This is a genomic window from Cellulomonas sp. NPDC055163 (assembly GCF_053607065.1).
Map to the genome: position 1 here is coordinate 358566 of NZ_JBSGSU010000004.1, position 57061 is coordinate 415626.

The 57061-nt window shown below is 74.3% G+C and carries 53 protein-coding genes and 2 pseudogenes (2 of these 55 only partly in view); 33 read left to right on the forward strand and 22 right to left on the reverse strand.

The annotated features are described in order from the left end of the window. Nucleotides 1-1292: the 5' portion of a hypothetical protein gene (locus ACWFNE_RS10000; protein ID WP_452122270.1), read on the reverse strand. It extends 1048 nt beyond the left edge of the window; only the first 1292 of its 2340 coding nucleotides appear in the window; the start codon lies at nt 1290-1292; the stop codon falls past the left edge of the window. A gap of 5 nt (nt 1293-1297) precedes the next feature. Beyond that, nucleotides 1298-4195: an MMPL family transporter gene (locus ACWFNE_RS10005; protein ID WP_452122271.1), complete on the reverse strand. Its 2898-nt coding sequence runs from the start codon at nt 4193-4195 to the stop codon at nt 1298-1300. 191 nt (nt 4196-4386) lie between these two features. Here ACWFNE_RS10005 and ACWFNE_RS10010 point away from each other — a divergent pair, with 191 nt between their 5' ends. Next, nucleotides 4387-5055, forward strand: coding sequence for a TetR/AcrR family transcriptional regulator (locus ACWFNE_RS10010; RefSeq protein ID WP_452122272.1), 669 nt, complete (start codon nt 4387-4389; stop codon nt 5053-5055). Nucleotide 5056: 1 nt separating this feature from the next. Next, nucleotides 5057-5764, forward strand: coding sequence for a hypothetical protein (locus tag ACWFNE_RS10015; protein WP_452122273.1), 708 nt, complete (start codon nt 5057-5059; stop codon nt 5762-5764). 157 nt (nt 5765-5921) lie between these two features. Here the strand turns inward: ACWFNE_RS10015 and ACWFNE_RS10020 are convergent, their stop codons facing one another. From ACWFNE_RS10020 to ACWFNE_RS10030, 3 genes are all read right to left on the reverse strand, one after another. Continuing rightward, nucleotides 5922-7310, reverse strand: a complete 1389-nt coding sequence (locus tag ACWFNE_RS10020) for a hypothetical protein (RefSeq protein ID WP_452122274.1) — start codon at nt 7308-7310, stop codon at nt 5922-5924. Continuing rightward, nucleotides 7300-7857, reverse strand: coding sequence for an RNA polymerase sigma factor (locus ACWFNE_RS10025; protein WP_452122275.1), 558 nt, complete (start codon nt 7855-7857; stop codon nt 7300-7302). The genes ACWFNE_RS10020 and ACWFNE_RS10025 overlap by 11 nt, the downstream gene beginning before the upstream one ends. A 319-nt stretch (nt 7858-8176) precedes the next feature. After that, nucleotides 8177-9712, reverse strand: coding sequence for a DEAD/DEAH box helicase (locus ACWFNE_RS10030; protein WP_452122276.1), 1536 nt, complete (start codon nt 9710-9712; stop codon nt 8177-8179). 475 nt (nt 9713-10187) lie between these two features. Here ACWFNE_RS10030 and ACWFNE_RS10035 point away from each other — a divergent pair. Further along, a pseudogene (locus ACWFNE_RS10035) lies at nt 10188-13316 on the forward strand (EAL domain-containing protein); the annotation flags it as partial. A gap of 38 nt (nt 13317-13354) precedes the next feature. On the opposite strand, the gene ACWFNE_RS10040 reads toward ACWFNE_RS10035, so the two are convergent. Continuing rightward, on the reverse strand, nt 13355-14035 hold the full coding sequence (locus tag ACWFNE_RS10040) for a hypothetical protein (protein ID WP_452122277.1): 681 nt from the start codon (nt 14033-14035) through the stop codon (nt 13355-13357). 147 nt (nt 14036-14182) lie between these two features. Next, nucleotides 14183-14833 (reverse strand): PilZ domain-containing protein, encoded by a 651-nt coding sequence (locus ACWFNE_RS10045; RefSeq protein ID WP_452122278.1) that lies wholly within the window; start codon nt 14831-14833, stop codon nt 14183-14185. 317 nt (nt 14834-15150) lie between these two features. Here ACWFNE_RS10045 and ACWFNE_RS10050 point away from each other — a divergent pair, with 317 nt between their 5' ends. The 4 genes from ACWFNE_RS10050 (at nt 15151) to ACWFNE_RS10065 (ending at nt 19600) form a co-directional block, all read left to right on the forward strand. Next, complete coding sequence (locus tag ACWFNE_RS10050) at nt 15151-17181, forward strand: putative bifunctional diguanylate cyclase/phosphodiesterase (RefSeq protein WP_452122279.1); 2031 nt, start codon at nt 15151-15153, stop codon at nt 17179-17181. A 190-nt stretch (nt 17182-17371) separates the two neighbouring features. Beyond that, complete coding sequence (locus ACWFNE_RS10055; protein WP_452122280.1) at nt 17372-18070, forward strand: TasA family protein; 699 nt, start codon at nt 17372-17374, stop codon at nt 18068-18070. Beyond that, nucleotides 18067-19254 (forward strand): signal peptidase I, encoded by a 1188-nt coding sequence (locus ACWFNE_RS10060; RefSeq protein ID WP_452122281.1) that lies wholly within the window; start codon nt 18067-18069, stop codon nt 19252-19254. Before ACWFNE_RS10055 ends, ACWFNE_RS10060 begins: the two co-directional genes overlap by 4 nt. Beyond that, complete coding sequence (locus ACWFNE_RS10065) at nt 19235-19600, forward strand: hypothetical protein (RefSeq protein ID WP_452122282.1); 366 nt, start codon at nt 19235-19237, stop codon at nt 19598-19600. Before ACWFNE_RS10060 ends, ACWFNE_RS10065 begins: the two co-directional genes overlap by 20 nt. A 97-nt stretch (nt 19601-19697) precedes the next feature. Here the strand turns inward: ACWFNE_RS10065 and ACWFNE_RS10070 are convergent, their stop codons facing one another. The 3 genes from ACWFNE_RS10070 to ACWFNE_RS10080 all read right to left on the reverse strand — a co-directional run bounded on the left by ACWFNE_RS10070 (nt 19698) and on the right by ACWFNE_RS10080 (nt 22080). Beyond that, on the reverse strand, nt 19698-20864 hold the full coding sequence (locus ACWFNE_RS10070; protein ID WP_452122283.1) for a PP2C family protein-serine/threonine phosphatase: 1167 nt from the start codon (nt 20862-20864) through the stop codon (nt 19698-19700). Nucleotides 20865-20944: 80 nt separating this feature from the next. Continuing rightward, nucleotides 20945-21502 (reverse strand): N-acetyltransferase family protein, encoded by a 558-nt coding sequence (locus tag ACWFNE_RS10075; protein ID WP_452122284.1) that lies wholly within the window; start codon nt 21500-21502, stop codon nt 20945-20947. 11 nt (nt 21503-21513) lie between these two features. Beyond that, entirely contained in the window at nt 21514-22080 is a 567-nt protein-coding gene (locus tag ACWFNE_RS10080) for a nucleotidyltransferase family protein (RefSeq protein ID WP_452122285.1), read from the reverse strand. 57 nt (nt 22081-22137) lie between these two features. Between ACWFNE_RS10080 and ACWFNE_RS10085 the strand changes: the two genes are divergently transcribed. Beyond that, on the forward strand, nt 22138-22959 hold the full coding sequence (locus tag ACWFNE_RS10085; protein WP_452122286.1) for an endonuclease/exonuclease/phosphatase family protein: 822 nt from the start codon (nt 22138-22140) through the stop codon (nt 22957-22959). A gap of 53 nt (nt 22960-23012) precedes the next feature. On the opposite strand, the gene ACWFNE_RS10090 is transcribed toward ACWFNE_RS10085, so the two are convergent. From ACWFNE_RS10090 to ACWFNE_RS10105, 4 genes are all read right to left on the reverse strand, one after another. Then, entirely contained in the window at nt 23013-23819 is an 807-nt protein-coding gene (locus ACWFNE_RS10090) for an SAM-dependent methyltransferase (protein ID WP_452122287.1), read from the reverse strand. A gap of 158 nt (nt 23820-23977) precedes the next feature. After that, nucleotides 23978-24346, reverse strand: coding sequence for a hypothetical protein (locus tag ACWFNE_RS10095; RefSeq protein ID WP_141372230.1), 369 nt, complete (start codon nt 24344-24346; stop codon nt 23978-23980). Nucleotides 24347-24758: 412 nt separating this feature from the next. Then, nucleotides 24759-25040: an adhesin gene (locus ACWFNE_RS10100; RefSeq protein WP_452122288.1), complete on the reverse strand. Its 282-nt coding sequence runs from the start codon at nt 25038-25040 to the stop codon at nt 24759-24761. A gap of 207 nt (nt 25041-25247) precedes the next feature. Further along, the gene (locus tag ACWFNE_RS10105; RefSeq protein ID WP_452122289.1) at nt 25248-25490 is read right to left on the reverse strand and encodes an amphi-Trp domain-containing protein; all 243 of its coding nucleotides are present in this window, start codon (nt 25488-25490) and stop codon (nt 25248-25250) included. A gap of 158 nt (nt 25491-25648) precedes the next feature. On the opposite strand from ACWFNE_RS10105, the pseudogene ACWFNE_RS10110 reads away from it, so the two are divergent. Continuing rightward, nucleotides 25649-25798: pseudogene (locus ACWFNE_RS10110) on the forward strand (integrase core domain-containing protein); the annotation flags it as partial. Nucleotides 25799-25847: 49 nt separating this feature from the next. On the opposite strand, the gene ACWFNE_RS10115 reads toward ACWFNE_RS10110, so the two are convergent. After that, the gene (locus tag ACWFNE_RS10115) at nt 25848-26375 is read right to left on the reverse strand and encodes a hypothetical protein (RefSeq protein ID WP_452122290.1); all 528 of its coding nucleotides are present in this window, start codon (nt 26373-26375) and stop codon (nt 25848-25850) included. Nucleotides 26376-26411: 36 nt separating this feature from the next. Beyond that, the gene (locus ACWFNE_RS10120) at nt 26412-27101 is read right to left on the reverse strand and encodes a hypothetical protein (RefSeq protein ID WP_452122291.1); all 690 of its coding nucleotides are present in this window, start codon (nt 27099-27101) and stop codon (nt 26412-26414) included. Nucleotides 27102-27820: 719 nt separating this feature from the next. On the opposite strand from ACWFNE_RS10120, the gene ACWFNE_RS10125 reads away from it, so the two are divergent. From ACWFNE_RS10125 to ACWFNE_RS10165, 9 genes are all read left to right on the forward strand, one after another. After that, complete coding sequence (locus ACWFNE_RS10125) at nt 27821-29269, forward strand: family 43 glycosylhydrolase (protein WP_452122292.1); 1449 nt, start codon at nt 27821-27823, stop codon at nt 29267-29269. A 341-nt stretch (nt 29270-29610) separates the two neighbouring features. After that, nucleotides 29611-30855 carry a PP2C family protein-serine/threonine phosphatase gene (locus tag ACWFNE_RS10130; RefSeq protein ID WP_452122293.1) on the forward strand — a complete coding sequence of 415 codons (1245 nt, stop codon included), beginning with the start codon at nt 29611-29613 and terminating at the stop codon, nt 30853-30855. Next, nucleotides 30852-32810: a glycosyltransferase family 2 protein gene (locus ACWFNE_RS10135; protein ID WP_452122294.1), complete on the forward strand. Its 1959-nt coding sequence runs from the start codon at nt 30852-30854 to the stop codon at nt 32808-32810. Before ACWFNE_RS10130 ends, ACWFNE_RS10135 begins: the two co-directional genes overlap by 4 nt. Nucleotides 32811-32815: 5 nt before the next feature. After that, a complete protein-coding gene (locus tag ACWFNE_RS10140) occupies nt 32816-33151 on the forward strand; it encodes an STAS domain-containing protein (RefSeq protein WP_412870486.1) in 336 nt (111 codons plus the stop codon). Further along, on the forward strand, nt 33141-33560 hold the full coding sequence (locus ACWFNE_RS10145; protein WP_452122295.1) for an ATP-binding protein: 420 nt from the start codon (nt 33141-33143) through the stop codon (nt 33558-33560). Before ACWFNE_RS10140 ends, ACWFNE_RS10145 begins: the two co-directional genes overlap by 11 nt. 58 nt (nt 33561-33618) lie before the next feature. After that, the gene (locus ACWFNE_RS10150; protein WP_452122296.1) at nt 33619-34557 is read left to right on the forward strand and encodes a hypothetical protein; all 939 of its coding nucleotides are present in this window, start codon (nt 33619-33621) and stop codon (nt 34555-34557) included. Nucleotides 34558-34763: 206 nt separating this feature from the next. After that, the gene (locus ACWFNE_RS10155) at nt 34764-35084 is read left to right on the forward strand and encodes a hypothetical protein (protein ID WP_452122297.1); all 321 of its coding nucleotides are present in this window, start codon (nt 34764-34766) and stop codon (nt 35082-35084) included. Then, complete coding sequence (locus tag ACWFNE_RS10160) at nt 35084-35389, forward strand: hypothetical protein (RefSeq protein ID WP_452122298.1); 306 nt, start codon at nt 35084-35086, stop codon at nt 35387-35389. The genes ACWFNE_RS10155 and ACWFNE_RS10160 overlap by 1 nt, the downstream gene beginning before the upstream one ends. A 495-nt stretch (nt 35390-35884) precedes the next feature. Continuing rightward, a complete protein-coding gene (locus tag ACWFNE_RS10165; protein ID WP_452122299.1) occupies nt 35885-37018 on the forward strand; it encodes a hypothetical protein in 1134 nt (377 codons plus the stop codon). Nucleotides 37019-37090: 72 nt separating this feature from the next. Here ACWFNE_RS10165 and ACWFNE_RS10170 read toward each other — a convergent pair whose 3' ends face one another. After that, on the reverse strand, nt 37091-39148 hold the full coding sequence (locus ACWFNE_RS10170; RefSeq protein WP_452122300.1) for an ATP-dependent metallopeptidase FtsH/Yme1/Tma family protein: 2058 nt from the start codon (nt 39146-39148) through the stop codon (nt 37091-37093). Nucleotides 39149-39583: 435 nt separating this feature from the next. On the opposite strand from ACWFNE_RS10170, the gene ACWFNE_RS10175 reads away from it, so the two are divergent. From ACWFNE_RS10175 to ACWFNE_RS10190, 4 genes are all read left to right on the forward strand, one after another. Further along, a complete protein-coding gene (locus tag ACWFNE_RS10175; RefSeq protein ID WP_452122301.1) occupies nt 39584-40216 on the forward strand; it encodes a hypothetical protein in 633 nt (210 codons plus the stop codon). A 20-nt stretch (nt 40217-40236) separates the two neighbouring features. Then, nucleotides 40237-41577 (forward strand): signal peptidase I, encoded by a 1341-nt coding sequence (locus tag ACWFNE_RS10180; protein ID WP_452122302.1) that lies wholly within the window; start codon nt 40237-40239, stop codon nt 41575-41577. Beyond that, nucleotides 41574-42776, forward strand: coding sequence for a glycoside hydrolase family 26 protein (locus tag ACWFNE_RS10185; protein ID WP_452122303.1), 1203 nt, complete (start codon nt 41574-41576; stop codon nt 42774-42776). The genes ACWFNE_RS10180 and ACWFNE_RS10185 overlap by 4 nt, the downstream gene beginning before the upstream one ends. A 96-nt stretch (nt 42777-42872) precedes the next feature. Continuing rightward, nucleotides 42873-45233, forward strand: a complete 2361-nt coding sequence (locus ACWFNE_RS10190; protein WP_452122304.1) for an arylsulfatase — start codon at nt 42873-42875, stop codon at nt 45231-45233. Nucleotides 45234-45313: 80 nt separating this feature from the next. Here ACWFNE_RS10190 and ACWFNE_RS10195 read toward each other — a convergent pair whose 3' ends face one another. Next, nucleotides 45314-45943: an Asp23/Gls24 family envelope stress response protein gene (locus tag ACWFNE_RS10195; protein ID WP_452122305.1), complete on the reverse strand. Its 630-nt coding sequence runs from the start codon at nt 45941-45943 to the stop codon at nt 45314-45316. Next, nucleotides 45940-46491, reverse strand: coding sequence for an RNA polymerase sigma factor (locus tag ACWFNE_RS10200; protein ID WP_452122306.1), 552 nt, complete (start codon nt 46489-46491; stop codon nt 45940-45942). Before ACWFNE_RS10200 ends, ACWFNE_RS10195 begins: the two co-directional genes overlap by 4 nt. Before the next feature lie 143 nt (nt 46492-46634). On the opposite strand from ACWFNE_RS10200, the gene ACWFNE_RS10205 reads away from it, so the two are divergent. The 8 genes from ACWFNE_RS10205 (at nt 46635) to ACWFNE_RS10240 (ending at nt 50407) form a co-directional block, all read left to right on the forward strand. Then, the gene (locus ACWFNE_RS10205; protein ID WP_452122307.1) at nt 46635-47099 is read left to right on the forward strand and encodes an Asp23/Gls24 family envelope stress response protein; all 465 of its coding nucleotides are present in this window, start codon (nt 46635-46637) and stop codon (nt 47097-47099) included. Next, a complete protein-coding gene (locus ACWFNE_RS10210) occupies nt 47096-47446 on the forward strand; it encodes a hypothetical protein (protein ID WP_452122308.1) in 351 nt (116 codons plus the stop codon). Before ACWFNE_RS10205 ends, ACWFNE_RS10210 begins: the two co-directional genes overlap by 4 nt. A gap of 5 nt (nt 47447-47451) precedes the next feature. Continuing rightward, a complete protein-coding gene (locus tag ACWFNE_RS10215) occupies nt 47452-47709 on the forward strand; it encodes a hypothetical protein (protein WP_452122309.1) in 258 nt (85 codons plus the stop codon). 37 nt (nt 47710-47746) lie between these two features. Next, nucleotides 47747-47932, forward strand: a complete 186-nt coding sequence (locus tag ACWFNE_RS10220; protein ID WP_452122310.1) for a hypothetical protein — start codon at nt 47747-47749, stop codon at nt 47930-47932. Next, on the forward strand, nt 47929-48330 hold the full coding sequence (locus ACWFNE_RS10225; protein WP_452122311.1) for an Asp23/Gls24 family envelope stress response protein: 402 nt from the start codon (nt 47929-47931) through the stop codon (nt 48328-48330). Before ACWFNE_RS10220 ends, ACWFNE_RS10225 begins: the two co-directional genes overlap by 4 nt. Before the next feature lie 5 nt (nt 48331-48335). Further along, nucleotides 48336-48875, forward strand: a complete 540-nt coding sequence (locus ACWFNE_RS10230) for a DUF6286 domain-containing protein (RefSeq protein WP_452122312.1) — start codon at nt 48336-48338, stop codon at nt 48873-48875. Continuing rightward, complete coding sequence (locus ACWFNE_RS10235; RefSeq protein ID WP_452122313.1) at nt 48872-49447, forward strand: hypothetical protein; 576 nt, start codon at nt 48872-48874, stop codon at nt 49445-49447. Before ACWFNE_RS10230 ends, ACWFNE_RS10235 begins: the two co-directional genes overlap by 4 nt. A 186-nt stretch (nt 49448-49633) precedes the next feature. After that, the gene (locus ACWFNE_RS10240) at nt 49634-50407 is read left to right on the forward strand and encodes an SDR family NAD(P)-dependent oxidoreductase (protein ID WP_452122314.1); all 774 of its coding nucleotides are present in this window, start codon (nt 49634-49636) and stop codon (nt 50405-50407) included. Here ACWFNE_RS10240 and ACWFNE_RS10245 read toward each other — a convergent pair. Next, nucleotides 50382-51629 carry a sensor domain-containing phosphodiesterase gene (locus tag ACWFNE_RS10245; RefSeq protein ID WP_452122315.1) on the reverse strand — a complete coding sequence of 416 codons (1248 nt, stop codon included), beginning with the start codon at nt 51627-51629 and terminating at the stop codon, nt 50382-50384. The genes ACWFNE_RS10240 and ACWFNE_RS10245 overlap by 26 nt on opposite strands. A gap of 222 nt (nt 51630-51851) precedes the next feature. On the opposite strand from ACWFNE_RS10245, the gene ACWFNE_RS10250 reads away from it, so the two are divergent. Further along, nucleotides 51852-52334, forward strand: coding sequence for a hypothetical protein (locus ACWFNE_RS10250; protein WP_452122316.1), 483 nt, complete (start codon nt 51852-51854; stop codon nt 52332-52334). A 147-nt stretch (nt 52335-52481) separates the two neighbouring features. Here the strand turns inward: ACWFNE_RS10250 and ACWFNE_RS10255 are convergent, their stop codons facing one another. Next, nucleotides 52482-54746 carry a DUF6055 domain-containing protein gene (locus ACWFNE_RS10255; protein ID WP_452122317.1) on the reverse strand — a complete coding sequence of 755 codons (2265 nt, stop codon included), beginning with the start codon at nt 54744-54746 and terminating at the stop codon, nt 52482-52484. Between the two features lie 231 nt (nt 54747-54977). Here ACWFNE_RS10255 and ACWFNE_RS10260 point away from each other — a divergent pair, with 231 nt between their 5' ends. Both ACWFNE_RS10260 and ACWFNE_RS10265 read left to right on the forward strand, forming a co-directional pair. Continuing rightward, entirely contained in the window at nt 54978-55541 is a 564-nt protein-coding gene (locus ACWFNE_RS10260) for a PadR family transcriptional regulator (protein ID WP_452122318.1), read from the forward strand. Between the two features lie 121 nt (nt 55542-55662). Next, a complete protein-coding gene (locus ACWFNE_RS10265; protein WP_452122319.1) occupies nt 55663-56127 on the forward strand; it encodes a hypothetical protein in 465 nt (154 codons plus the stop codon). A 100-nt stretch (nt 56128-56227) separates the two neighbouring features. On the opposite strand, the gene ACWFNE_RS10270 is transcribed toward ACWFNE_RS10265, so the two are convergent. Then, nucleotides 56228-57061, reverse strand: partial view of a glycosyl hydrolase family 18 protein gene (locus tag ACWFNE_RS10270; RefSeq protein WP_452122320.1) — the 3' end only. It continues 861 nt past the right edge of the window; 834 of the gene's 1695 nt are visible here — the last part of the coding sequence; the start codon falls outside the window, past its right edge; its stop codon occupies nt 56228-56230.

A 57061-nucleotide genomic window follows, 5' to 3' on the forward strand; every position in this document is an offset into this window, starting at 1 on the left:
GACACGGCGGCGTCGAGCCTCGCGGCACCGACGCCGAGGCTGTCGATGCCGGAGACCAGCGTGGGGGCCCCGGACGGTCCCGTGGCGGCTCCGTCCACCTCGGCCTGCGTGACGGCCAGGAGTGCGTCGCACGTCCCGGGCACGTCGGCCGCGCACCCGGCGGCGAGGTCGCGCAGGTTCGTGAAGAGCGTCGTCGCACCGCCGCGGAGCGCGGTGGTCCCGGCACTGAGCCCCGAGACCCCTTCGGCGAGCCCACCCGGCCCACCGATCCCGGCCGCCAGCGCGTCGGCCCCCGCCGTGAGCTGCGCGACCTGCGGTGCCGACGCAGCCGCGGCCTGCGCCGACGCCCGGGTCTCCTGCGCGAGCCGCGACAGCCCGCTGGACAGGTCCCCGGCCCCCGTGGCGAGCTGCCCGACTCCCCCGGCGAGCTGACCTGCGCCGGTGCCGAGCGTCCCGATCCCGCCCGCGAGCCGGTCCGCACCCGCCCCGAGCGCCCCGACGCCGTCGGCGAGCGCGGTCGTGCCGTCGGCGACCTGCGTCGCGCCCGTGCCGAGCTGCCCGGCACCGGACGCGAGCTGGTCGGCGCCGGACGCGGCCTCCCCGAGCGAGTCGTGCAGCGTCGTGAAGCCGACGAGCACGTTGTCGAGGTACGTCGTCGTGAGCTGGCCGTTGAGCAGCCCGACGGCCGTGGTGGTGACGGCCTGCGCGACGGCTGCGTCGACGAGCCGCGAGCGCTCGCTCGTCGCGATGTCGATGCGCGCCTGCACGGCCTCGCCGGGCGCGCCGCCGAACGACGTGGCGGCGGCGGAGAAGTCCTCCGGGATCGTCACGACGGTGGCGTAGGTGCCGTCGGCGAGGCCCTCCTCGGCGTCGTCGGCGTCGGTCAGGACCCACGTGAAGTTGCCCGACGAGTCGGACCCGGAGACGTTCGCGACGCCCGTCGCGTCGGTCCCGTCGCCGGACGCCGCCGCGTCGCCCGCCGCGTTCCCGTCGGCGGCGACCTCGCCGTCCGCGGTGTCGTCCTCGCCGGACGCGCCGTCGGCGGTCACGAGCGCCGACGCGAGCTGGCGCCCGAGCGGGACGGTCTGCCCGTCGACCTCGACGGCCTGGTCCAGGTTGACGATCGCGGCCTGCATGCGGTCGAGCCGCTCGGTGGGCTTCCACAGCGCCCAGGTGAGCAGGCCGCCGACGACGAGCGGCACGAGGACGAGCCCGAGCACCGAGACCCAGGTCGCGCGGCCCGGCGTCCGGGCACGCTCGGGGCGCAGCAGCGTGGGAGAAGTGAGTGCCATGCGGATCAACGCACCTTCACGAGGTCGGGAGCGGCGGCGACGCGCACGGCGACGAGGCCGCCCGGCGTCTCGGGGAGCAGACCGTCGAGGTCGGCGGGGTCGAGGCAGCTGACGACGAGGGTGAGGCGGCGGCCGTCGACCCGTGCGCGGCGCAGCGCCTCCTCGACGCACGCGCGCACCTCGCGGCGCAGCACGGGGTCACCGACGGCGTCGAGGTCGTCGACCACCACGACGACCGCACGCGACGCGAACGCCTCACGCAGCTCGCCGACGGGGTCGGTGGCCCGGGCGAGCGACGCGACGGCGACGCGGCCGCGGATCGTCGCGGCGCGCTCGGGTGCGACGAGCCCGTCGACCTTGAGGACGCCGGCGTCGGCGTGCGCGCGGCCGGCGAGCGTCAGCAGCAGCGCGGTGCGGCCGCTGCGGTGCGGTCCGTGCACCACGAGCAGCCCGTCCTGCGGGACGCGCAGGTCGACGCCGGCGTAGATCGGCGTGCCGTCGGGGGCGTCGAGGCGCAGGCCGTGCGCGGCGACGGCGTCGGTCGCGCCGGGCTCGGGCCAGTCCGCGAGCGCGATCTCCCGCGTCAGCCCCTCGCCCTCGACGTCGAACGACGGCAGCAGGCGGTCGAGCCAGTGCGGCATGTGCCAGGCGCGGTCGCCGAGCAGGTGCAGGACGGCGGGCACGAGCGTCATGCGCACGACGAACGCGTCGACGAGCACCCCGACCGCGAGGCCGAGCGCGATGGGCTTGATGTTGACGTCACCCTCGGGCACGAACGCCGCGAAGACCGAGAACATGATGACCGCGGCGGCGGTGACGACCACGGCGGAGGCGACGAACCCGGACCGCACCGCCGCGCGCGCGTCACCCCCGTGCACGTAGTCCTCGCGCATCCGGGAGACGAGGAACACCTCGTAGTCCATGGCGAGCCCGAACAGCACGCCCATGAGCACGATCGGCATGAAGCTGATGACGGGCCCGAGCCGGCCGACGCCCAGCAGGTCCGCCCCGACGCCGTGCTCGAACACGAGCGCGACGACACCGAACGACGCCCCGACCGAGAGCAGGTACCCGAGGGTCGCCTTGAGCGGCACCCACAGCGACCGGAACACCATCGTGAGCAGCACGAACGAGAGCCCGACCACGAGGAGCCCGAACGGCACGAGCGCCGCACCGAGCCGCGCGGAGATGTCGATCCCGACCGCGGTGACACCGGTGACGGCGAGGTCGACGCCGTAGCGCTCCTGGAGGTCGTCGTGCGCGTCGCGGATCTCCTGCACGAGCGCCTTGGTCTCGTCGGAGTCCGGGCCGCCCTCGGGGATGACCTGGATGATGCCGGTGTCGGCGTTCTGGTTGGGCGTCGCGAGCGGGACCGCGGCGACGCCGTCCATCCCCTCGAGCTCGGCCTTGAGGTCCGCCATGAGCCCGAGCGGGTCGGTCGACCCGACGATGGTGCCGGTGACGATGAGCGGGCCGTTGTGCCCGGGCCCGAAGTGCTCGGTCAGCAGGTCGTACGTCTCGCGCGCCGGGGTGCCCTCGGGCTCCGACCCGGCGTCGGGCAGCGCGAGGCGCAGGTCGAGCGCGGGCACTGCGAGCGCGCCGAGCCCGAGCACGACGAGCACGACGGTGAGGGCCGGGAGGCGCGTCACGGCGCGCACCCAGCCGGCGAAGAAGCGGTTCTCGGCCACGGGCGCGGCGACGGGGTCGGACGCGTGAACGCCGGCCGCGCCCGGGGCGGACGCGTGAGCCCCGGCCCCGACGAGGGCGGACGCGTGGGCCCCGGCCGCGTCGTCGGCTGCCGCGGGTCCACTGCCTGCCGCCCGCCGGTCGCGCTGCTCCGCCCGCTCCGCACGCCCGGCGGCGCGGCGCTCGGCCCGGTGTCCCGGCCGCAGCCGCTCCCCCGCGAAACCGAGCAGCGCGGGCGTCAGGGTCAGTGCGATGACGACCGCGACGCCGACCGCGCACGCCGCGGCGACGCCCATGGTCGTGAGGAACGGGATGCGCGCGACCGCGAGCCCGACGAGCGCGATCATCACGGTCAGCCCCGCGAACACGACGGCGGACCCGGCGGTCGCGAGCGCGCGCGCCGCGGACTCCTCGGGGTCCATCCCGGCCTTCAGCTGGCCCTGGTGCCGCGAGATGATGAACAGCGCGTAGTCGATCCCGACGGCGAGCCCGAGCATGAGCGCGAGCAGCGGGGTGGTCGAGGAGATGGGCGCGACGATCGTCGCGAGGTAGATGCCGGCCATCGAGAGCGCGACGCCGAGCAGCGCGGTCAGCAGCGGCATCCCGGCGGCGAGGAACGACCCGAAGGTGAGCACGAGCACGACGAGCGCGACGATCACGCCGAGCGCCTCGGTGAGCGACGCGTGCGGCACGCCGCCCGCGAACAGCTCGCCGCCGAGCGCCGCCTCGGAGCCGGGGGGCAGCGCGTCCGCGAGTGCCGTCTCGACGTCCTCGAGCGCGGTCAGCGTGCCCGCGGAGACGGACTCGCTCGACCCGTCCATCTGCACCACGAGCACGAGCGCCCGGCGGTCGTCGGACACCGAGCCGGTGACGTCGGTCCCGTAGGGGTCGGCGACCGCAGCGACGCCGTCGACGTCCCCGAGCACCTCGACCGCGTCGCCGACGGGCTGCGCGACGGCGGGGTCGTCGACGTCCGACCCCTCGGGGGCGACCACGACGTAGCGCGCGGAGGTGCCGCTGACCTGGGGGAAGGTGCGGCTGAGCTGGTCGAGCGCCTCGCCGGCCTCGGTCCCGGGAATCGAGAAGGTGTTGTCGGTGCCCTGGTTGAACAGGGCGGCGCCGGCTCCGGCGAGCAGGACGATCACGAGCCACAGGGCGGCGACCCGGCGGCGGGCGCGGTAGACGTCCCGTCCGAGCCGGTACAGGTACGAGGACACGAGGGCCTCCGGGGAAGGCAGCCTGTCGGCTGGGTCGGCGTGGTGGTGACGAGGTGTCAGGTCGCGCGATACGCCACTGTATCCGATACAGGAGCGTATCCGATACAGTGGTGCATCACCGACCGGATCACCCGCCGACCCGGCAGGACCACCCGTCGCGGTTCGTTAGGGTCCAGCCAGAAGGAGGTGCCGTGGCCACCAGCACGCCCGAGCGACCCGTCGTCGCCACCTCCGGGACCCCGCGTCGCGGCCGCACGCGGGAGCGCCTGCTCGACGCGGCCTACGAGGTCTTCGCCGAGAACGGCGTCCACGCCGCGAGCATCGAGCAGGTCTGCGAGCGCGCCGGCTTCACCCGCGGCGCGTTCTACTCGAACTTCACCACCAAGGAGGAGCTGTTCTTCGCGCTCATGGAGCGTGAGCACAGCCTCCGGCTCACAGCGCTCGACGAGCGGGTCGACGCCCTGCTGCCGACCGTCGACCTCACGGGCGACCTCGACGAGAACGTCATCGGCGACCTCATCCTGGAGTTCCTCGTCGGCCCGTTCGACAACCGGACGTGGACGCTCGTCTCCAGCGAGTTCCTGCTGCTCGCGATGCGCGACCCCGCCGTCGCCGCCGACTACCTCGCCTACGAGGACCGCTTCGAGGCGTCGCTCGTGCCGATCGTGCAGCGCGCGATCGACAGCGCCGGACGCGAGCTCGTGCTCGACCCCCGCGCGGCCGTCCGGATGCTGTGCGCCGTCCAGGTCGACGCCGAGCAGAGCGCCGTCCTCGGCGGGACCGCCGGCGACGAGCGCGACGTCCCCCGCCTCGCGCTCGCCCGCGCGCTGCTCGTCGTGACCCGCCCGAAGACCGCCTGACGTGGACGGCACGCTCGGGGACATCGCCTGGCAGCTCGTCGGCCTCGCCCTCGGGCTCGTCGTGCTCGCGCTGCACCGGCGGTACGTCCGCCGCCGGCTCGACGCCGGGGAGTGGAGGCGCTTCGACGGGTGGGTGCGCGGCGACGACCCCTACCCGCAGCGGTTCCGCCGCGTGCACGTCGTCGTGAGCGACGGCGTCCCCCACCTGACCGGGCGCGGCGGGTTCGCGCAGTCCCCGGGCCGCCTGGACGTCGAGGGCGACCGGCCCTCGGGGCTCCGCGAGCGCGTGGGCGACGCGCACGTGCTGCTGACGCGCGACCCGGACGGCCGGCGCGTCGAGATCGCCCTGCGCCAGCCGGACTCCGTCCTGCTGCGTGAGGCGCTCGCCCGCGTCCCGGTCGACCGCTCCGCCGCCCCGGGCCTCGTCGACCTCGACGCCCGCCGCCGGCGCACCGCCGACCCGGCGGTGCCGCTGCGCCCGCCCGGCGCCGGCGAGCGTCTCGCCTGGGCGATCGCCGGGCTGCTGCCGCTCGGCGTCGCGTGGCTGTGGGTCGACGGCGAGACCCCGGGGAGCAGCACGCGCACGCTCGTCATGCTCGCTGTCGCGGCCGTGGCCCTCGTCGTCGCACTCGTCGTCGGGGCGCGCCGCCGGGCCCGCTCGCACCGCCCGCTCGCGGACGTCGGCGCTCCGCCCTCGGCGTTCCGGTAGGGCGGTCGCGGGGAGGGGCGCGACCCGGGCGGCCGAGGCCGGCGTGCGGACGGCTCGCGCTCCTGGACCCGGACCGCCCGACCGGGGAGCTCCACGACCGGCACGGGCGCATCGCGTACTGCGCCGGGGGTGCGTCGCACTCCCGGCGTCCGGACCGTCAGCCGCACTCGTACACGACGCTCGCCGCGTCCGTCCGCAGCCGGAGCTGCCACTGCCCGCCCGGGGCCTCCACCGCGTACAGGGCGCGGGACGCCAGGAACGCCTCGTCGGTCGCGTAGGGGTAGCCGGCTGCGGCGCCGGTGAGCCACTCGTAGGTGGTCTCGTCGACGTTCGTGGACCACTCCTCCTGCCAGTCCCGCACGAGCCGCGACACGTCGTTGCCCCCCTCGACCGGCAGATGCACGCGCACGCCGTCCGGCGTCCGGCCGGCCGGACGCCACCCGGCCGGGTCGTGCTGGTCCTCGACTGAGAACGACCCGCCCGTGCACAGGTGCGAGAGGGCGCCGATCGTGTGCGGCGTCCCGGGGCGCGGCGCCGGCGGGGGCGTCGTGCCGTCGTCCCAGGTGATCGCGGCGTGGTCACCTCCCGGCGCGTCCGCGGGGTCGAGCACGAACACCGACCCGAGCGGCGTCTGCACGCCGTACGACAGGTTCGTGAAGCCGGGCGGCCCGTCCGGACGCGTCACCTCGACGACCTGGAGCGCACCGAGGTCACGCAGGACCCGCACCGGCGGCGCGCCGTCGAGGAACGCGTCGCGTGTGCCGAACACCTGCCACGGGGCGCTCGCGCGCGCGAGGGAGTGCGTGGTCGTCAGCGTCCAGCCTCCGGGGAGCGCGAGGTGCTGCGGCAGCGTGAGCGAGTCGTAGAACGTCTCCGGGTCGTGCGTGCTCCACCCCAGCTCCATCCGCTCGGCGCACGGGTCGCCGGCGCGCGCGCTCGGGCAGGAGACCGTCCGCGCGCCGGCCGCGTCGACCTCGAAGACGGCGACGACCATCGCCCCGCCGTGCTCCATCATCGACAGGTCGACCGCCGAGTAGATCTGCGCGTCGCCGCGGTGGCCCACGTGGTAGACGGTCCACGTGAACGGATCGGGCGACAGCATCGCCTGGACGTCGGGCGGGGCGGGGACGACCCCGGTCCACACCTCGCCCGTCCTCGGCGCCGCGATCCGCGCGACCACGGTCGCGTCGTCGATCTGCTCCGCACGGGTCACGGGACCCGCGTCGGGAGCGGGGACCTCGGCGGCGGGGGTCGGCGCGAGCGTCGGCGCGGGGGTGGGCGTCGGGCTCGGGGAGCTCGAAACCGACGGGCTCGGCACGGACGTCACGGCAGGCGCCGGCGCGTCGCGGTCGATCCCGAACCACACGGTCGTGCCGACGACGGCGACGGCCGCGACGCCCAGGAACGTCTCACCCGCGTGCCGTACCGCCCGGCGCCGGCGCACGGCACCGCGCACGCGTGCGAGCACCGCGGCCTCGGGCTCCTCGACCGCGCGGGCGAGGGCGTCCTCGGTGCGGGCCAGCAGGTCGTCCAGGTCACCGCTCATGGTGCGCCTCCTTCTCCGGCACGAGCGTGACCGTCGCCGTGACGGTCGGTGCGGTGGTCGTGCCGAGGGCGGCGCCGAGGCGCGCGAGCCCGTCGGCGGTGTAGCGCTTGACGGCGCCCTGGCTCACGCGGAGCAGGTCGGCGGTCTCCTGCACCGAGAGGTCCTCCATCTGCCGCAGGACGACGCACGCGCGCTCGCGCGGGCTCAGGGTTCCCAGGGCCCGGAGCACGTCCGCGCCCGGCCCGCGCTCCTCCACGACGGTCGCCCCTGGGAGGGACTGGGAGCCCGCACGTTCGAGCGCCCGCGACTCACGTCCGCGCCGGCGGGACGCGTCGACCGCACGCGAGACGATCGCCCGGCGGACGTAGGCCTCGGCCTGCGGGAGGGAGGCGAACCGGGCGCGGCCCGAGAACGCGGAGATGAGGGCCTCCTGCACGAGGTCCTGCGCGTCGGCCGACCCTCCGGCCACGAGTGTCGCGTGCGCGACCAGACGCGGGTAGCGCTCACGCACCACCTGGTCCAGCAGCGTCTCCCACGGTCTGGGCACCGGTCCTCCCCTCACGGCTCGTACACAGAGAACGCCCGGCGGCCACGTCGAGGTTGGGGTGAGGACGGCGACGCCGGCGGGGAGGCGGGGCCGAGGTCGGGGTCGACGCGAACCGTCGAGGTCTCCTCCCGGCACTCTCGCGCACGGTCAGCCGCGTGGCTACACCCGGGTCGGCGTGCAGGCGCGCGTCCCGGTCGGTCGGCGTGCAGGCGCGCGTCCCGGTCGGCCTGGCCAGGGACAGGCGCCGCGGTCGTCGGCACGCACGACCGAGGCCGCCGACACCAGGTGTCGGCGGCCTCAGGTGGAGCGGGGGTGCGCGTCAGCGCGAGCGGCGGTTCCCGGCCATCGACATCGCGACCGCGCCGCTCGTCGCGCCGCCGGTCGAGGTCGAGTACACCGAGGTGCTGCCGCCGCCGCGACGGGCGCCGCCACCGGCACGGGCCGGGCGGGCCGGCTGACCGCCGCGCGACGAGCCGCCACCCTGGCTGCGGCCGCCGGCCGACGCCGGGGCGCCACCCTGGCCGCCCGTCGAGGCACCGGCACCGCGACCGCGACCGCCGCCGCCCGCGCCACCACCGGCACCACGGCGACGACCGTTGCCGCCACCGGCGGGACGCGAGTCGCTCCCCCTCGACTGACGAGGCTGACCCGGCGCCGGGGTGATCCCGAGCGACGCCGCCGTCGGCGTCACGAGCGCGGCGACCTCGCCGACGAGCTCGGCGACGACACGCGAGCCCGGACGGGTCGGCTGCGGCTGGACGTTGATCTTGGCCTGCCGGGTCAGCGTGCGGACGTCGCCGGCCTGCTCGGGGAGCATGACGGTCACGACGACACCCTCGGACCCGGCGCGAGCGGTGCGGCCGGAGCGGTGCAGGTACGCCTTGTGCTCGGCCGGCGGGTCGACGTGCACGACGAGCTCGACGTCGTCGACGTGGATGCCGCGCGCCGCGATGTCGGTCGCGACGAGCACGCGCACCGAGCCGCTCGAGAACGCCTCGAGGTTGCGCTCGCGCGCCGGCTGGCTGAGGTTGCCGTGCAGATCGACGGCGGGGATGCCCGCGCTCGTGAGCTGCTTGGCGAGCTTCTTCGCCTGGTGCTTGGTGCGCATGAACAGCACGCGGCGCCCGGTGCCCGAGGCGAGCTCCTGCACGACGAGGCGCTTGGCCTCGGCGTCCGGGACGGCGAGCACGTGGTGCGTCATCTTCGCGACCGGGGACTCCGCGGAGTCGACCGAGTGCGTGAGGGGGTTGCTCAGGTAGCGCTTGACGAGCTGGTCGACGCCGTTGTCCAGCGTGGCCGAGAAGAGCATGCGCTGACCGCGCTTGGGCGTCTGGTCCATGATCCGCTTGACGCCCGGCAGGAACCCGAGGTCGGCCATGTGGTCGGCCTCGTCGAGCACGGTGATCTCGACGCCGTCGAGCGTGAGGCAGCGCTGCTTGAGCAGGTCCTCGAGGCGACCGGGGCACGCGACGAGGATGTCGATGCCGCCGTTGAGCGCGCTGACCTGACGGCTCTGGGAGACGCCGCCGAAGATCGTCGTGATGCTGAGGCGCTCGGCGCGGGCCAGCGGCTCGAGCGTCGCGGTGATCTGCGTGGCGAGCTCGCGCGTCGGGGCCAGGATCAGGCCACGGGGGCGGGCGGCGCGGCGCGCTCCGGTCGACGCCGCGAGGCGGGCGACCATCGGCAGCGCGAACGCGAGCGTCTTGCCCGAGCCCGTGCGGCCGCGGCCCAGGACGTCGCGGCCCTGGAGCGTGTCCGGGAGGGTCGCGGTCTGGATCGGGAACGGGGCGGTGATGCCCTGCGCGGTGAGGGCGGAGACGAGGGACTCGGGCACGCCGAGAGCAGAGAAGGTCATGAGGGGGCGCCTTTCCGGCGGTGGAGGAGGTCGGGGCTCGCGGCGGCTCTGCGGGGTTTCGACTGCTCGAGACCCGCCGGTGCTCCACGACGTCGGACGCGCTGGTTGCGCGCATCGCACCACCCAGTGTGCCTCATGCGGGCCGTTTACGTGCGTGTCTGTCGCGTCACGTACGCCACACGGGGTCGCACGACGCCGCCGAAGGGTGAACCCGGCGGACCGTCCACCAGCCGGGCAGGTCGGCGGCGCCCGACTCGTCAGGATCTGCGCCGGCCGGCCGATGGGACGGCTGCACCGCGGCACGACGCGGGCGCCCGCGACCCGGAGGAGAGCCGTGACCACCCCGAACGCCGTCCTGGTGCTCTCGCAGTGGGCCACGGGCGACTACTTCGGCGAGGTGCTCGCCGGCGTGACGCGGGAGCTCGGCCGCACCGGGCGCCGCGTCGTCGTCGCGCAGACCCTCGACGCCGGGCTGATGAACGACGACGCCGTGGAGCCGCCGCCGTTCACGGCACGGTTCGCGTGGGACCACGTCGACTCGGTCGTCTCCGTCTCCGCCGCCGTCCCGCGCGCGTACCTCGAGGAGGTGCGCGCCGCGGGCAAGGCCGTGACGCTCACGAGCAACCGCATCCCGGGGTTCGACGCGCCCGTCGCGATGCCCGACAACGCGCAGGGCACCCGCGACGCGGTGCGCCACCTCGCGGAGCACGGCCACACCCGCATCGGCTTCGTCGGCTGCCTCGCCCAGCCCGACATGGTCGAGCGGTACGACGCGTACGTCGCCGCCGTCGAGGAGCTCGGGCTCGTCGCCGACCCCGCGCACTTCTACCCCGTCGCCAACAACGTCGAGCACGGCGGCGCACAGGCCGCGGCGGTGTTCCTTGCGTCCGGCGACCGGCCGACCGGCCTCATGTTCGCGACCGACCGCAACGCGCTCGGCTTCGTCCCGGCCGTCGTCGCCGCCGGGGTGAGCGTCCCGCGCGACCTCGCCGTCGTCGGCTTCGACAACGTCGAGGCCGGCGCGTTCACGAGCCCGACGCTCACGACCGTCAACCAGCGCTTCGACAGCATCGGGGCGCTCGCGGGGCGCCTCCTGCTCGACGAGCTGCGCGGCGGCAGCCCCGAGCCGGCCGGCCACGCGCCGCCCTCGCAGGTCGTCGCGCGCGCGTCGTGCGGGTGCGCCGCGACCGACGACCTCCCGCGGTGCGAACGGGTCAGCCCCGCCGAGGCCCTCGAGGCCCTCGAGTCGCGGCTCAACGCGGTGCTCGTCGCGGGCTCACCGCTCGTCGACGCGCGGTACGCGGTGCAGGCCACGCTCGACGCGCTCGCGACGGTGGTCGACCAGGTCGTCGCGACCGGGGAGCGCCCCGACCACGACCGCGTCGCCGCGGTGCTCGGGCCGCTGTCCGCGCACGTCCACCGGCCCGAGGTCCTCCAGCGGGTCGACGACGCGCTCACGCGCTACGTGCAGGACCGGGTCGGGGCACTCGACGGGCCGGGCTCCGCGGTGCGGGGGCTCGTCGAGAGCATCGGGAGCCGCGCGTCCGCCGCACTCTGGCGGATCCAGACGAGCCTCTACGTCGGCCGCGTCGACGAGCTCCGCAGCGCGAACCAGGAGCAGTACGAGATCGGCATGGGCCTGCTCGGGCACGGCACCGACGACCCGGGTCGCCTGCGCTGGCTCGCGAGCTCGCACGTGCGCGTCGGGGTGCTCGCGCGCTGGCGTGACGGGCGGCTCGTCGTCGAGGGGCTGCACGACCCCTCCGGTGTCGTGCGCTCCGTGCGGGTCGGCGACGCGGTGCGCGCCGAGCAGTTCCCGCCCGCCGAGCTCGTCGGCGCGGCGGACGCGAGCCGCGGCGAGGTCACCTACCTCATGCCGGTCCGGGCGAACGGCACCGACTGGGGCACGCTCGCCGTCGTCGGCCCCATCGACACGTCCGCGGGCCGCGACACCTACAACCACTGGGCCGCGCTGCTGTGCGCGGCGTTCGAGCAGGAGCAGCTCACCGAGACGCTGCGCACGTCCGAGGAGCGGTACGCGCTGCTGGCCCGGGCCATGAACGAGGGCCTGTGGGAGTGGGACCCGCAGAGCGGCGAGATGTCGTTCTCGGACCGCTGCTCCGACCTCCTCGGGCTCCCCGCCGAGCAGCGCGCCGGCCAGGTCGACATGCCGGCCCTCTGGTTCCAGGGCGTGCACCCGGAGGACCGGGAGCGGTTCCGCGCCGAGCTCCTCCGGGTCGTCGACGGCACGCTCCCGCACGCCGAGATCGAGTACCGGTTCCGCGGCCCGGACCGCGAGGGCTACCGCTGGATGCTCGCGCGTGCGATGCCCGTGACGAGCCGCGGCATGCTCGGGCAGGCCCGGACGATCCTCGGCTCGCTCACCGACATCGACGACCGCAAGCAGCTCGAGGAGGAGCTGCGCCGCAACGCCCTGTACGACGCCGCGACCGGCCTGCCGAACCGGCGGATGTTCCTGGAGCGGCTCACCACGAGCGTCGAGCGGTGGGTCGAGGCGCAGGTGCCGTTCGCCGTGGTGTTCCTCGACCTCGACCGGTTCAAGGTCGTCAACGACTCCCTCGGCCACCAGGTCGGCGACCAGCTGCTGCGTGCGGTCAGCGAGCGCATCCGGTCCGTGCTGCGCCCGCAGGACACCGCGGCCCGCTTCGGCGGCGACGAGTTCGCGGTGCTGCTCGACAGCATCGACCCCGAGCAGGTCCCCCGCGTCGCCCGCCGCATCCAGCAGAGCCTCGCGCGGCCGGTCGAGATCGACGGGCACGCGCTGTGGGTCACCGCGAGCCTCGGCATCGCGTCGTCGGCCGTGAGCTACGAGCGGGCAGAGGACGTGCTGCGCGACGCGGACACCGCGATGTACCACGCCAAGTCGCACGAGCCCGGCACGCTGTCCTACTTCGACGCCGCGATGCACGACGAGGCCGTCCACCACGTCCGGCTCCAGGCCGAGGTCCAGCAGGCCCTCGACGAGGAGCAGTTCGCCGTGCACTACCAGCCGATCGTCGACCTCGCGGCGGGCCACGTGCACCGCTTCGAGGCGCTCGTGCGGTGGGCCCACCCGACGCGCGGGCTGCTCGGGCCGGGTGAGTTCCTGCCGCTCATGGAGGAGACCGGGCTCGTCGTGCGGCTCGGGCGCTGGATCCTCGAGGACGTGTGCCGGCAGGTGGCGCAGTGGCGCGAGACCTACGAGGGCCCCGTCAACGTCAGCGTCAACATCTCGGACCGCGAGTTCTGGCACGCGGGCCTCGTCGAGCACGTCCTGGCGTGCCTGCGCCGCTGGGGCCTCGACGCGACCTCCCTGACGCTCGAGGTCACCGAGGGCGTCATCATGCGGCGCCCCGAGCTCGCGCACCACCTCATGGACCAGATGCACGCCGCCGGGCTGCGCCTGCACATCGACGACTTCGGGGCCGGGCACTCGTCCCTGCAGACCGTGCACCGCTACCCGGTCGACGCGCTCAAGATCGACCGGTCCTTCGTGAGCCAGATCCTCGAGGGCAGCCAGAGCCGCGAGCTCGTCAAGGCCATCATCGCGATGGGCAGCGCGCTCGGGCTCGAGGTCATCGCCGAGGGCATCGAGACGGTCGGTCAGCTCGAGGCGCTGCGCGAGGTCGGGTGCGCGAGCGGTCAGGGGTTCCTGTTCGACCGGGCCGTGCCCGGCGACCGTGCCGCGGAGCTGCTGGGGCGCTCGCTCGTCGAGGAGGTCGAGGACGCGGCGCCCCGGCGCACCAGCACGACGCCCGCGAGGACCGACCCGAGGCCGTCGGCCACGAGGTCCCCGATCGTGTCGGCCTCGCTCACGTAGATCGACTCGTCGAGGTACGTGTGGCCGAGCCACTCGCTGATCTCCCACAGCACGCCGAGCGCGAGACCGAGCCCGACGGTGAGCAGGACGACGCCGGCACGCTGCGCGCGCGTCGTGGCGTCGGCGGGGTGCAGCGCCGCGCCGAGCCGCACGACCGCGAGGTAGGCGACGGCCGCGACGAGCCCGGTGACGACGAGGTGCACGGCGAGGTCCCACCACGCGACGGCCTCGTACACGTCGAGGATCCCGCTCCACGCGGCGACGAGCAGCCCGGTGCCGTACGCGACGTCGAGCCCGCCCGGTACGCGCAGCAGGCGCGGGACCACGAGCCCGCCGAGCACGAGCAGCATGAGCGCGACGGCGACAGCGTCGAACGTCAGCGCCACGAGCACGCTGAGCACGCCCGCGACGCGCACGACGTCGGCCGGGACCCAGCGGCGCTGCTGGTCCGGCGGCGCGGAGCGGTCGGGCGGCGCGGAGCGGTCGGGCGGGGCGGGCTGCACCCGCGTCACTGTAGGTCGGGCGCCGGGCCGGGGCACGTGGTGCGGCCGACTCTGCCCGTCCGGGCCGCGCACCGCGCCGAGCGGTCGCTCACGCGGCTCGCCCGGCGACCACCGCGGCCGGAGCGGGGGCTCGTCGTCGCGACGCCGTCAGATGCGCAGGCGCTCGCGGCGCTGGGCGCCCTGGGTGCGCATGACGTAGCCGAACAGCGCGTCGGCCTCGCGCGCGGTCGTGCCCTCGAACCGGCACCCGTAGTGCATGCCGGTGCGGGACTCCTGGACCCGCACGACGACGGCCGCGAGCAGGAACGGCTGGTCGAGCTCGGGGAACTCGAAGCGGATCACGCTGCCGACGGGCACGGTGTCGCGCGCGAGGACGCGCATGCCGTGCGCGCTGATGTCGAGGACGGTGAAGTCGAGCCCGTGGTCGCCGCCGGGGTGCGGAGCGCGGTCGGCCTCGTCGAGCCCGTCGAGGAAGACCTCGGCGGGTCGGGTGACGACGCCGTGGCACGGCACGGACGTGCGGACGCGGGCGACCTCGCGCTTCTGCAGGGTCGCGACGAGGTCGAGGTCGGCGACGTCGACCTGGTCGCCGGAGACGCGCGAGACGAACCCGGCGTACAGGCACTCGCCGCGGACCTCGTCGAGCACCTGGACGGTCACGTCGCGACCGGCGGCGAGCCCGCGCACGATGTCCTCGGAGCCGACGGTCAGCGTGTCCCCGTCGAACGTGCGCACGAAGCCGACGACGGTCACGTCGTCGTCCGCCGCGCGGACCGTGCAGGGGGAGAGCTCGTGCATCGGGTGTCCGTCCATGGACGCGGCCGCAGGGGCCGCAGTGAGGCTGTTCCTCCGTCCGACGCTACCCGCGGTACCGGGCACGGGCTGCGGCCGACGGGGTGAAAGCGCGGGGCCGCGCCGGGTGAACCCGGACGTCCGTCCAGGGAACGGCGCGTCACATGAGGAGAATCTCACAATTGTCCCTTCCGCTCCCCTACTGTGTGCCACGAGCCCCGCCCCCCGGGGCTCGTGCGTCCCCCGCCGCCCCGTCCCGCCCCCGCGAGGTCACCCTGCCTCCCGCCCGTCGCCGCTGGTCCCTGACCCGGTACTTCGCCGTCGTGAGCGTGCTCGCCATGCTCGCGCTCGGGACGACCCTCGTGGTGACGATCTCCGGTGTCCTGCAGCGCCAGGCGCTGCGCGACGGCGTCGACGCCGCCCAGACCGTCGCGGTCTACGCGGGGCGTGCGGTCGACGCGGAGTCCTTCACGCTCGCGCTGCTCGGCCCGGACCAGCGGGCCCGCCTCGAGGACGAGCTCGCGGGCTACGAGGGCCGCCTCGTCTCGCTGCGCCTCTGGACGCTCGACGGCAACCTGCTCTACGACTCCGAGAGCGCCTCGACCGGCTTCCCCGACGGCGACCGGCTCGACGCCGCGACCCGCAAGGCCACGCCCGACGCGCGGGTCGTCACCGACGTCCGGGGCGGCGCGCTCGGCGGCACGCAGCGCGAGGTCCTGTCGGTCTACACCCCGATGACCGTCGAGGGGCAGGTCCTCGGTGCCGCCGAGGTCGTGCTCGACCACACGGCGACGACCGCGGCGCTGCGCGACGGGAGCCGCACCGTCACCGTCGTCGTCGTCGCGGGCCTCGTGATCCTGTGGCTCCTGCTGTTCCGGACCGTCCTGACCGCGTCCCGCCGGCTGCAGAGCTCCGCGCTCGACAACGCGCGCCTCGCGCTCCTCGACTCCCTCACCGGCCTGCCCAACCGCCGGCTCCTCGCCGACCGCCTCGGCCGGTCCATCGAGCGCGCCCACGAGGACGGCACCCGCGTCGGTCTCGTGCTGCTCGACGTCGACCGGTTCAAGGACATCAACGACTCGCTCGGGCACGACCGCGGCGACGAGCTGCTCGAGCAGGTCGCGGCCCGGCTGCGCGACGTGCTGCGCGACGAGGACCTCGTGGCGCGCCTGGGCGGCGACGAGTTCGCGGTGCTGCTGCCCGAGGTGCACAGCGTCGAGGACGCGGAGCGGCTCGCCCAGCGGGTGCGCGGGGTGTTCGCGGCGCCGTTCGTGCTCGGCGAGCTGCCGTTGCACGTCGAGACGTCCATCGGCGTCGCGTGCCTGCCCGAGCACGCCGACGACGCGACGTCGCTCATGCGGATGGCCGACGTCGCGATGTACACGGCGAAGGCGCACCGCCTGGGCGTCGCGGTGTACTCGCCCGACGAGGACGACTCCTCCCCCGCGCGGCTCGTGCTGCTCGGCGACCTGCACCGTGCGCTCGGCGCGCGCAGCACCGGGCGCCCGGGGACGCGCGGCGGGCCTGCGCCGGACGCGGGTGGCACGGGCGCCGACGGGCACGCCGAGCTCGAGCTGCACTACCAGCCGAAGGTCGACCTGCGGACCGGGCTCACCGCGGGCTACGAGGCGCTGATCCGCTGGCGCCACCCCACGCGCGGGCTCCTGCCGCCCGACCTGTTCGTGCCCCTCGCGGAGCAGTCCGGCCTCATCCACGAGCTCACCCGGTTCGCGCTCACGGCCGCCGTCTCCCAGCTCGCACAGTGGCAGCGCCAGGGACGCACGACGCCGGTCGCCGTCAACCTCTCGGCGCACGACGTCACGTCCCCCACCGTCGTCCTGCTCATCGAGGACCTGCTGCTCGAGCACGACGTCCCGGCCGAGCTGCTCGAGGTCGAGATCACCGAGACCGCGCTGGTCACCGAGCCGTCGCGCATCGTCCCGGTGCTCGAGCGCCTGTCCGCGCTCGGCGTGCAGGTCGCGATCGACGACTTCGGCATCGGCAACACGTCGATCTCCCAGCTCCTCGACCTGCCCGTCGACCACCTCAAGATCGACCGCCGCTTCGTGACCGGGCTGACCGCGTCGAGCCTCCCGTCGAGCGGGCGCGGGTCGGGCGTCGTCGTCAAGGCGATGGTCGACCTCGCGCACTCGTTCGGGCTGACGGTCGTCGCCGAGGGCGTCGAGGACGCGGCGACCGCCGAGATGCTGCGGAGCCTCGACGTCGACCAGGCGCAGGGCTACCACTACGCCCAGGCGCTGCCCGCCGACGAGCTCCCCGACCCGGCGCCGACATCAGTGTCGACCGCCGTCGTCGAGGTCCACAGCCCCGCGCGCCCGGTGGCGTCCGTGTAGCCCGGGGGACTGCCGAACCGGCGCACACCGGCCCAGGACCGGCCGCAACGGCCCAGACCGCCCGATCCCCGCACGAAGTCGTGCAGACACGCTCAAGTCGCCCGAGCGGCCTGCCGATGTCCCCCCGGACCCCCACCCGGGACCCCGCACCGCGCGCGGCCCCACCTCGATGAAAGGCACCCCGAGACCGATGGACGAGCTCCTCATGGAGATGGTCGACCCCCGCCCCCAGCGCCACGACGCCGCCCGACGCCGGCGGCTCGTCTCGACGGTCGTGATCCTCGGCCTCGCCGGGGTCGGCGTGACCGCCCTGACGACGGCGGCCCTGTTCACCGACAACGAGGCGGTCGCCGGCAACGGCATCACGACCGGCACGATCGACCTCGCCGCGTCGGCCCCCGACTTCGTGGTGCCGAGCGGGGGGCTCGCGCCGGGGGACGCGGTGCTCGCCGAGGTCACGGTCCGCAACGGCGGCTCGCTGCGCTACCGGTACGCGGTCCGCTACCAGGCCAGCGACGTCGACACCGCCTCCGGCACCGCGGACCACGCGCCCGACGCCGAGGCCACGCAGGCGCGCCTGTCCGCGCAGCTCCAGCTCCGCCTCTACGCCGGGGTCACGTGCACGCGCGCCGGGACGGACGCCGCCGAGCCGCTCGCCCGCGCCGGCCACGTCGACGGCGCGGGCGCGCTCGCGACCGACGGGTGGACCCGCCTGCTGGGCGACCCGACGAGCCTCGCGCAGCCCGGCGACCGGGACCTGCCCTCGCAGGAGTCGGAGACGCTGTGCGTGCGCCTCGACCTCGCGCAGGACGCGGGCAACGAGTACCAGGACACGTCCAGCTCGATCTCGCTGCGGTTCGACGCGGAGCAGACGACCAACAACTCGTGAGCACGACGACCCGGCCGTTCGGAGCGACCGCGCCCGCCGACGAGCCCGTCGGCGGGTCGCGGGGTTCCGGCGTGCCCCGGGTCGGCCCTCCGTCGTTCCCCACGCCGCGGCTGACGTCGGCGCCCGGTCCCGGGCCCGGCTCTGCGCCCGCCCCGGCGCCGACGTCCGCTCCCGCGCCGACGCCCGCTCCCGCGTTCCGGCCGGGCGCCCGGGGGCCGCGTCCACCGGGTCACGCGCGGGCTCGCCAGCCGGGGCTCTCGCCGCTGCTCCCGCGAGCGGCCGCTCCGGGCGGCACGCGCGCCCGGCCCACCACCGCGAGCACCCCGGCCATCGGGCTCGAGGCGGTCGAGTCGGCGGCCCGTGCGCAGGAGCTCGCGGGCGGCTCCTGGGTCCCCGGCGCCGCCCGGACGCGGACGGCCGCGCGCTGGTTCCCCACCGTCACCCGCGCGGTGCGTGCCGTCGGTCGGCCCCGCACCGCGCGGGGGCCCGCCCCGCACCGGGCGCAGTGGACGCCGGCCAACCTCGCACGCGTGCCGCGCAGCTGGCGCGGGCGCCTCGTCGCGGCGGTCGCGTGGCTCGTCGTGGTGGTGTGCGCGACGGCGTACGCGGTGTCGCTGCTCGTGCCGCTGTGGTTCCAGCTGCACGACCAGCGCGTGCTCATCGTGACGTCCGGCTCGATGTCCGGGACCGCGGCGGGCGGCTTCGACGCCGGCGACGCGGTCATCATGCGGCGCATCACGGACCCGTCGCAGCTGCGGGTCGGTCAGGTCGTGTCGTTCTGGCCGCCGGGCTCGGACGCGCTCGTGACGCACCGCATCGTCGCGCTGCACTACCTGCCGGTGCTGCGCCAGGACGAGGCGACGGGCCGCATGCTGCCGACGCGCGACCCGGTGACCGGCGAGCTCGTCGAGCGCCCGTTCATCGTGACGAAGGGCGACGCCAACCCCGCGCCCGACCCCGACGCGACGCCGCTCTCCCGCGTCCGCGGCGTGGTGCTCGACGTGTACCCGGGCTGGGGGTGGGTGCTCGCGTGGGCCCGCTCCGCCGAGGGCCGGTTCGCGATGCTCGTGCCGCCGCTCGTCGCGCTCGCCGTCATGGAGGTCCAGTCGCTGCTCGACAGCCGGCGGGCCCCCCGCCCACCGCGGCACCGAGGGAGGGCGCAGGATGACCTCCTCCTCGGCTGACCCCCGTCCCGCGACGGTCGCGCACCCGCCCGCCGGCGACCCGCCCCACCACGGGGACGCCGTCGACGCCCGGGGCCGGGTGCTGCGCCTCGTCGTCGCGGCGCTCGTCACGGCCGGGGCGCTGCTCGGCGTGCCGGCCACCGCGCCCGGCTCGACGTCCGCCGTCTTCACCGACACCGAGACGGTGGTCGCGACCGTCCGGACGGTCCCGGACTTCGACGCCCCGCGCACCCCGCCCGCACCCGTCACCACCGCGACGCCGACGCCCACCCCGACGTCCACGCCGGCGCCCGACCCGGCCTCCCGGGAGGACCTCCGGGCTCCGCGCGACGGCCGCGGCCGCTGACGCGCGCGTCGCGCCCGAGCCAGGCCGCTGACCTGCGAGTCCCGCCGAGCCGCACGCCCGGCGCCCGGCCCACAGCCGCTGAGCGGCGCGTCGCGCCTCAGCCCCGCGCGTCGTCCCGTCGCACCGCGAGCACCGTCACGTCGTCCGCCCGGCCGCGCCCCTGCGCGTCCGCGAGCCGCAGGACCGCGTCGACCGCGTCCTGCGCCGACGTGACCCCGCGCAGCCCGTCGCGCACCGCGGGGAACGAGTCGGCGCTGTTCCGGAAGCGCTCGACGAGCCCGTCGCTGAAGGTCACGAGCAGGTCCCCGGGCGCGAGGTGGACCGTGCGCTCCGCCGTCTCCGGCACGGGCAGCACCCCGAGCGGGAGGCCCGACGCCAGCAGCCGGGTGCTCGTGCCGTCGGGGTGAACGACGAGCGTGAGGCCGTGCCCCGCGTCCGCGTAGGTCAGGTCGCCCGTGGTCCGGTCGAGGTGCGCGTGGAAGCTCGTCGCGAGGAAGCCGGTCGCGTGCAGGTCCGTGTGCAGCACCGCGCCCGCCTCGCCGAGCGCCTGCGCGACGTTCGCCTGACGGGACGCCGCCCGCAGGACCGCGCGCACCGACGCCGCCATGATGCTCGCGGCCGGGCCGGTGCCGAGCACGTCCACGATGCTCAGCGTCAGCCCGGCAGGGGTCGGCGACCAGTCGAAGAAGTCCCCGCCCACGCCCGCCGCGACGCACGCCCCGGCGACGCCGTACCCGGGCACGTGCGGCGCCTCGCGCGGCAGGAGGCCGGCCTGGACCTGGGACGCGCGCTCGAGCTCCAGCTCGACGGCCATCTGCGCCTCGACCCAGTGCGCGAGGTCGCGCAGCAGCGCCTCCTGCTCCGGGCCGAACTCGCGCGGCCGGACGTCGACGAGGCACAGCGCGCCGACCCGGTGCCCGCCGGGCGCCATGAGCGGCTGCCCGGCGTAGAAGCGCACGTGCTCCTCGCCCGCGACGCGCGGGAGGTCCGCGAACCGGGGGTCCAGCGTCGCGTCGGGGACCACGAGCATGCGGTCCTCGGCGACCGTCGTCGAGCAGAAGGTCTGCTCCCGGGGCAGCACGCCACCGGGGTCGCCGGCCTTGTGGACGGTGCGCGTGCGGTCGACGAGCGTCACGAGCGCCGTCGGGACCTCGAAGAGGCGCCGGGCGAGCCGCACGACGTCGTCGAAGCGCCGGTCCGCGCCGGAGTCGAGCACCCCCAGCCGGTGCAGCGCCTCGACCCGCTCAGCCTCGCTCGCGTGCACCCGAACCCCCGCATCCCCGTGGACAGACCTCCGTCCCCCCATCGGCCGGTGCGGGCGGCACATGAGGAGTTCGAGGGCGGTCATCCCACGACGGGGCTGCGGCGCTCGAGCAGCACGACGTCACGCCAGACGCCGTCGCGCCGCCCGATGCGCTCGCGGACGCCGACGACCCGGAACCCGTGCCGCTCGTGCAGCGCGAGCGAGGCGCCGTTCTCCCGGAGCACCCCGGACTGCACGGTCCAGATGCCCGCGGCCTCGGTGCTCGCCACGACCGCGCGCACGAGCGCACCGCCGACACCGCGACCGTGCGCCCGAGCGGCCACGTAGACCGAGAGCTCGACGACCCCGGAGTACGCGGCGCGACTGCTCACCGGGGCGACCGCCGCCCAGCCGAGGACCCCGTCGGTGCGCACCCCGTCGACGTGGTCGAGCGCGACGAACCGGTGCTCGGCGCTGTGCCGGGCGTCCCACTCGTCCCACGGGGGGACGCTCGTCTCGAAGGTCGCGTTCCCCGCACGCATGCCCTCGCCGAACACGTCGAGCACCCCGGCCGCGTGCTGGGTGGTCATGGGCACGACGCGGACGGCGGGGCTCTCGGCGGACTCGCCGGGGCCGGCCGACGGGATCTCGTGGGGCACGGCGCTCGGTGTCAGCCCACCGCGTCGGACGGCGTCACCCGCAGGTCGTCGAGCAGGAACAGGAACGCGCGCGCGTAGGGGTTGTCACCGACCTCGCGCCGCACGACGTCCCAGTCGATCTGCTCGCGCAGCGCCCGCGCGACGGGCAGCAGCCGGGAGAAGTCGCAGTAGTGCTCGCCGAGCACGCGCAGCTTGCTCGACAGCACGTCCGTCGCGCTCAGCACCGGCATGCGCACCGCGAGCACCTCGATGCGGTCGGACCGCTCGAACAGGCCGTCGTCGACCGGCTCGCCCGTCATCCGGTACAGGACGTCGATGAGCTCGCCCTTGTGGAACGCCTTGAACAGCCAGTCCTCCGCGGGCTCCAGCACGTCGAGGCCCGCCCCCTCGAGCGCCGCGCGCGCGACGTCGACGTCCTCCTCGCGGATCAGGAAGTCGGCGTCGTGGTCGGGCTCGGGGGCGCCACGGGCCCACGCCGCGTAGCCGCCGCACAGGGCGTACGGGATCTCGGCCTGGCCGAGCGCCACGGCCGCGAGCCGCAGTCCGTCGTGCATCGCCTCGCGATCGTCGATGGGCATGGCACGGGTCTACACGACGGCGTGCGGGCCCGCAGTGCGAGGGCAACAATCGGTGCGATGCGACTCGCGACCTTCAACATCCTGCACGGACGGTCGCTCACGGACGGCGAGGTCGACCTCGACCGGTTCGGGGCGGCCGTCGCCCGGCTCGACGCGGACGTGCTCGCGCTGCAGGAGGTCGACCGCGACCAGCCGCGCTCGCACGGCGCGGACCTGACGGCCGTCGCGGCGGAGGCGATGGGCGCGCCGGACCACCGGTTCGTCGCGACGCTCGCCGGTACGCCGGACCTGTGGTCGGCCGCGGACGGCGAGCTCCAGCCGAACACCGCGAGCTACGGCATCGCGCTGCTGAGCCGGCACCCGGTGCTGTCGTGGCACGCGATGGCGTTGCCGGCGCTCACGCGCAAGGTCCCGGTCGTCTTCCCGGGGCAGCGCATGCCGTCGATGGTGCAGGACGAGCCGCGCGCCGCCCTCGCCGCGGTCATCGAGGTGCCCGGGCAGGACGGCGGCCGGCCCGTCGCCATGACGGTCGTCTCGACGCACCTCAGCTTCATCCCCGGCTGGAACTCGCGCCAGCTCCGGCACCTGGTGCGCGACCTGCGCGGCGTCCCGCGGCCCGTCGTGCTCATGGGCGACCTGAACCTCGAGGGCGACCGGGCCGCGCGCGTGAGCCGGTGGCGGCCGCTGACGAGCACGAACACCTTCCCGCTCGAGAACCCGAACCGGCAGCTCGACCACGTGCTCGCCGACGGGCCCATCGAGCCCACCGCGCTCGGCCGGGCGCTCGACACGGGCCTGTCGGACCACCGCGCCCTCGTCGTCGACGTCGCGCTCGCGAACGAGCCCGACCACAGCGCGCACGCGAGCCGGCACCTGTGATCCGAGGGCCCCGTCAGGGAGGGCCCGGGTCGGTCCCGTGACGACGTCGAGGGTCAGGACGGGGTGCGCGCCGACAGCAGCGTGAAGGAGACGAGCTCGCCCCCGTCCGCCTCCAGCATCGTCAGCACCGGGTCGGCGGTCGCGGCTCCCGCCTCCGCCCCCTGCTCCGCCGGACGCAGCGCGGCGACCGCACGCTGCCACCGCAGCCAGTCGTCCCAGCCACCGTCCTGCAGTCGCGCGACGACGTCGGTGACCAGGCCGGTCACCTCCCAGTGGAACCGCCACCACCCCGGGGTGTGCCACGCGAGCGCCTCCCACCCGACGCACGCGTCGACGTGCGGCGGGACGGCGCCGAGCTCGCGCACCTCGCGGCGCAGCGCGGGCGTGGCGACGCCGAGCCGGCCGCCGGGCACGAGCAGGCGCGTGAGGTGCGGCAGGTAGTGCTCGGACGTGCCGAAGTACTCGAACGCGTCGACGCACACGACCGCGTCGAAGCTCGCGGGCTCGAACGGCAGGGCGTGCGCCTCGGCGCGGACCGCCCGGACCCGGTCACCGACCCCGGCCGCGTCGAGCAGGGCCGTGACCTCCGCGGGGTCGATCCACAGGTCCGCGGCGACGACCTCGACGCCGAGCTCGCGGGCGAGGAAGACCGACGTCGCGCCGCGTCCCGAGCCGAGGTCGAGCACACGCATCCCGGGGCGCAGGTCGAGGTCGTGGCACAGGTCCTCGAGCAGCCACAGCGGGTTCGGGCCCATGTCCAGCGCGACGAGCCAGGCAGGGTCGTACGCCGACGAGAGCGGGTAGCGGTCAGGGCGCACGAACGCGGCGAGGGCGTCATCGGCGGTCTGGGGGTGGCTCACGGGCGACACGCAACCACCGACGCGGAGCCGTCGGCAACCGGATTGCCGGCGCCCGGCGTGCCCGTGCGCCGCGTGTCGTCGGGCCGGCGCGACGGCGGGCCGTGGCGCCGGGTCGCCGTCAGCCGAGCGTCGCCGTCCCCGCGACGCGTCCGTCGCCGCTACTCCGTCGACTCCGCCTCGAGCTGCTCGGCCTGCGCGAGCCGGACGCCGTGGCTGCGGGGCGGGGCCTTGATGCCGACCACCATGTCGACGATCTCGATGTACTGGGCCTTCGCGCCCATGCGGAACTCGGTCGCGGCGGCGTGGATCTGCTCGAGGGTGTCGGCCTCGACGATCGTCACCTGGTCGTACTTGGTGGTCAGCCCGCTCGTGACCACGTGGGTCAGCAGGTCGGAGAACTTCTCGAGGCTGTCCGCGTGGCTCTTCGACACCTCGTGGATCCCCTTGCGCCCGAGCGCGAAGTACTCGGGGCTGATCTTCATGAAGAGGAATCCGATGTACTTGTTCTTCGCTGCGAGCCGGTGCATCGCGGCCTCCCCGGGTCGGTGGAGGGCGGCTTCCCCCGTCGCCCACGTTGCTCGCGGGCGTCCGGGGCAGCAAGGACCGGGCGGCCTACCCGTTCGTGCAGGCGGGCGTGCCGATCGGGCACCCGCCGGCGACGCAGCGCAGCACCTCGATCTCGCGCGGGGTGAGGTCGGCGAGGCGGGGGTGAGGTCGGCGAGGCGGGGGTGCGGTGCGTCGCGTCCGGTGTGCTCCGAACGTCGGAGCGGGCGCACGGAGCGCCGGGACGCCCGCAGGGACCGGCTCGGGTGCGCCGTGAGGTACGTCGCGAGGATGACGGCGTACCCCGTCGGGCCGCGCGCCTGCGCACATGACGAGGGGTGGCGCCGTACCCGGCACCACCCCTCGTCCGCACCGGCGCGCGCCGGTCGTGCGGTGCTACTGCTGCGGTGCGAGCCGGAAGCCGGCCGCCGCGTCGGCGCCCTCGGCGTCGAGCTGCTGGTCCGCGAGCGCGTCGGTCGTCTCCGCGGAGACGTAGACGGTCGCGCCGCCCGCGGTCACGACGTCGTCCCCGGGGGTGGGGGCCGCGACCAGCGCGAGCTCGAGCGAGCCCTCGTGCTCCGTGGACTCCGCGATGCGGAGCCCTCCGGTGTCGGGGAGGCCCGCCTGGACGGTGAGGTCCTCGACGGCGCTGCGGGCGTTCTCGGTCAGGGTGAGCACAGGTGCGCTCCTCTCGTTGCCGGTGAGGACGCCGGTCCGGCGGGTCCGTGCGGACCCCCGACCGGCGCCTTCGGTCCGTTCCACCGTCCGCGACCGGGCCGCGCCCCGCAACCCCGGCGTCCACGCAGCGAGACCGCGGCGGTCGCCGGTGCGGGTCCGGCACCGCTCCTCGCGGCTCCTCGCGGCGGCGGCGACGGCCGCGGCCGGTCACCAGGTGAGCTCGATCTCCAGCTCGTTCCCGTCGTCACCGAGCTCCACCTCGACGGTCAGGTCCACCTCGTCGGGCACGCGGACGGTGACGCGCTTGCCGGAGCGCTCGAACTCGACGGAGTTGTTCCGCGCGAGCGAGTCGGCGAGCGCACGCAGGCGCGCGGCCGCGTCCTCGCGGCTCAGGTGCTCGGTCCGGTCCAGGTCGAACAGGTCCATGTCGTCCCCCAGTCTCGTCGGCACCTCGACGGTAGGTCGGCTCCGGCGCCCGACGGCTCGTCCCGCCCGGGTGACCTCGGGGCGCCGGCAGCGGGCGGCGTGCCCGTCGGGGTCACACGCGCGATCGCGTCGCACCGCCGGGTGCCACCTCCGGGGTCGGCATGGACCCCCGCTCGGCGTCGGCCTACGCGCGCTTCTACGACTCCACCGAGCAGCGCAACAGCGCCCTACCGAGCTGGCTGCGCTTCTACAATCACCACCGCGCCCACTCCGCCATCGGCGGCCGGCCGCCGGTCACGAGGCTGACCAACCTCCCCGGACATCACAACTAGACGACCCTTGGGCTGCGCGTATGACAACTGAAGGTCGGGTCCAGCCGCGTCAGTTGCCGAGCAAGGCGGCAATCCGGGCGCGCCACAGTGCGTCCATGAGATCGGGATCGCTGTAGGCCTTGACCGAGACTAGAAGTCGGCGGTCACTCAACGGCAGGACCCAGGCGCCCGCGACCGGTACCACTTCGGTGTCGTGTCGGCCGGATCCTGAATTGGTGCCGAGCAGAGCTGGGAGCCACTGCGGCCGGTAAGTCGTCTGCGCTTCGTCCACGTCGGCATCGCCCCACGTCGGCGCTTCCGGCTCGACCTGCGCGAGAAGCGTGGCGAGGGTCTCGTCGTCTGGCGCGACGAGGGCGCCAGCATCCGCTCCGGCGAGGGCCCACCACCAGGCGTCCCATGCTGCAGCAGTGACCCGGCCTGCAAGCGGGGAAGCCTCGCGTGGCGGCGCTGGCGCCAAGGGAGGTACATCCGGGGCAAAGGGGAGCCCGAATCGGTCCCGGACGTAGAGCGCCGCAGTGAAGCCTGACCCGCTGATGGTCGATACAACGAGGTTGCTTGACGTGCTGCTTGTTCTCACTGCGGCGCCCCTTCGTCCTTCGTTACTCGGTCTCCGTCAGCTCTTGTAGAGCTGGAGGCCATCGACGCGCGGTCCGCCCGTCCAGCAGTTCCCCGGGTGACCGTTCGGCCAGGTTACTTGCACGTCGCCCCGGATGAAGGTGGCGCCATACTTCTGGGTCTTCGGGATATCGAAGCGGGTGTCGTTCGACCACCGTGTGACCCCGCCGAGGTGGCCAGACTCGGGCACGTGGGCGGTCCATCCGTCAGTGTGCGAGGTGCTGAACAGCAGCACGTCCGTGTCGTAGTTGCTGGCTGAAACCACTCCGGTGAGGTCGAAGCCGACCTTTACGTAGCCCTGGCCCTGGGTCTGAGAGACCGTGCTCTGCAGGATGACGTAGGAGCTGCCGCAGTTCCCGAAGATGGTGTTGGAGATCTCGGGCCGCACGACTCCGATCCCGGTCCGCGAGTTCATCGTCTTCCTGATGCGGGCTCCAGCATCACGCACGCGCTGCTCGAGAACTGCGTCGAACTGTGCTGCAGGCGCCGAGACCGTGAAGGTCTCAGTCGGGCTCTGCGGCACCGTGACATCGCCTTCGAGCGCGGCTGGCACGAACACCATGCCTCCTACGGTCACCGTGGCCGTCGTCACCTCCTGCGTCTCGACACTGGCCGCGGTAGCGGCTGTCGTTCCTGCCATGAGGACCGCGGCGATGGCTGCGGTCAGTGGAATGGTCCGTCGGCGCATTCTCTACCCCCTGCGAGTTGTGCCACGTGGTTCGTTGGCGATCGCCAGCCTGGCGGCGATTGCCCGAAGGTGACAAGGATCCTGCGCGATTGGAAAAAGGTGCGCCGCGGACTTGACCGGTACCTCGTCAGCCCGAGCGCGGTCAGACCTCGGCGCACTCCCGAGTCGGGTACGCAGGGTGCCTATAGAGCACAAAGGCGTCGCGTCGCCCTCCGAAGGGTTCCGCGTTACCGGTGCGCCCTGCGAGCGCGCGAGCTCGTCGGCGCGGTCGGCCGTGGCGGTGGCTGGGTGGGGCCGGCGGGTTGCGGTGGCCGATAGCACCTGCCGGTGAGGCCCGAAGAACACAGGCGCTCACCGGCCAGCCAACCAGGCAGGCCAGACCACCACCCGCAAGGAGACCCACACCATGGATGCCGGACCACCTCGCGCAGAAGGTGCGCGCCGCGACGGCCGACTCGAACGCGCTGGCCGTCGCTGCTCGGCAGGGGTACCCCTGTGCGGCCGGCTGGGTGCGGGTCGTCACTGCTCCATGAGAATCCCGCCACAGAGCGTCTACAACGTTGACCGAAAGTTCCCGAGTCCCTAGGTTCGCCGTCACGTGCACAGCGACCGGGCGCTCGCGGGATCGAGCACCGCCCAGCGCGGACGTCGGCGACACCGAGGTCGCGGACGCGGACAGGACGCCGCTGCGGCGCGTCCCCGACGAGCAGGAGCCCCTCATGCCCGGCACCCCTCCCCGCACGACCACCGACCGGCGTCCCGCCCCCACCTCGTCCCTGCGGCGCGCCGTCGCCGCCCTCGCGACCGCCGCGCTCACCGCCGCCGCGCTGCTCACGCTCGCCCCGGCCGCGCAGGCCGCCGCACCGCCGCTCGTGGGTGTGCAGTCGGGCCGGTGCCTCGAGGTGCGCGGCAACAGCACGACCGCCGGGGCCGCGATCCAGATCTGGGACTGCAACGGGGTCACCGGGCAGGGCTGGACGCTGACGCCCGCCGGCGAGCTCCGCACGCACGACGGCACGCGCTGCCTCGACGCCCTGGAGTGGGGCACGTCCGCCGGGACCGCACTCATCTCCTGGACCTGCACCGGGAGCGCCAACCAGACGTTCGCCCGGGGCGCGAGCGGCTCGCTCGTGCACCAGCGCTCGGGCCTGTGCGTCGACGTGACCGGGGCGCGCACCACCGCCGGCACGCCCGTCGCGCTCTGGACGTGCAACGGCCGGACCAACCAGCAGTGGACCGCGGGCTCGACGACACCGACGCCGGCCCCCACGGGCGGCACCGGCACGCCGCCGGCCGCCTACCCCGGACCGGGCGCGATCAGCGGCGACGTCGGCGCGCACGACCCGACGGTCGTCAAGCGACCCGACGGCTCCTACCTCGTCGCGACGACCGGCCGCGGGATCCCGCTGAAGACCTCCCGCGACCGCACGGCGTGGACGGCCGCCGGCGCGGCGTTCCCGAACGGCACGCCCTGGACCGCGCAGCACACGACGGGCGACCTGTGGGCCCCCGACCTGTCCTACCGGGACGGTCAGTACTGGCTGTACTACTCGGCGTCGACGTTCGGCAGCAGCACGTCGGGCATCTACCTCGCGACGAGCCCGAGCGGCGACGCGGGGACCTGGACCAACCGCGGCCTCGTGATCAGCTCGACGAGCACGAGCGGCTGGAACGCGATCGACCCCGACCTCGTGTCCGACGCGCAGGGCCGCTGGTGGCTGAGCCTCGGGTCGTTCTGGTCGGGCATCAAGCTCATCGAGATCGACCCCGCGACGGGCCTGCGCTCCGGCACCGCGCTGCACGCGATCGCGTCGCGCAGCGCCGGCATCGAGGCCCCCGACATCGTGCGCCGCGGCGGCTGGTACTACCAGTTCGTCTCGTTCGACGCGTGCTGCAGGGGCGCGCAGAGCACCTACCGGATCGCCGTCGGGCGCTCCACGTCGATCACCGGGCCGTACGTCGACCGCACCGGGACGCCGCTCACGAGCGGCGGTGGCACGCAGGTCCTCGCGGGCCACGGCTCGATCCACGGCCCGGGCCACTCAGCGGTGCTCGCCGACACCGGCGGCGACGTGCTCTTCTACCACTACTACACCGACTCGGGCGCTCCCCGGCTCGGCATCAACCTGCTCGGCTGGGACGCCGCCGGCTGGCCCTACGTGTACTGAGGGCGGCCCGAGCACGACGACGGGCGGCAGCCTCCACGGCTGCCGCCCGTCGGACGAGGGTGCGCACCGGCAGACACCTCACGGCGCGGAGCCGCTCGTGGCGGCGAAGGTGGAGCCCGGGGGTCATGAACCGGTGCGCACCCCGCACAACCACGCACACCCCGCCCGTGTTCCCGGCCCCGGGACGACGGCGCTCCAGCCCGTGCTCCCGGCGCCCGGATGCGGACGTCCGACCAGTTCAGGGGGACCAAACGGCCCGCACCGGGAGGAACCCGGCGCCCCGGCGCCCGCCGCGTGGGACCCGTCGCGCAGCACGCCGATCCGCTGGTTACCGTCGGCGCATGGGGGGAGCACAGCGCGGCGCGGCCGGGCAGGTCGCGGAGGACGAGCGGGTCGCCGCCGTCCGCCGCCTCGGCGTGCTCGACACCGAGCCGGAGGAGCGCTTCGACCGCGTCGCGCGCCTCGCGCAGCAGCTCTTCCACGTGCCCAGCGTGATGGTCTCGCTCGTCGACGCCGACCGGCTCTTCTACAAGGCGCACATCGGCACGGACGTCCAGCAGATCCCGCGGCGGCACTCGTTCTGCTCGATGGCGATCGCGGAGCCCGCGACGTTCGTCGTCGAGGACGCGTCCGCCGACCCGCGCTACAGCGCGAACCCGTACGTCGCGGGCGACCCGCGCCTGCGGTTCTACGCCGGTCAGCCGCTCGTCGCACCCGGCGGCCACCGCGTGGGGACCCTGTGCGTCGCGGACGACCGGCCCCGGGCGTTCTCCGCGGCCGACCGCGCGCTCCTGGGCGACCTCGCGCGGTGGGTCGAGAAGGAGCTCATCGTCGAGGCCGAGCTCGAGCGCGCCGCGTCGGTGCAGGCCGGGCTGCTGCCCGCCGCTCCCCCGGTGCTCGACGGCTACGAGCTCGCGGGCGCCTGCCTGCCCGCGCGCGCGGTCGGCGGCGACTTCTACGACTGGGACGTCGTCACCGGGGGCGTCTCGCTGACGATCGCGGACGTCATGGGCAAGGGCATGGGCGCGGCGATCCTCGCGGCGACGGTCCGGGCGGTGCTCCGGGCGAGCGGCCGGGGGCGCGGCGTCGACGGGGCGCTCGCGGACACCCAGGCCGCCGTCGAGCCCGACCTGCTGGCCTCCGGAAGCTTCGTGACCGCGTTCCACGCACGCCTCGACACGGCGGCGCACGAGCTGTCCTACGTCGACGCGGGGCACGGGCTGAGCGTCGTGCTCACCGCCGACGGTCGCGTGCGGCGCCTCGCCTCGACCGGGCCGCCGCTCGGCATCCCCGAGTACGTCGGCGAGCGGCTCGTCACCCGCCTGCGGCTCGCGCCGGGCGACCTGCTCGTGACGTTCAGCGACGGGGTGCTCGACGTGCTCGACGGCACGCTCGCGGCGGTCGACCGGGTCGCCGCCGCGGTGCACGGGGCGGCGTCGGCGCAGGACGCCGTGGACCGGGTCCTGGCGCTCGCCCCCGCGGGCGCCGACCGGCCCGACGACCTCACGGTGCTCGTGCTCCGCCGCTCGGACGCGCCCTCCGACGCGCCCCTCGACGCGCCCCGCCCCGGGCAGGCCGGCGCATGAGGCGCCAGCTCGCGCTGCGCGTCGCGGTGCTCCTCGCCGTGACGCTCGGCCTCAACTACACGGTCTGGCGCTGGCTCGAGTCCGTGAACTGGTCGGCGTGGTGGATCGCCGTCCCGCTCGTGGTAGCGGAGACGTACAGCTTCATCGACGTCGCGTTCTTCGGGATGACGATGTGGCGCGCGAAGGAGCGCGAGACCCCGCCCCCGCCACCCGAGGGCGCGACGGCGGACGTGTTCGTCACGACGTACGACGAGCCCGTCGAGATGGTCATGGCGACCGCGCTGGCCGCCCGGGACATCCGCTACCCGCACCAGACGTACGTGCTCGACGACGGCGCGCGGCCCGAGCTGCGGGCCGCCGCCGACGCCGCGGGGATCGGCTACGTCGTGCGCACCGCCGACTGGGCCGACCGACCGCGCCACGCCAAGGCCGGCAACCTCAACAACGCGATGCTCACGACCGACGGCGAGTTCATCCTCGTCCTCGACGCCGACCAGATCCCGGCACCCGAGATCCTCGACCGCACGCTCGGGTACTTCACCGACGACCGCGTCGCGCTCGTGCAGACCCCGCAGTACTTCACGAACGTGCCCGACGCCGACCCGCTCGGCAGCCAGGCCCCGCTGTTCTACGGCCCCATCCAGCAGGGCAAGGACGGCTGGAACGCCGCGTTCTTCTGCGGGTCGAACGCGGTGCTGCGGCGTGACGCCCTCATGCAGCTCGGGCTCGTCGGCTACGTCCGCGAGACCGAGCGGACCGTGCGGGAGGCGCTCAAGGCGGGCGCGACGGTGCTCGCGCGCAGCCGCCGCCGCGAGAGCGACCCGCGGGTGCTCGCGGCGCTCGACGACGTCGAGGGGGCCGTCCGCGACGCGCAGCGCCGGCTGCACGCCCAGGACCCCCTCTCGGAGGTCACGTTCGAGTTCCAGCGCCGGGTCGGCGACGTGTCCGCGTCGCTGGTCACCGCGGACGTCGACGCGATGCGCGCGGACCTCGCCGCGATCTCGGCGATGGCCACCGGGCGCCACGTCCAGGAGGCCACGCTCACGGTCGACGACGCAGCGCTGCGCCGGCTCTCGTCGCGCGAGTGGTCCCCGCTCGGGGCGATCGAGTCGGTGCGCGCGCTCGTCGCCGCCGTCGACGTCGACCGCTCCGACGAGGCCCAGGCCGTGATGCCGGTCGCGACCGTGTCGGTGACGGAGGACATGGCGACGGCGATGCGCCTGCACGCGCTCGGCTGGCGGACCGTCTACCACCACGAGCGGCTCGCCGACGGGCTCGCCCCCGAGGACCTCGGCACGATGATGACGCAGCGGCTCCGGTGGGCGCAGGGCACGCTCCAGGTGATGCTCAAGGAGAGCCCGCTGACGATGCGCGGGCTGCGCTGGGGCCAGCGGGTCATGTACTTCTCCACGATGTGGAGCTACCTGTCCGGCTTCGCCGCGGTCGTCTACCTCGCGGCGCCCATCATCTTCCTGTGCTTCGGCGTCCTGCCGGTGACCGCGTGGACCGTCGACTTCTTCGCGCGGTTCGTCCCGTTCCAGCTCGCGAGCCAGCTGCTGTTCGTCGTCGCCGCGCACGGCGTGCGGACGTGGCGCGGCCAGCAGTACTCGCTCGCGCTGTTCCCCGTGTGGATCAAGGCCACGGTGACGGCGACGGCGAACGTGTGGTTCGGCCGGCCCCTCGGCTTCGCGGTGACCCCCAAGGTGCGCCAGGACGGCGGCGGGTCGTGGCGGCTCGTCCTGCCGCAGCTCGTCGCGATGGGCGCGCTCGTGGTCGCCTCGCTGGTCGGCCTCGTGCGCTTCGGGCTCGGCTACGCCCCGTGGGTGGGCACGTTCGTGAACCTGGCCTGGGTCGTCTACGACCTCGTGGTGCTCAGCGTCATCGTGGAGGCGCTGCGGTACCGCGGCTCCACCGGTGGCGGGACCAGCGGCTCCAGCAGCAAGGAAGGGCAGTGACGCGCATGCAGCTCGACAGGGACGTCCGACCCGACGGGATCGCGGTGCTCCGGCCGCGCGGCCGGCTCACGATGGTCGCCGCGAGCGACCTCAAGGCCGTGGTCGACGACGTGGTGGCCCAGGGGCACACCGTCGTCGTGGTGGACCTGCACGACACCGAGTTCATGGACTCGTCGGGGCTCGGTGCCCTCGTCGGGGGCCTGCGCTCGGCCCGTGCCGCCGGTGGGGACCTGCGCATCGCGCGGCCGTCCACGCAGGTCCGCACGGTGCTCGAGCTCACGACGATGGACCGGGTGCTGCGGCCGCACGCGAGCGTCGAGGACGCCGTCGGTGCCGGCTGACCGACCGGTCGAGACGCGGGTCGACCACTGCGTCCTGCCCGGCTGCATCGAGCGCGTGCACCACGCGCTCGGCGGTCTGTGGGCGCAGGCGCCCGAGGTCCCCGACCTCGACCGGATGATGTTCGAGACCGCGGTGATCGAGGTCACCGCCAACGTCATCGAGCACGCGGAGCGCGGCGACGACTTCGACGCGGAGGTGGTGCTGCGCGTCGAGGACGGGGCGCTCGTCGGCGAGCTGACCGACACCGGCGCGTTCGTGGACGTCGACCTCGACGTGGACCTGCCCGAGGACGACCTCGCGACCAACGGCCGCGGCATCCCCCTCGCGCGTCGCGCGGTGCACGAGATCTCCTACCGGCGCGGCGAGGGGCGCAACCACTGGCGCCTCGTGCGGCACTGGCAGGGTTGACCCAGGACCGCGGGGAGGGGACCCCGCGTCGCCGGGGAGCCGCGGAGGGGGGAACCACGTGCAGCTGCCGTACACCTACCGCGTGACGCAGTACGACCCGCGCGACTGGGACGCCGCGGGCCGCTACTCGGGCGACGTCGCTTGGACGAGCGACGAGGGGCCGGTCGAGGCCGCGCACGTCGAGGCGGTCGCGTGGTTCCTCGAGGAGCTCGGGGTGACGCAGCTCGAGGTCCGGGACCCGATGAGCGAGGGCCTCGACCCCGACGAGACGCCGCTGCCCGCCGAGCACCCGCTCGCGGGGCTGTTCGGGCGCCGGCTCGAGGGCTACCACGACGGCGCGCTCGTCGACGTGGCCGGGGCGCAGCTGCTCGTGCGCGTGATGCTGCGGCGCGCCGGGGCGTGGTGCCGGCTCGAGGCGCCCGGCGCGTTCGTGCACGTCTGGTACGAGTCGGTCTACCTCGGGGCGGCCGAGCCGTGCCCGCGCTCCCTGACGCGCGCGCTGGCCGCCGGGCTCGACTGCGAGGAGGTCGCGCAGTCGCCCAACGACCCCGCCCCCACCGACGTCTCCCCGTGGGAGGACCGCCGCGCGGTCGACACCGCGTTCTGGGCCGAGGTCGACGCGCTGCTCGAGGCGCACGGCGCGGTCATGGTCGAGGAGTGGGGGCCGTGGCCGCGGTGGCACCGGCTCACCGTCGAGCAGCCCCGCGTCGCGCTGCGGCCCCGCGCGCACGTGTTCGTGTGGCCGGACCTGCCCGACGGCGTCGGCGCGGTGCTCGCCTCGCCCCCGGCACCCGAGCGCGTCGAGAGCCTCGTGTGGGTGGCCGCGGACGGGCGGGCCCGCCAGCGCTGGGTCGAGGGCGACGCGCCGCCGGACCTGCGCACGCTCCTCGCGGGCGCGACGCGGGCGGCCTGGCGGGGGCGGACGAACGACCCGCCGCTGCTCGAGGCGTGGCTGCCCGACGCCGACGGCGTCATCCGGACGCGGCTGGACTCCTGAGCGGACGCCCGCCGACGCTGTGGGCGTCGCCGGCCAGGCCAGTCCAAAGCGGGCCCGGGCGCGTCGGGGCTCGCCTGACGTCAGAGGCCGTGGCCGTCACGTTGGTTCTGGGTACGCACCCTCAGCCCGTAGGCGCGTCTACGCCGTGGGTGAACCATCCCCGCAGGGGTCGCGCCCACATGCCCATCGGGGGTAGCGTCGCTCTCATGATCCCGAACGAGTCCATCCTGAGCAGTGGGTTCAAGCCAGTGGGAGAGGCGAGCGCGGACGAACGCTCGCGAATCTCGTTTGGGAAGGCTGGAGTCAGGAGGGACGACCGGTACGCCGTCGCCGTAAACGAAAGCGGGGAGATCCTTCTCACGCCGCTCGTAACCATCCCAAAAAGGGAACTGCTCGTTTGGGAAGATGAGGTAGTGCGCGCCTCCTTGGCACGCGGATTGGCTCAGAGCGCAGCGGGCGAAACGGTTTCCATCGGGGACTTCAGCCAGTTCGCTGGCGATGAAGACGACGAGAACGACCTCGCATAGTGGCGGGCACACGCTTCCAGCTCCTCTTCTCGAAGGAGTCGGCTGAGACTCTCGACCGACTCGCTGCGAGCAAGCAATACGCCGCCAAATTGAAGCGAGTCCAGCGTGCGCTGGGCCGGCTGCAGTTAGACCCCACCTACCCAGGTCTGCGATCGCATAAGTACACTTCGCTGTCCGGGATGAATGGTGAAGACGTCTGGGACTCGTACGTCGAGAACAACACGCCATCTGCCTGGCGAATCTTCTGGCATTACGGCCCGACGCCCGACACGATCACCGTCGTGTCGATCACTCCGCATCCCTGATAGGACTGCCAGCAGCGGCGAGTTGGGACGACAGAGGGGGCAGGCGCGCAAGTGGATCTTCAAGGGCTGCCCGACCATGAGCGCGGGATATTCCTTGACGCCTTGGTTAGTTATGCAGACGCATGCACGCTTCCTAACCTCACACCCTCGTGCCCGTACTACGCGGTCGGGCCGAGCGGCCCGACCTGCGGTGAAGAGTGCCGAGGCCTCGCGGAGCGCCACGGCGTCGACGACCGGCCGGTTGTGACTGCGAGTGTCGAGGGTCTATTGCTGCGCGGACGATCCATACCTCGGTCATCTGCTTCCGGCGTCGAGGACTTTGACGCAGGCCAACGCTACGTCGCGGAACGGCTGCGCCCTCTGGAAGAGCAATCGACGACGTCGCTCCTGCTCGGGCTAGCGTCATCCGTACGCCCCCCAGTTTTCGGAGCGAGCAGACACGATCACAACAGAGCTCTTGAGTTCTGGGGCGAGTTGGGCCGTAGACACGTTCCCGTGGAGCGCGTCCTGCGCGGCGCGATCGTCGCCGAGATCTCCCAAGCCGTTGCAGCACGCGTCGCCGCGCCTCACCTCCTTCGCACTGGATCTCTGCCGCCTCATATAAGCGTTGACCTGATCGCTGATCTCGAGCAGCGGCCCGCAGACGAGTGGAGCGAACTACTCGATCGGCTGGTCGAATCATTCGGCACCCCTGTAGTCGCCGCTTCGGCAGGTGCGCAGGCGATCGTCTCGGCCTACCTGCACCAGGGTGGCCAGCTCGATCCGACAGTGGACCTAATGCCGGGAGAAATCGACGAGGGATCAGTCCGACGATCAGCGAACGATCCGCATCTACTGTTAGCTTTTTCTCGACTCTTCCTTGGACGAGTCGAGGACTGGATAAGTCGACTCCTTGAAGAGGACATTGCTTCTGCGCTGCGGGCCGACCCTCCACCGCCGTCGATCTTTTTGGCGCTCGAACACCGCACCTCGACGAGAGACGAGGTGGGGCTTTGGATTTGGGACCGACTTACTGTTACAAGGATTGAATCCTGGGCGACATCGTCACTTCTCCTCGAGTGGCGGATGCACAGAGGCAAACCTGCGCCCGGCTGCCCGGCGCGAATCCTCGCCGAGCGAGATACGCCAGCAGATCAGGTCGCCAATCTCGCCCTTGAGCGGATGTCGCGCGCCAGTGGGCGGACTCACGCCGCCCGAGACCTGGACCCAGTCCATTTCACCCGTCGCGCCGCTCACGAGTTGCGCTCGGGGAGATGGCAGGAGGCTGCAGCAATATTCTCCGCGCTCGTCGAATTGCGACCGGCCGACGGGGAAGCATGGAATAATCTTGGGTTTTGCCAGCTAGCCGGCGATCCAGCGACCGCATTAACTTCGCTGGAGAAGGCTAGTTTCTACGAGCGTGATCAGCCGATCGTAAATGTTGCCAATCGGTGTCTTGCGCTGCACCTGATGGGCGATAATGCCGCGGCTAAAGCGCTTGCAGAGTCGAGTCAGCATCTTCGTCTCATACCGGCGCGGCCGGCATTTATGTGGATTCACCACTGCGGTTCGGAACTGCAGCTGGGTGAAAGCGTTGAACTCGTCCCCTATTTTGATAGATTGTACGAGCATATCGCGCCGCTCGCCTAGCATCGAGCAGAGTCAGTCGTGCGCCCCACCGTAGAGCGCGGCACTCCTCGGTCCGACCGGCGCCGAGCGGCGTCAGGCGGCGGCGACCGCGCCCTGCGCCGGGCTCGAGTGCTCGGCGACGAGCGCGAACACCTGCGGCCCGTCGAGCGTCTCGTCGAGCAGCAGGGCGTCCGCGACGGCCTCGAGCAGCGCGGGGTGCGCGGCGAGCAGCGCGGTCGCGCTGGCGTGCGCCTCCTGGAGCAGGGCGTCGACGTGGGCGTGCGCCCGGGCCGCGACCTCGCCGCCGACCCGGAGCGTGTCGGCGTCGACCTGCGCGTATCCGAAGCCGGTCATGCCGTACTGCGTGACCATCGACGTCGCGAGGCTCGTCGCGCTCTGCAGGTCGCCCGAGGCGCCCTGCGTGAACTCGCCGTCGAGCAGCCGCTCCTCGGCGGCCCGCCCGGCCATCGCGACGACGAGCTGCGCGAGGGCCTTCCGGCGGGGCAGGAAGATGTCGTCGCTGCCGCTCATCCACGTGACGCCGCCCGCGGGGCCGCGCGGGACGATGGTCACGGACACCGGGTCGTCGGCGTCGGGCAGGAGCGCCGCGGCGATCGTGTGGCCGGCCTCGTGCCACGCCGTGACCCGGCGGTCGAACTCGGTGACCAGCGCGGACGTGCGTGCCCGGCCGAGCGCGACCGTGGCGATCGCGGCCTGGAAGCAGGCGGCGTCCACGAGCGGCTGACCGCGCCGGGCGGCCTCCATGCAGGCCTCGTTGACGACCTGCGCGAGCTCGGCCCCCGACATGCCGGGGGTCTGCCGGGCGACCTGGACGAGGTCGACGTCGCCCGCGAGCGGGCGCGTGCCGCCGTGCACCTCGAGGATCAGCGTGCGCCCGCGGCGGTCCGGGTTCGGGACGTGGACCTCGCGGTCGAGACGGCCCGGGCGGGTCAGTGCGGCGTCGAGGATGTCCGCGCGGTTGGTGGCTGCGAGCACGACGATCTGCGAGCCGCCGAAGCCGTCCATCTCGTTGAGCAGGGAGATCAGGGTGTTCTCGCGCTCGCCGTCGTTGCCGTTGCCGCCCTTGCCGCTGCGCGCGCGCCCGACGGCGTCGATCTCGTCGATGAAGATGATGGCGCGCTCGGCCTTGCGGGCCTCGGCGAAGAGGTCGCGCACCCGCCGCGCACCGACGCCCACGTACGTCTCGACGAAGTCGGAGCCCGCGAGCGCGAAGAACGGGACGCCGGCCTCCCCGGCGACGGCGCGCGCGAGCAGCGTCTTGCCGGTCCCGGGCGGGCCGACGAGCAGCGCGCCGCGCGGCCGGGTCGCGCCGACCGCCTCGAAGCGGGCGGGGTCGCGCAGGAACTGGACCATCTCGCGGAGCTGGTCGACGGCCTCGTCGGCGCCCGCGACGTCGGCGAACGTCACCGTGGGGACCTCGCCGGAGGTGAGGGCCTTCTTCTTGGTGGCCCCGAGGACGCCCGGGTTGAGGACGCGCACGAGCAGGAGCAGCAGGCCGAGCACGAGCATGACGGGGAGGACGCGGAGCGCCGCCTCGGCCACGAGACCCTGGTCGGTGCCGTCGACGGTCTCGAGGGCGACGTCCGCGTCGACGAGGGTCTGGGTGAGCTCGTCGCCGTAGCCGGCCGGGAAGCGGGTCTGCGTCGCGTCGCCGCCGGCGAGGTCGAGCGTGACGGTGCTCGTGCCGTCGTCGAGCGTGGCCGTGGTGACGTCGCCCGCGGCGATGCTCGCGAGCGCGGCGGTCAGCGCCACCTCGTGCGGCGCGTCCGCGGAGCCGGCGCTCGACGCGGCGATCGCGGCCCCTGCCCCGCCGAGCACGAGCACCCCGGCGGTCACGGCGAGGACGGTCCGGTTGCGGGTCCAGCGGCGCAGCGCCGAGAGCGGCGGGCGGTCGCCGTCGGGCCCGGTGCCGCCGGAGCGGCGGGTGCTGCCGTGCTCGCGGCCCGCCGTCGCCGTCGCTGTCGCCGGGCCGTCCGCGGTGGCGCTCGGGGCGGCGACGAAGCCGGCCTCGGGCGTCGAGGTGACGGGTGCCGCGGTCACGGGTGCCGCGGTCGCCGGTGCCGCGGTGGCCTGCACGGAGACGGCGGGCACGGTGGTCGCGGCGGCGGGGGTGCGCTCGTCGGGCGTCATTCCCCTGTCATCGGCGCGACGCGCGGGCACGTGAGGGGACCGCCGTCCGACGGGTGGGACGCCGCAGATCTCACCCGCTCGCACCGCGTCCCCCGGTGGCGCACGAGCCGCCGCTGTGCAGTGCGAGGCGTTCCGGGGGCGTCGCCACCGGCTCGCGGCGACCCCCGTCGAGCGCCCCGGGCGTGCGCCGGACCGTGCACTCCCGGGTGACGCCCGTCACCCGCCGCCGCTGCGCCGGCTGCGCGACGACAGACCGGACCGATCCGGGCACCGCTGAGCCGCCCGTGTGTGATCCACGTCACAACGCCTAATGCTTCACTCACCCGGATGCCGGGCCGATTACTCCATCTGAGGCGCCCGGACCACGAGGGCGGCTCAGGTCGTGGCCGGGGGGAACGGTGCGCGACGTCACCGTTCTCAGAGACAGGTTCCACCGTGACCAAGAAGACGCCCTCGTCCCGCGCCCACCGCATCGCCGCCCTCGCCGCGACCCCGATCGCGATCCTCGCCGCCGGCAGCCTCGTGTGGCAGTCGTCGAACGCCGCATTCACCGCGACGACGCGCTCGTCGGGCAACGCCTGGAGCAGCGGCTCCGTCGTGCTGACCGACGACGACAACGGCGTCGCCGGATTCACCGTCGAGAACCTCGTCCCCGGCCAGACCGGCTCGCGCTGCCTCGTCGTGACGTCCGGCGCGAACGTGCCCGGGCAGGTCCGCACGTACGTGTCCGGCCTCTCGCCCTCCGCGCAGGGCCTCGAGAACTACATCAAGTTCGACGTCGAGCAGGGCACCGGCGGCTCGTTCGCCGACTGCACCGGCTTCGTGCCGACCCCCGACAACCAGCCCGCCGCCGCGATCGCGACGCTGGCCCAGGTCAACAAGGACTACGCCACGGGTGGCTCGGCCTGGAACACCGCCGGGACGCCGGGCGAGAGCCGGACCTACCGCGGCACCTGGAAGTTCGACACCACCGGCCTCACCCAGCAGCAGATCGACGCCCTGCAGGGCGCGCGGGTGAGCATGGACATGGTCTGGGAGCTCCAGAGCAGCGAGACCCCGACCAACTGAGCATCCCTGCCCAGCACCTCGTGACCAGGGCCACGACCACCAGCCGCAGCCGAGCGCTCACCCCGCCCGGCTGGGGCTGGCTGGTCGTGGCCACGGTCGCCAAGTCGTACCTCGTCCTGCTCGCCGCGCTGGCCGCGGTCGCGCTCGTGCCTGCCCTGCTCGGGTGGCACACCTCGGTCGTGCAGACCGGGTCGATGATGCCGACGATCAACCCGGGCGACGTCGTCCTGGCGACGAGCCTGCCCGAGGGCGCCCCCGTGCCCGTCGGCGCCGTCGTCCAGTACCGCAGCCCCGCCGAGGCCGAGCCGAGCGGGACGGCCACGATCCGCCTGCACCGCATCGTCTCCGCGAACGACGACGGCACGTTCGTCACCGCGGGCGACGCGAACGCGGAACCCGACAGCACCCCGATCACCCGCGACCAGATCATCGGCCAGGGGCGCCTGCTCGCACCGTACGTCGGGCTGCCGAGCCTGTGGGTCGCGCACCGCGACGTCCCGGCGCTCGCGACCTGGCTCGCGGTGACGGTCCTCGCCATCGCCCTCGCCACGCGCCGCCCTCGGGTCGCAGCCGACGACGAGGAGACCGGCGACGGCCCAACCCCCGGCTCCCCCGCGGGTGGCCCCGTCCGCCGCGCGGCCCTGACGGTCGCCGGGCTGGCCCTCGTCGCGACCTCCGCCGCCGCTCCCCCGGACGCCGCAGCCGCCGCGTTCACGTCGCGGACCACGATGGCGTCGAGCTGGACCGTCGCGGCGCCCGCCCCGCTGACGCTCGGCCGCGCGGCGCCGTACGCGCTGATCGGGTCGAGTGCCGTGATGAACAGCGGCCCCAGCACCCAGGTGAACATCACCGGCAGCATCGCGACCAGCCCCGGGATCCTCGTCACCGGCTTCCCGTGGGGCACCAGCGTGGACCTCGCCAACACCGCCGCCCGGAACGCGAAGGCCGACGCCACGACGTTCTACACCGCGGCCACCAAGCGGCCCACGACCGCGACCCCGGCCGCGGTGCTCACCGGCACGCTCCGGCCCGGCACGCACCGGCGGACCGGCAACCTCGCCGTCAGCGGGACCCTGACCCTCGACGCGCAGGGCGACCCCAGCGCGGTGTTCGTCCTCGTCGCCGACAGCATCACCGCCCGCGCGGGCAGCACGGTCCGGCTGACCAACGGCGCGTCGGCGGCCCACGTCTCCTGGGTCACGCCCGGCAGCGTGAACCTCCTCACGGGCAGCACGAACATCGGCACGTACGTCGCCCAGGGGAACGTCACGATCGAGCGCGACACGACGCTCACCGGCCGCGCGATCTCCCTGGGCGGGTACGTCACGCTGCTCCGCACCGACATCACGGTGCCCCGATGAGGCCCGTGCGCTCCGTGACCGCCCTGCTGGCGGCCGGTGCGGTCGCCGCGCTGGGTGCGTGCTCGCCGCAGGACCGCACCCCCGAGGTCCCGGTGTGCACCGTGCGCCCCGCGGCGGACCTCGTGCCCGAGCGGGGCATGCTGTTCGGCGTCAACCTCGACTGGGACGCGCAGAGCCTCGCCGACTACACGCGCGACCTCGGTCGCCGGCCCGCGGTGGTCGTGTCCTTCACGTCGGTGCCGCTCGACGACGCCGACGTGCAGAACGTCACGTGGGCCGCCGACCAGGTGCGCGCGGAGGGCGGCATCCTGCTGCTCACGCTCGAGCCCGACCAGGGGCTCGCCGCCGTCACCCCCGACGTCGTCGACCGCGTCGCGGACCTGCTCGCGTCCTTCAACGGGTCCGGGGTCCCCGTGATCGTCCGGTTCGCGCACGAGATGAACGGCTCCTGGTACGCGTGGGGTCAGCAGCCCGAGGCGTACGTGCGTGCCTTCCGCGAGGTCGCCGCCGCGCTCGACGAGCGTGCGCCGGGGTCGGCCATGATGTGGGCGCCCAACTACGCGGGCGGCTACCCGTTCGTCGGCGGGGCGTTCGCCGCCCAGCCCGGGACGCCGGGCACCGCGCTGCTCGACACGGACGGCGACGGCTCCGTCACGGCCGCCGACGACGCCTACGCCCCGTACTACCCGGGCGACGACGTCGTCGACTGGGTCGGGATGTCGCTCTACCACTGGGGGTCCGCGCCGCCGTGGGGCGAGACGGAGATGCCGGAGCCCGGCAAGTTCGCCGCACAGCTCACCGGGACCTACGACGGCCTGGCCGGCGACGAGACGTCCGCGCCGGACTTCTACCAGGTCTACGGCGTCGAGCACGGCAAGCCCGTCGCGATCCCGGAGACGGCGGCCCTCGTCGTGACCGACGACACCCTCCCGTGGGCCCAGGGCCTCGCAGTCAAGCAGGCGTGGTGGCACCAGGTCCTCGCGCCCGACCTCGCGACGACGTTCCCGCAGCTCAAGATGGTGAACTGGTTCGAGTGGGACAAGCACGAGACGGAGATCGGCGCGCACGTCGACTGGACGGCCGCGGGCCACCCGGCGCTGCGGGACGCGTTCGTCGCCGACCTCCCCGGCACGCTCGTCCTCGCGGACGCGCCGGTGCCGTGCGTCCCCGTGGGCGCGACGCCGAGCACCGAGCCCTGACCGGGGGCGCGTCCGGCGTCATCCCGCGCGCGTGAGGCACCCGGGCCCGGCGCCCGGGATCGTGGCCACGAGCGGACGTCGTCGCGGGAGGCCGGCATGGGTGTGGTGGAGTACGACGCGGGTTCGGCGTTCCCAGGCAGGATCGGGCGCACCGTCGAGGAGTCGACCACGGCGTGGCCCGCACCGCGCCGGGCACCCGAGGGGTCGCCCAACGTCCTGTTCGTGGTGCTGGACGACGTCGGCTACGGACAGCTCAGCTGCTTCGGCGGGCTGGTCGAGACCCCGAACATCGACCGGGTCGCCGCGTCGGGCCTGCGGTACGCGAACATGCACACGACCGCGCTCTGCTCGCCCAGCCGTGCCTGCATCCTCACGGGGCGCAACCACCACTCGAGCGGGGTCGCGGCGATCATGGAGATCGCCACCGGCTACCCCGGGTACGACGGCCGGATGCCCTTCGAGAACGGGATGCTGTCGGAGCACCTGCTGGAGGTGGGCTACAACACCTTCTGCGTCGGCAAGTGGCACCTGTCGCCGTCCGAGGACAACACCGCGGCGGGGCCGTTCCACCGCTGGCCGCTCGGTCGCGGCTTCGAGCGCTTCTACGGCTTCCTCGGCGGCGAGACCAACCAGTGGTACCCCGACCTCAACCAGGACAACGGCTCGATCCGCGTGACGCGCACCCCCGACGAGGGCTACCACCTGAGCGAGGACCTGACCGACCAGGCCATCCGGTTCATCCGGGACGCGCACGTCAACGCCCCCGACAAGCCGTTCTTCACCTACTTCGCCCCCGGCGCCGCGCACGCACCGCACCACGCCCCGCGGGAGTGGATCGAACGGTACGCCGGCCGCTTCGACGAGGGCTGGGACGTCTACCGCGAGACGGTGTTCGCCCGGCAGAAGGAGATCGGCCTCTTCCCCCAGGACGCCGAGCTGTCGCGCCACGACCCGGACGTCCCCGAGTGGTCGTCGCTCACGGCCGACGAGCGGCGGCTCTACGCCCGGATGATGGAGGTCTTCGCCGCGTTCCTGTCGCACTTCGACGAGCAGCTCGGCCGGCTCCTCGACGCCCTCGACGAGCTCGGGGTGCTCGACGACACGCTGGTCATGGTCACGTCGGACAACGGGGCCTCCGCGGAGGGCGGCGCGACCGGGTCGTTCAACGAGATGCTCTTCTTCAACATGGTCCCGGAGAGCCTCGACGAGAACCTCTCACGCATCGACGAGCTCGGTGGCCCGACGGCCTACAACCACTACCCGTGGGGCTGGACGTGGGCCGGCAACACCCCGTTCCGCCGGTGGAAGCGCGAGGTGTACCGGGGCGGGGCGACGGACCCGCTCATCGTGGCGTGGCCGGCCCGGATCGCCGCCCGCGGCGAGGTGCGTCACCAGTACGCGCACGCCATCGACATGGCGCCCACGGTCCTCGACGCGATCGGCGTCAGGCCGCCCGCCGTGGTCCGGGGGGTCGTGCAGTCACCCCTGGAGGGGGTGAGCTTCGCCCACACCTTCGACGACGCGGACGCCGCGACCCACCACCACGTCCAGTACTTCGAGATGCTCGGCGAGCGGGCGATCGACCACGACGGCTGGCGTGCGGTGTGCGCCTGGCCCGGTCCGTCGTTCGCGGAGGCGGCGGAGCAGGGCCGCAAGTTCGCGGACCCCCTCACGCGTCACGACCTCGACGTCCTCGAGACGACCGGGTGGGAGCTCTACCACGTCGCGGAGGACCCGGCCGAGACCGTCGACGTCGCGTCCGAGCACCCCGAGAGGCTCCGCGAGCTGGTCTCGCTCTGGTGGTCGGAGGCCGGCAAGTACAAGGTGCTCCCGCTCGACGGGACGGTGCAGCAGCGCCTCTCCGCCGAGCGACCCCAGATCGGACGACCACGGAAGCAGTACGTCTACTACCCCGGTGGCGCCATCGTGCCGCCGTTCGCGACGCCGGCGATCTTCAACCGTCCGTACACCATCGAGGCCGAGCTCGAGGTGCCCGCCGACGGCGACGTCGAGGGCGTCCTCCTCGCGCAGGGCGGGGAGGCGGGCGGCTACGCCTTCTACGTCCTCGACGGACGGCCGCGGTTCTCGTACAACTACGTGGGGCTCGACCGCTTCGAGGTCGCCGGCCCGCACCCCCTGCCACCGGGCCGGCACGCGGTCCGGTTCGAGTTCGAGCCCACCGGCGCGCCGGACATCCCGAGCGGGAAGGGCGTCCCGGGGCGCGGCGAGCTCTACGTGGACGGCACCCTGGTCGCCGCCACCACGTTCCCGCACACCACGCCGCTGTTCTTCGAGATCGAGGGTCTCAGCTGCGGGTACGACTACGGCGCACCGGCCGCCGACTACACCCCGCCGTTCACGTTCACCGGGACGCTGCACAAGGTCACCGTGGACCTGTCCGGGGAGCTCGTCGCCGACGACGAGGCGACGATCCGCCGGCTCCTCGCCCAGCAGTGACCCGACCGACGGTGCGGGCCGCCACGGCACCCGCGGTGGCGGTCACGGAGCACCTGCTGCGCGACCGGGTCGTCCCCGCGTCAGCCTCGGCGGCCGCGGGACGGGGAGTGGTGGATGTCCACGACCGTGATGTTGACCTCGACGGTGGTCAGGCCGAGGTGCGCGGCGACGGCCCGGGCGATGTGGGCGCGGAGCCGGGCGGCCGTGGTGGGGATCGGGGTGCCGAGCTCGACGGCGACCTGGATGTCGATGACGACGTGAGAGCCGGCGACCCCGACGTCGGTCGCGGACCCGCTCGCGCGGCGGGCGCCCGTGGCCGGGCGGGGGTGCGCGCCGGCGTGGCCCTGGCCCACGGCGAGCGCGACGCCCGACAGCTCCTCCGCCGCCAGGCGCGCGACGGCGCCGATGACCCGGGCCCCGATGCGGGTGTGACCCTGCTCGCTCGGGACGTAGGCGTACCACGTGTGGCGGGCCAGCTCGCGGACGTGCGTCATGACCGCGGCCAGGATCGAGTCCGGTGCGCGGACGTCCTCGTCGGCCAGCTCGTGCAACGGCTCCCAGGTGGCCGCGAGGTCCGCGAGCGCGGCGCGGCAGTGGGGGCAGGTCGCCTGGTGGCCGGGGTCGTGCGGTGGCGTGCGGTCGACGACCTGTATGAGCAGGTCGTCGTAGCGGGCGCCGCAGGGCAGGCGGGAGTCGTCCGTGGTGCTCACCTCCACTCCTGCAGGCGGTCGGTCAGCGCGCGGCGCGCACGGTGGACCCGGACCTTCGCGGCTGCCTCGCTGATCCCGAGGACGTGCCCGACCTCGGCGTGGGTCGACGACCCGAACGTGTACAGCACGAGCGCGGCACGCAGGTCGAACGGCAGGGCCTGCAGCGCCGCCGTCGTGGCCTGACGCCGGTGCTCGGCCTGCACCACGGTATCCGGTCCGGGCACGCCGCTCACGGGGTCACGGTCGAGCAGCGGCGTCGTGGGCGGCGCACCGCGGCGCAGGTTGTGGCACCGGTTGATCACGATGCGCACGAGCCAGGTCCCGAACCCCGCCTCACCGCGGAAGCCGGCGAGGGACCGCCACGCCTGCAGCAGGGCGTCCTGCACCACGTCCTGGGCGTCTAGCGGATCGCCCGTCATGCGCAGCGCGACGGCGTAGGCGCGGTCCTGGTGCAGGCGGACCAGCGCCTCGAACGCGGCGTCGTCGCCGGCCTTGGCCTGCGCGAGGAGGGCGGCCTGCCACCCCGCGTCGGCGTGGGGCGTGCTCACCCGGACACGTCCCGCCAGAACCACATCGTCTGTAACCCTTCGGGCGAACCGGTGTCTAAGGGATGAAGGTCACCGTAGCCAGGGTGCCGTACCGGTGCCAGGAGCGGGTGGCCGAGCCTGCCGACCCGAGGGAGACCCGTGACATGAGCACCCCCACCAGCGCATCGAGCGTGACGACGAGCCGCGGTGGCGCACTCGCCGCACCGGACAGCCTGCAGTCACCGCAGGGACGCACCACGATCGCCGACGGCGTCGTGCAGAAGATCGCCGGGCTGGCGGCCCGGGAGGTCGCCGGCGTGCACGCGCTCGGTGGCGGGACCGCCCGCGCGCTCGGGTCGCTGCGCGAGCGCATCCCCGGGGCCTCGCAGTCGACCGGGCAGGGCGTGGCCGTCGAGGTCGGCGAGACCCAGGCCGCGATCGACCTCGACATGGTCACCGAGTACGGGGTGTCGATCGCGGAGGTCGCCCGGGCGGTCCGCCGCAACGTCATCGACACCGTCGAGGGCATGACCGGGCTCCAGGTCACGGAGGTCAACGTCTCGGTGAACGACATCCACCTGCCCACCGACGACGCGCAGGCCGCCCCGGAGCCGGCACGAGTCCAGTGACCGACCCCGTCCGCGCCACCGAGGGTGCCGTCGTGGCGGCGGCCGGCTCCGAGGCGGACGCCGTCGCCGCCGCGGTCCTGGCCTGCCCCGGCGTGGTCGGCCTGCGCGCGGGCGGTGGGCTGGTCGCGACCTACCTGCCCGGCCGGCGGGTGGAGGGCGTACGGATCGGCCCCGACGCGATCGAGGTCTCGCTGGTCGCGCGCCTGGGCGTCCCGGTCCCCACCCTCGACACCCGGGTCCGGTCGGCGCTCGCACCCCACGCGCAGGGGCGGGCGGTGCACGTGCACGTCGAGGACGTCCTCGATCTCGTCACGGACCCGGCGTCGCCCGCAGCGGCCGGGGTGTGACCGCGATGCCGGCGCCGGCTCCGCAGCCCGACCGCTCACGTGCGGACGCCGCCGCACGCCGGGCCCGCCGCGCGGTGCTGCGCGCCCACCACCCGGACCTCGGTGGGGACCCCGCGGAGCTGGTCCACCAGCTCGCGGCCCTGACCCGCGCGGACCACGGCTCGCGGCCCGTCGTCGTCCGCCGTCCGCGCGGGCTGCGCGGTCTCCTGGCCCGGTGGCGGGCGCGGCGACGACGCCGCACACGCGCACCGCGCGTGCACTGACCTGCCCGACCTCGATCCGCACTTCTCGGAGGTAGCCATGCCCCCCACCACCGTGGGCCTGTTCACCGGACTGCTCCTGGGCCTGGCCTGGGTGATCGGCGGGTTCGACGCGTTCGTCGGCACCGCCGTCCTGGGCGTGGTCGGGTTCGTCGTCGGCAAGGTCGTCGCCGGGCAGATCGACCTCACCCCCTACATCGGCGGCGCCGGCCGCGGTCCCCGATGACGATCGAGCACGCGGTCACCCCGGGCCGGGACCTCGCCGAGGCCGAGGAGCGTGGCGCGCTGACGGTCAGCGACCGGGTGGTCGAGCGGGTCGCCGCCTACGCGGTCGTCTCGGTCGACGCCGCGGCCGCCGCCCCCCGCCGGATGCTGGGGTTCACGGTCGGCACGGCGGACACCGACGACGAGGCCCGGGTGCGCGTCGACGTCCGGGGCTCCACCGCGACGATCGAGGCCACCCTCGCGGTGCGCTGGCCCGAGTCCGTGCGGGACGTCGCCGAGCAGGCCCGGCGCGCCATCCGGGACGAGGTGCACCGCGTCACCGGCGTCCGCGTGGACCACATCGACCTCGACGTGGTGAGCCTGTCCGTGCCCACCGCCTCCCGACCCCGGGTCCGGTGATCCCCGTGACCGTCGTCCTGCGCGTCCTGTCCACGGTCCTCGCCCTCGCGCTGCTGCTCCTCGGGCTCCTCGGGGCCGTCGAGATCGTCCTCGCGCTGCTCGGGCGCCCGTACCTGCTGGTCCCCCACGAGGAGTGGAGCGCCTGGCTCACGCAGCAGACGTGGGTCACCAGCACCGTCCGCGCGGCGCTCGCTGCCGTCGCCGTGCTCGGCCTGGTCCTCCTCGTCCTGGCCCTGCGCCGCGGCCGGCCTGGCACCTTCGTGCTGCCGCCCCGGCCCGGTCAGACGCCCCCCGGGGTGCGCGTGCGGGCCTCGCGGCGCGGCACCGAGGCCTGGCTCAGCGCGGCGGCCCGCCGCACCAGCGGCGTCAGCGCCGCCCGCGTCCGGCTCACCCGCCGCCGCGCCGACGTCTCGGTGCGGACCGCCACCCGCGGCCAGGACGACCTGCCCCGGGACGTCGCCGCCGTGGTCGGTGACCGCCTCGCGCAGCTCGGGCTCGACCAGGTCCGTCCCCGCGTCGCCGTGACCCGCAAGGAGACCCGATGAGTGCCGGCGTCGACCGCATCGACCGAGGGGTCCTCGCCCTGCTCGGGCTGCTGCTCCTCGCGGCCGGAGGCGCCGGCCTGGCCCTGAGCCTGGGCGGGTTCGGCACCGACCTCGCCGGGTCGCCGGTCGTGCCGGGCACCCTGCGGGCGTTCGCCGCCGAGACCCCCTGGTTCTGGTGGGCGGCCGCCGCGGCCTGCCTGCTGGTCGCGCTGCTCGGGCTGCGCTGGCTCCTCCTGCAGCTGCGCACCAGCACGCTCACCCGCCTGGACCTGACCACGGACCCCCGCGACGGCATCACCGTGCTGCACACGGGCGCCCTGACCGCCGCCGTCGAGGACGCCGCGACCGCCATCCGCGGGGTCCACCGCGCCGACGCCCGCCTGCACGATCAGCACGGCGACCGTGTCCACCTCGCCGTGGCCCTCACCGAGCTCGCCGACATCGCCGACGTCCGCGCCGAGCTCGAGACCCGGCTCGTCCCGGACCTGCGCCGCGCCGCCGGCGCCGACCTGCCCGTCGACATCGACCTCCACCCCGGGCGCGCCCGCTCCTCGACCCGCGCGCTGCGGTGACCCGCACGGCCTGAGCGGGCGTTCCCGGGTGCAGCGGTCACCGGCCTGCGCCAACACTCCCGGGCGCAGGCGTCACCGGCCGGCGCCCCGCGTCGCCCGGTGGTCCGTCCCCGACGCGCTCGGATCGATTCGACCGCCGGCGCGGTGTGCGCGACGATGGGCGTCCACCGGCCCGAAGGAGTCCCCGTGTCCCGCATCCTCGTCACCGGCTCGAGCGACGGCATCGGCCTCGAGACCGCCCGCCAGCTCCTCGCCGCAGGGCACGACGTCGTCGGCCACGCCCGCAACGCCGAGCGCGCCGCCGACCTGCGCGCCGCCGAGCCGCGCCTCGCGGACGTCGTCGTCGGCGACCTGGCGTCGCTCGCCGAGACGCGTGCGCTCGCCGAGGCCGCGACCGCCGCCGGGCCGTTCGACGCGGTGATCCACAACGCCGGCATCGGCGGCGGCGTCCCCGAGCGCACCGTGACCGCGGACGGCCTCGAGCGGATCTTCCACGTCAACACCGTCGCGCCCTACCTGCTCACGGCGCTCCTGCCGCGGCCGCAGCGCGTCGTCTACCTCACGTCGGGGCTCGAGTCGCAGGGCCGCACGCACCTCGACGACCTCGGGTTCGAGGCCCGGCCGTGGGACGGCATGCAGGCCTACTCGGACTCGAAGCTGCTCGACGTCACGCTCGCGTTCGCGGTGGCGCGCCTGTGGCCGGACGTGCTGGTCACGGCCGTCGACCCAGGCTGGATCAAGACCAAGCTCGGCGGGCCCGACGCCTGGGACGAGGTCGACGAGGGCGCCGCGACGCAGGTCTGGCTCGCGACGTCCGACGACGCGCGCGCACGCGTCACCGGGGAGTACGTCAAGCGCCACGAGATCCAGGTCGCGAACCCCGAGGCGTCGGACGTCGAGCTGCAGGAGGGCCTGCTGACCCGCCTCGCGGAGCTCACCGGGGTTGAGCTGCCGCGCTGACCGCCGGGAGCGCAGGACTCCCGGACCGCTGGCTCGGGACGCTGGGCGCCTCGACCGCCGCGAGGGCCTCCGCCGGCCCGGGCCGCCCGAAGAACCAGCCCTGCGCGAGGTCCACGTGCAGCCCGCGCAGCGTCTCGACGTCCGCGGACGTCTCGACGCCCTCGGCCACGACGGTCGTGCCGTTGCCGTGCGCGAAGTCGACGAGCGCCCCGACGAGGGTCGAGAGCACCGGGTCGGCGGACACGCCGTCCACGATGCTGCGGTCGAGCTTGATGACGTCGGGCGCGCACAGCACGATGTGCCGCAGCGAGGAGAAGCCGGCGCCGACGTCGTCGATCGCGAGGCGCATCCCGGCGGCGCGCGGGCCGGCGAGGACCCGGCGCAGGGTGTCGTAGTCGTCGACCGGGTCGTGCTCGGACAGCTCGAGCAGCACGCGCGGTGCGGGCAACCGCGCGAGGAGCTCGGCGCACCCGGGCGTCACGAGCGTCTGCGGGGAGACGTTCATCGCGACGTACCCGCCGACGGCGTCGAGGTGGGCCGCCGCGAGCTCGAGCGCCTGCAGCTCGAGCCGGTGGCCGAGGTCGACGGTGTGCGCCTGCTCGAACACGACGTCCGGCGTCAGCCCCCACTCGGCGGGGAACCGGCTGAGCGCCTCGGCGCCCACGCGGCGACCCGACGCCAGGTCGACGATCGGCTGGAGCAGCACCGTCGGCCCCGCGCCGTCGAGCACCGGCCCGATCCGCGCGGTGATCTCGTCGCGGCGACCCCGCTCGACGACACCGGGCTCGATGATGACCGCGGCGGCGGACGCCAGCACCCCGAGCAGCGCCTTGTCGCGGACCGTCAGCCCCTTGTCGGTCGTGAGCCCCGCCGCGCAGAACGTGCCGTACAGGCTCCCGTCGCTCAGCGTCACGGGCACCGACACGTAGCTGCGCAGCCGGGGGAACTTCGCCGCGGGCAGCGTCATCGCGAGCGGGTGCGCCCGCACGTCCGGGATGACCGCGGGCAGGCGGCCGTCGAGGATGTGCTGGCAGAACGTGGTCTCCTGCTTCAGCCGGGCACCCTCGGGGAACAGGAACGGGATCGAGGAGTCGACGACCTCGAGGTGCTGGGTCTCGCCGTCCATGCGCGTGAGGAACGCGACGCTCAGGCCGATGGCCTCCTTGGCGGTGCGCAGCAGCTCGGCCACCTGCTGCTCGGCCTCCGAGCGCGTCCTGCCCATGCCACCGGCTCCCGTCGTGGGCGCACGTCGCCCGTGGGTGCCCATCGGCGGACCTGGCGGCGTCATGAACGGTCGAGCACCGCCCGACGCCTCCCGCCGGCGGCGTGGGCGGCAACGTCACACTCCCCCGGATGGCGGCGCCCTGGGGGCGGTGCGACGGTTGCGGGCGGCCCAGTCCAGGCAGCGGGCGGGCCGCACCCCCTGACGACGGAGATCTCTCCCATGACCGCATCCCCCCGCACCACCACGACGCACGACACCACCCGCCGCGCGAAGACCACCGGCCTCGCTGTCGCTGCTGCCGGCATCGTGGTGTTCAACATCTCCCCGCTGCTCAACTGGGTGAACCCGGCCGACAGCGCCGACCCTCGCACGGGCTACGAGACCGACTCCCTCGTCCCCTTCATCGCGTACCTGGGCCTCGGCCTCCTCGCGTCGCTGATCTACGCCGGCAAGCGCGCCCGCCGCGGCCAGCACCGCGGCCTGACCCTCGTGTCGATGGCCGTCGGCATCGCCGCAGCGATCCAGTGCCTGGCCTTCGCGCTCAACCCCATGGGCGGCCTCGAGCGCGGTGACGACCTCGGCACCGACCTCGGCGTCTGGGTCGGCTTCCTCGGCGCAGCCGTCTGGGCCGTCGGGTCCTACCTGCTCGCGAAGGAGATCGAGGGCGACGACGACGCGCACGACGCGCACCGCACGCACTGACCCTCGCGGTCCCGGAAGGCCCCGTCGCGTAGAGCGCGACGGGGCCTTCCCTGCGTCCTGAGGACCGCACCCGCGGCGGACGCCCGTCCCCACCACCGTGCGCCCGACGCCCACACCGCGCGCCCGACGACGTGGGGCCGCGGGGCGTCAGCGTGCCGTGCAGGTCACCGTCGTCGCCGCCGATCCACCCGTGCCCTGGAACCCGACGTCGACCGCGCTGCGCGCCGCGAGGCGGGAGTTCCACGCCGCGGGGCCGAGCGTGAGCGGGCGCTGGGTCAGCACCTCGGTGCTCCAGCTGTGCACGACGCTCCCCGACGGCAGGTCGACCGTGACCGTCCAGCCCTCGATCGGCTCGTCACCGGCCGTCACCCGCACCGAGGCGACGAAGCCGCCCGCCCAGGTGCTGGTCACGACGTAGGACGCGGAGCACGTGCGGCCCGACGCCGGAGGGGTCGTCGGCGCGGGCGTGCCCGTCGGGCGCGGGGTCGCGGTCGGGGTCGGGCGCGGGGTCGCCGTCGGGGTCGCCGTCGGGCGCGGGGTCGCGGTCGGCGTCGCCGTCGGGCGCGGTGTCGCCGTCGGCGTCGGGGTCGCGGTCGGCGCCGGGGTCGGCGTGGCCGTCGGCGTCGGGGCCGGCGGGGTCGTCGACCCCGTGATCGCGAGCTCCGCGCTCGGGAAGCGCCCGTGCGCCCGGTTCACGTCGGCCTCGCCGGGACCGCCGTCGCAGCGCCGGTCGGGGTCGAACATGAGATAGGTGCCGGAGGTGCAGGTCCCGCTGGGCTCGGCGTCACCGCCGACGACCGCGGTCCCGCCGATGCTCACCCCGCCCTGGATCAGCGCCGAGTCCGTGACGACGGCGTTCCCGCTGACCGTCGCGCCGTCGTTGACCCACGCGAGGCCCTCGATGCGCGCGTTGCCGCTCACGGTCGCGCGCCCGTACACCGCGGCGTTCGGCCCGACGTAGGCGGTCGACGCGACCGTCGCGCGCGCGTCGACCCAGCCGCCGCCGTTGGGGTGCCAGCGCCCGCCGCCGGGCGCGGTGCCGCGCGTGAAGCCGGGCTCGTGACCCGACGGCAGGGCGCCGTCGAGCCGCAGCTCGAACGGGTAGCGGTAGTTCTCGGGGTAGCCGTCGAGGAACGCGTGCTTCGGCACGGAGGTCGGCGTCCCGGCGACGACGAGGTAGACCTGCTCGCCCGCGCGCGTCGGGAACGAGGCCTCGGTGTCGGTGCCCTGCGTGACCGGGCCGTACCGCGCGACGCCGTTCGTCACGCCGACGAACCCGTAGCTCCAGCCCGAGCCGGCCGCCGGGTCGACGTGGCCCTTGAGGTGCACGCGCACGAGCCCGCCGGGCGTCGACGGGACGAGCCGGATCTTGGTGTAGCCGAACGCCCCCGGCGCGATGCCGTCGGGCACCGCGAAGTGCTGCTGCGCGGCGTCGACGGCCTCGAGCTGCACGACGCTCTGCGGGACGACGAACGGGTAGAGCCGGTTCAGGTGCGGCTGGATGTCGGCCTTGTTCGCGTAGTCGAACGTGACGTTGCGCATCGCGTACTGCGCGATCTCGGCGCCGAGCTGGTCCTGCGTGAGCCCGGCGATGCGCCGGTACGTCTCGAGCGGGTGCTCGGTGCTGCGCGCCTCGTTCCAGACCCGGTTGAAGAACGCGAGGCCGCGCCGCTCCTTGACGGTCTGGAGCAGCATCCACGCGCCGTAGTGGTGCCGGCTCGACGAGTACGGCAGGTTCTCGGTGCGGACGAACCGCGTGAGGTCGCCCGCGGCGACGCCCGGCAGCGCCTGCATCGCCATGAACTCGGCGCTGGCCTCCCAGAACGTGCCGGCCGAGGGGTGGGTGAACCCGACGCCCGAGCGGCCGAGGAACGTGTAGTTCTGCATGACGTGCGCGAGCTCGTGCACGAGCCCCCACGAGCCGGGTTGCGCGGCGCCGGGGGCGAGGTTGATGACGCCGACGCGGCCGTCGGTCGAGCCGCCGGTGGCCCACGCGTTCAGCCCGGGGTTGCTCGACCACGTCGTCGTGATGATGACGATGATCTTGTGCTGCGCGAGGAGCCCGGTCTCGGGCGTGAACCGCATCTCGTCGACGAAGAACGCGTACGCGTCCTCGAGCTCGCGCAGGACCTGCGCGGGGTCGAACCGGTACTGCGCCGGCGCCGTCGTCGGGGTCGTCCCGGCGAGCTCTCCCCAGAGCACGACGAAGTTCTCGGACTCGGTCTTGCGGTTGTCGGCCCACGCGACCTCGCCGGTGGTGCGCCAGCGCTCGGGGATCCAGACGGTCTTGTCGGCGGCGTGCGCGGGGGTCGCGGGGAGGGCCGCGAGGAACGGCGCGAGCAGCAGGGCGAGCGCGAGCAGCAGCGCGGCCGGTCTCGCGGGACGGGGGCGGGCAGGTCGGACGAGCGTCATGTCATCTCCGTGGTCGGGGGCCCAGGCCCGGAGACGCTGACACGGCGCGGCGGCGACCCGCCAGGAATGAATCGTTACAAGACTCTCACCCGGACGGGCTCCCGGTGGGGACGCCGCCGCCGGACGCCCGCGACGACTCGGCCGCGGCGCGCGTCGGCAGGCTCCCGCCGCGACCATCTGGCCAGAGCCCGATCTATCTGCTAGACATCTCTTCTAGACATAGGGAGTTCGATGCGCAGCAGCCAGACCCGCACCGCCGTGCTCGGCGCCCTGAGCATCCGGCCCATGACCGGCTACGCGGTCCGCGAAGCCATCCGCGAGACGCTCGGGCACTTCTGGAGCGAGAGCTTCGGGCAGATCTACCCCACGCTGGCCGAGCTCGAGCGCGACGCTCTCGTCGAGCGCCAGGGCGGCGCGCGGACGGGCTCGTCGGCGTTCGCGCTCACGCCCGCGGGCCGCACCGAGCTGCGCGCGCTGCTCGCCGAGCCCCCGCAGCCCGGCGCGCCGCGCAACGGTGTCCTGCTCCGGCTCTTCTTCGGGCGGACGCTCGGCCCCGAGGCCTGCGCCGCGCTCGTGCGCGACGCCCGCGACCGGGCCCAGCAGCAGCTCACCGCGCTCGCCGCCGCCCGGGCCGACCACGACCACGTCGAGCACGCCGAGGACAGCCCCTACTGGCTGCTCACCATCGCGGCGGGCGAGCACGCGGCCCGCGCGACGCTCGCCTGGGCCGACGAGGCGCTCACGACCCTCGACGCGCTCACCGCGGAGGTCACGACAGCACGCTCCGACGACTGACCGCCTCGACCCGAACCGCCCTCGCGCGCGCCCCCGCGCGAGTCACCCCCGCCGACGGCACCGTCCCCGCACCACCCGTCGGCTCCGTCCGCACCCGCCCGCGCACACCTCGGGAGTCCCGATGCCCACGACCGCCACCTCGACCCGCACCGCCACGGGCGCCGTCCCGGCGACCGCACCCCGCGACCGCCGCCTCGCCATCGCGGCGGCGTCGGGCTTCGCGCTCGTCACCGCGTTCCAGGTCGCGCTCGCCGCCGGCGCCCCGCTCGGCGCCGCCGCCTGGAGCGGGGCCCACCCGGGCCGCCTGCCCGACGACCTCCGCGTCGCGAGCAGCGTCTCGGCCGTCGTCTGGCTGCTCGCCGCGCTCGTGGTGCTCGCACGCGGCGGGGTGGGCGTCCGGCTCCCCGCCCGCGCCGGTCGCACCGGTGTGCGCGCGCTCGTCGGGCTGCTCGGGCTCGGCGCGGTCATGAACGCGGCCTCGTCAAGCCCCTGGGAGCGGTACGGCTGGGCACCGTTCGTCGTCGTCCTGCTCGTGCTGTGCGTCCTGCTGGCCCGCCGCGCACCGCAGGACGCCGCGGCGAGCTGATGGGGCTCGGCGCACCGGTGCGGCCGGTCGCACGCAGACCGAGGGCCCGGCAGCTGGTGGGGGAACCAGCCGCCGGGCCCTCGGCGCCGAGCGGGACGGACTACCGCAGCCCGGTGGACAGCGCGCTGATCAGCTCGCCGTTCGCGGTGTCACCCGACAGCTCCCAGAAGAACGTGCCGCCGAGGCCCTTGCTCTTGGCCCACGACATCTTGCTCGCGAGCGTCTGCGGGGTGTCGTAGCTCCACCACTCGCTGCCGCACTTGGCGTACGCGGTGCCGCCGACCGTGCCCGTCGCGGGGCAGCGGCCCTTGAGGACCTTGTAGTCCTCGATTCCGGCCTCGTACGTGCCGGGAGCCGCACCCGTCGCGGAGCCACCGGGCGCCGCCTGGTTGACCCCGGTCCAGCCGCGGCCGTAGAAGCCGACGCCGAGCAGGATCTTGTTCGACGGGATGCCCTTGCCGATGAGCTTGTCGACAGCAGCCTCGGAGTTGAAGCCCTGCTGCGGGATGCCCGCGTAGGACGTCAGCGGCGAGTGCGGCGCGGTGGGACCGGCCGGGTTGAACGCCCCGAAGTAGTCGTAGGTCATCGGCATGATCCAGTCGAGCTTCGTCGCCGCCGTCGCGTAGTCGGCCGCGTCGATCTTGCCGCCGCTGCTGCCGTCGGCCGTGATGGCCGCGGTGACGAGGGCGCTGCTGCCGAACTTGGAGCGCAGCGCGCTGACGACCTTGTCGAACGACTGGGGGCCGCTCGCGTCGCACACCAGGCCGCACGCGTTGGGGTACTCCCAGTCGACGTCGATGCCGTCGAACACGTCGGCCCAGCGCGGGTCCTCGACGAGGTTGTAGCAGGACTCAGCGAACGCGGCGGGGTTCTGCGCGGCCTGCGTGAAGCCGCCCGACCAGGTCCAGCCGCCGAACGACCAGACGACCTTGAG

Coding starts and splice junctions, on each gene's coding strand:
- ACWFNE_RS10020 (WP_452122274.1), bottom strand. CDS start 7,310: ATGAGCGGTGACCTGGACGACCTGCTGGCCCGCACCGAGGACGCCCTC.
- ACWFNE_RS10030 (WP_452122276.1), bottom strand. CDS start 9,712: ATGACCTTCTCTGCTCTCGGCGTGCCCGAGTCCCTCGTCTCCGCCCTC.
- ACWFNE_RS10045 (WP_452122278.1), bottom strand. CDS start 14,833: ATGCACGAGCTCTCCCCCTGCACGGTCCGCGCGGCGGACGACGACGTG.
- ACWFNE_RS10055 (WP_452122280.1), top strand. CDS start 17,372: ATGGACGAGCTCCTCATGGAGATGGTCGACCCCCGCCCCCAGCGCCAC.
- ACWFNE_RS10065 (WP_452122282.1), top strand. CDS start 19,235: ATGACCTCCTCCTCGGCTGACCCCCGTCCCGCGACGGTCGCGCACCCG.
- ACWFNE_RS10080 (WP_452122285.1), bottom strand. CDS start 22,080: ATGCCCATCGACGATCGCGAGGCGATGCACGACGGACTGCGGCTCGCG.
- ACWFNE_RS10085 (WP_452122286.1), top strand. CDS start 22,138: ATGCGACTCGCGACCTTCAACATCCTGCACGGACGGTCGCTCACGGAC.
- ACWFNE_RS10095 (WP_141372230.1), bottom strand. CDS start 24,346: ATGCACCGGCTCGCAGCGAAGAACAAGTACATCGGATTCCTCTTCATG.
- ACWFNE_RS10120 (WP_452122291.1), bottom strand. CDS start 27,101: ATGCGCCGACGGACCATTCCACTGACCGCAGCCATCGCCGCGGTCCTC.
- ACWFNE_RS10125 (WP_452122292.1), top strand. CDS start 27,821: ATGCCCGGCACCCCTCCCCGCACGACCACCGACCGGCGTCCCGCCCCC.
- ACWFNE_RS10130 (WP_452122293.1), top strand. CDS start 29,611: ATGGGGGGAGCACAGCGCGGCGCGGCCGGGCAGGTCGCGGAGGACGAG.
- ACWFNE_RS10135 (WP_452122294.1), top strand. CDS start 30,852: ATGAGGCGCCAGCTCGCGCTGCGCGTCGCGGTGCTCCTCGCCGTGACG.
- ACWFNE_RS10140 (WP_412870486.1), top strand. CDS start 32,816: ATGCAGCTCGACAGGGACGTCCGACCCGACGGGATCGCGGTGCTCCGG.
- ACWFNE_RS10155 (WP_452122297.1), top strand. CDS start 34,764: ATGATCCCGAACGAGTCCATCCTGAGCAGTGGGTTCAAGCCAGTGGGA.
- ACWFNE_RS10170 (WP_452122300.1), bottom strand. CDS start 39,148: ATGACGCCCGACGAGCGCACCCCCGCCGCCGCGACCACCGTGCCCGCC.
- ACWFNE_RS10185 (WP_452122303.1), top strand. CDS start 41,574: ATGAGGCCCGTGCGCTCCGTGACCGCCCTGCTGGCGGCCGGTGCGGTC.
- ACWFNE_RS10190 (WP_452122304.1), top strand. CDS start 42,873: ATGGGTGTGGTGGAGTACGACGCGGGTTCGGCGTTCCCAGGCAGGATC.
- ACWFNE_RS10205 (WP_452122307.1), top strand. CDS start 46,635: ATGAGCACCCCCACCAGCGCATCGAGCGTGACGACGAGCCGCGGTGGC.
- ACWFNE_RS10215 (WP_452122309.1), top strand. CDS start 47,452: ATGCCGGCGCCGGCTCCGCAGCCCGACCGCTCACGTGCGGACGCCGCC.
- ACWFNE_RS10220 (WP_452122310.1), top strand. CDS start 47,747: ATGCCCCCCACCACCGTGGGCCTGTTCACCGGACTGCTCCTGGGCCTG.
- ACWFNE_RS10225 (WP_452122311.1), top strand. CDS start 47,929: ATGACGATCGAGCACGCGGTCACCCCGGGCCGGGACCTCGCCGAGGCC.
- ACWFNE_RS10235 (WP_452122313.1), top strand. CDS start 48,872: ATGAGTGCCGGCGTCGACCGCATCGACCGAGGGGTCCTCGCCCTGCTC.
- ACWFNE_RS10245 (WP_452122315.1), bottom strand. CDS start 51,629: ATGGGCAGGACGCGCTCGGAGGCCGAGCAGCAGGTGGCCGAGCTGCTG.
- ACWFNE_RS10250 (WP_452122316.1), top strand. CDS start 51,852: ATGACCGCATCCCCCCGCACCACCACGACGCACGACACCACCCGCCGC.
- ACWFNE_RS10255 (WP_452122317.1), bottom strand. CDS start 54,746: ATGACGCTCGTCCGACCTGCCCGCCCCCGTCCCGCGAGACCGGCCGCG.
- ACWFNE_RS10260 (WP_452122318.1), top strand. CDS start 54,978: ATGCGCAGCAGCCAGACCCGCACCGCCGTGCTCGGCGCCCTGAGCATC.
- ACWFNE_RS10265 (WP_452122319.1), top strand. CDS start 55,663: ATGCCCACGACCGCCACCTCGACCCGCACCGCCACGGGCGCCGTCCCG.